The organism is Streptomyces sp. SYSU D01066-1, from assembly GCF_054956795.1.
In genome coordinates this window covers 201,297-249,655 of sequence record NZ_JBUDHV010000003.1, presented here as the reverse complement: position 1 = coordinate 249,655, position 48,359 = coordinate 201,297, and the positions used below count along the sequence as shown (strand labels likewise).

At 74.3% G+C, this 48,359-nt stretch carries 48 protein-coding genes, 6 tRNA genes and 1 pseudogene (1 of these 55 only partly in view); 21 read left to right on the top strand and 34 right to left on the bottom strand.

The window, feature by feature from the left end:
- Positions 1–66 precede the first annotated feature (66 nt).
- Positions 67–138, bottom strand: a tRNA-Val gene (locus ACY1JF_RS04880).
- A 99-nt stretch (positions 139–237) separates the two neighbouring features.
- Positions 238–690: a TIGR02611 family protein gene (locus ACY1JF_RS04875; RefSeq protein WP_462703699.1), complete on the bottom strand. Its 453-nt coding sequence runs from the start codon at positions 688–690 to the stop codon at positions 238–240.
- 191 nt (positions 691–881) lie between these two features.
- Here ACY1JF_RS04875 and ACY1JF_RS04870 point away from each other — a divergent pair, with 191 nt between their 5' ends.
- Complete coding sequence (locus tag ACY1JF_RS04870) at positions 882–1,295, top strand: SsgA family sporulation/cell division regulator (protein ID WP_004002642.1); 414 nt, start codon at positions 882–884, stop codon at positions 1,293–1,295.
- 291 nt (positions 1,296–1,586) lie between these two features.
- The gene (locus ACY1JF_RS04865; RefSeq protein WP_462703698.1) at positions 1,587–2,147 is read left to right on the top strand and encodes a CGNR zinc finger domain-containing protein; all 561 of its coding nucleotides are present in this window, start codon (positions 1,587–1,589) and stop codon (positions 2,145–2,147) included.
- Between the two features lie 75 nt (positions 2,148–2,222).
- Here ACY1JF_RS04865 and ACY1JF_RS04860 read toward each other — a convergent pair whose 3' ends face one another.
- Together ACY1JF_RS04860 and ACY1JF_RS04855 are read right to left on the bottom strand one after the other, a co-directional pair.
- On the bottom strand, positions 2,223–2,417 hold the full coding sequence (locus tag ACY1JF_RS04860; protein WP_462703818.1) for a hypothetical protein: 195 nt from the start codon (positions 2,415–2,417) through the stop codon (positions 2,223–2,225).
- Between the two features lie 140 nt (positions 2,418–2,557).
- Complete coding sequence (locus ACY1JF_RS04855; RefSeq protein ID WP_462703697.1) at positions 2,558–3,031, bottom strand: hypothetical protein; 474 nt, start codon at positions 3,029–3,031, stop codon at positions 2,558–2,560.
- 209 nt (positions 3,032–3,240) lie between these two features.
- Between ACY1JF_RS04855 and ACY1JF_RS04850 the strand changes: the two genes are divergently transcribed.
- Positions 3,241–3,765 (top strand): DsbA family protein, encoded by a 525-nt coding sequence (locus ACY1JF_RS04850; protein WP_462703696.1) that lies wholly within the window; start codon positions 3,241–3,243, stop codon positions 3,763–3,765.
- Positions 3,766–3,784: 19 nt separating this feature from the next.
- Here the strand turns inward: ACY1JF_RS04850 and ACY1JF_RS04845 are convergent, their stop codons facing one another.
- The 3 genes from ACY1JF_RS04845 to ACY1JF_RS04835 all read right to left on the bottom strand — a co-directional run bounded on the left by ACY1JF_RS04845 (position 3,785) and on the right by ACY1JF_RS04835 (position 6,537).
- Positions 3,785–4,609, bottom strand: coding sequence for a GNAT family N-acetyltransferase (locus ACY1JF_RS04845; protein WP_462703695.1), 825 nt, complete (start codon positions 4,607–4,609; stop codon positions 3,785–3,787).
- A gap of 63 nt (positions 4,610–4,672) precedes the next feature.
- Positions 4,673–5,494, bottom strand: coding sequence for an aminotransferase class IV (locus ACY1JF_RS04840; RefSeq protein ID WP_462703694.1), 822 nt, complete (start codon positions 5,492–5,494; stop codon positions 4,673–4,675).
- Positions 5,491–6,537, bottom strand: a complete 1,047-nt coding sequence (locus ACY1JF_RS04835) for a chorismate-binding protein (RefSeq protein ID WP_462703693.1) — start codon at positions 6,535–6,537, stop codon at positions 5,491–5,493. Before ACY1JF_RS04835 ends, ACY1JF_RS04840 begins: the two co-directional genes overlap by 4 nt.
- 178 nt (positions 6,538–6,715) lie before the next feature.
- Here ACY1JF_RS04835 and ACY1JF_RS04830 point away from each other — a divergent pair.
- From ACY1JF_RS04830 to ACY1JF_RS04810, 5 genes are all read left to right on the top strand, one after another.
- Positions 6,716–6,788 (top strand) — tRNA-Gly (locus tag ACY1JF_RS04830).
- 38 nt (positions 6,789–6,826) lie between these two features.
- A tRNA-Cys gene (locus ACY1JF_RS04825) sits at positions 6,827–6,900 on the top strand.
- 1 nt (position 6,901) lies between these two features.
- Positions 6,902–6,973 (top strand) — tRNA-Val (locus tag ACY1JF_RS04820).
- Positions 6,974–7,008: 35 nt separating this feature from the next.
- Positions 7,009–7,080, top strand: a tRNA-Val gene (locus ACY1JF_RS04815).
- Positions 7,081–7,101: 21 nt separating this feature from the next.
- Positions 7,102–7,173, top strand: a tRNA-Val gene (locus tag ACY1JF_RS04810).
- 57 nt (positions 7,174–7,230) lie between these two features.
- Here the strand turns inward: ACY1JF_RS04810 and ACY1JF_RS04805 are convergent.
- The 4 genes from ACY1JF_RS04805 to ACY1JF_RS04790 form a co-directional block, all read right to left on the bottom strand.
- A complete protein-coding gene (locus ACY1JF_RS04805) occupies positions 7,231–7,503 on the bottom strand; it encodes a TFIIB-type zinc ribbon-containing protein (protein ID WP_462703692.1) in 273 nt (90 codons plus the stop codon).
- Between the two features lie 100 nt (positions 7,504–7,603).
- Complete coding sequence (locus tag ACY1JF_RS04800; RefSeq protein ID WP_462703691.1) at positions 7,604–8,524, bottom strand: aminoglycoside phosphotransferase family protein; 921 nt, start codon at positions 8,522–8,524, stop codon at positions 7,604–7,606.
- A gap of 236 nt (positions 8,525–8,760) precedes the next feature.
- The gene (locus tag ACY1JF_RS04795) at positions 8,761–8,970 is read right to left on the bottom strand and encodes a hypothetical protein (protein ID WP_215168668.1); all 210 of its coding nucleotides are present in this window, start codon (positions 8,968–8,970) and stop codon (positions 8,761–8,763) included.
- Positions 8,971–9,206: 236 nt separating this feature from the next.
- A complete protein-coding gene (locus tag ACY1JF_RS04790; RefSeq protein WP_462703690.1) occupies positions 9,207–9,455 on the bottom strand; it encodes a hypothetical protein in 249 nt (82 codons plus the stop codon).
- Positions 9,456–9,652: 197 nt separating this feature from the next.
- On the opposite strand from ACY1JF_RS04790, the gene ACY1JF_RS04785 reads away from it, so the two are divergent.
- Positions 9,653–11,101: a serine/threonine-protein kinase gene (locus ACY1JF_RS04785; RefSeq protein ID WP_462703689.1), complete on the top strand. Its 1,449-nt coding sequence runs from the start codon at positions 9,653–9,655 to the stop codon at positions 11,099–11,101.
- Here ACY1JF_RS04785 and ACY1JF_RS04780 read toward each other — a convergent pair.
- The 9 genes from ACY1JF_RS04780 to ACY1JF_RS04740 form a co-directional block, all read right to left on the bottom strand.
- Entirely contained in the window at positions 11,074–11,886 is an 813-nt protein-coding gene (locus tag ACY1JF_RS04780) for a TrmH family RNA methyltransferase (protein WP_462703688.1), read from the bottom strand. The genes ACY1JF_RS04785 and ACY1JF_RS04780 overlap by 28 nt on opposite strands.
- Position 11,887: 1 nt before the next feature.
- On the bottom strand, positions 11,888–13,120 hold the full coding sequence (gene cobA / locus ACY1JF_RS04775) for a uroporphyrinogen-III C-methyltransferase (protein WP_462703687.1): 1,233 nt from the start codon (positions 13,118–13,120) through the stop codon (positions 11,888–11,890).
- A gap of 181 nt (positions 13,121–13,301) precedes the next feature.
- On the bottom strand, positions 13,302–17,375 hold the full coding sequence (gene cobT / locus ACY1JF_RS04770; protein WP_462703686.1) for a nicotinate-nucleotide--dimethylbenzimidazole phosphoribosyltransferase: 4,074 nt from the start codon (positions 17,373–17,375) through the stop codon (positions 13,302–13,304).
- Between the two features lie 405 nt (positions 17,376–17,780).
- Positions 17,781–18,998 carry a precorrin-6y C5,15-methyltransferase (decarboxylating) subunit CbiE gene (gene cbiE, locus ACY1JF_RS04765; RefSeq protein WP_462703685.1) on the bottom strand — a complete coding sequence of 406 codons (1,218 nt, stop codon included), beginning with the start codon at positions 18,996–18,998 and terminating at the stop codon, positions 17,781–17,783.
- Positions 18,999–19,084: 86 nt separating this feature from the next.
- Positions 19,085–19,726 carry a GNAT family N-acetyltransferase gene (locus tag ACY1JF_RS04760; RefSeq protein ID WP_462703684.1) on the bottom strand — a complete coding sequence of 214 codons (642 nt, stop codon included), beginning with the start codon at positions 19,724–19,726 and terminating at the stop codon, positions 19,085–19,087.
- 184 nt (positions 19,727–19,910) lie between these two features.
- The gene (locus tag ACY1JF_RS04755; RefSeq protein ID WP_462703683.1) at positions 19,911–20,738 is read right to left on the bottom strand and encodes a MetQ/NlpA family ABC transporter substrate-binding protein; all 828 of its coding nucleotides are present in this window, start codon (positions 20,736–20,738) and stop codon (positions 19,911–19,913) included.
- Positions 20,739–20,806: 68 nt separating this feature from the next.
- Positions 20,807–21,544 (bottom strand): methionine ABC transporter permease, encoded by a 738-nt coding sequence (locus ACY1JF_RS04750; protein WP_462703682.1) that lies wholly within the window; start codon positions 21,542–21,544, stop codon positions 20,807–20,809.
- Positions 21,541–22,572 (bottom strand): methionine ABC transporter ATP-binding protein, encoded by a 1,032-nt coding sequence (locus tag ACY1JF_RS04745; RefSeq protein WP_462703681.1) that lies wholly within the window; start codon positions 22,570–22,572, stop codon positions 21,541–21,543. The genes ACY1JF_RS04750 and ACY1JF_RS04745 overlap by 4 nt, the downstream gene beginning before the upstream one ends.
- A gap of 380 nt (positions 22,573–22,952) precedes the next feature.
- Positions 22,953–23,603, bottom strand: coding sequence for an HAD family hydrolase (locus ACY1JF_RS04740; RefSeq protein ID WP_462703680.1), 651 nt, complete (start codon positions 23,601–23,603; stop codon positions 22,953–22,955).
- 70 nt (positions 23,604–23,673) lie between these two features.
- Between ACY1JF_RS04740 and ACY1JF_RS04735 the strand changes: the two genes are divergently transcribed.
- Together ACY1JF_RS04735 and ACY1JF_RS04730 are read left to right on the top strand one after the other, a co-directional pair.
- On the top strand, positions 23,674–24,033 hold the full coding sequence (locus ACY1JF_RS04735) for a hypothetical protein (RefSeq protein WP_462703679.1): 360 nt from the start codon (positions 23,674–23,676) through the stop codon (positions 24,031–24,033).
- Positions 24,014–24,451 carry a hypothetical protein gene (locus ACY1JF_RS04730; RefSeq protein WP_462703678.1) on the top strand — a complete coding sequence of 146 codons (438 nt, stop codon included), beginning with the start codon at positions 24,014–24,016 and terminating at the stop codon, positions 24,449–24,451. The genes ACY1JF_RS04735 and ACY1JF_RS04730 overlap by 20 nt, the downstream gene beginning before the upstream one ends.
- 28 nt (positions 24,452–24,479) lie before the next feature.
- On the opposite strand, the gene ACY1JF_RS04725 is transcribed toward ACY1JF_RS04730, so the two are convergent.
- From ACY1JF_RS04725 to ACY1JF_RS04715, 3 genes are read right to left on the bottom strand one after another with little or no spacing between them, the layout of a single operon-like run.
- Positions 24,480–24,977, bottom strand: coding sequence for a GNAT family N-acetyltransferase (locus ACY1JF_RS04725; RefSeq protein WP_462703677.1), 498 nt, complete (start codon positions 24,975–24,977; stop codon positions 24,480–24,482).
- Between the two features lie 57 nt (positions 24,978–25,034).
- Complete coding sequence (locus ACY1JF_RS04720) at positions 25,035–25,529, bottom strand: sigma-70 family RNA polymerase sigma factor (RefSeq protein WP_462703676.1); 495 nt, start codon at positions 25,527–25,529, stop codon at positions 25,035–25,037.
- Positions 25,526–26,782 carry a glycerophosphodiester phosphodiesterase gene (locus ACY1JF_RS04715; protein WP_462703675.1) on the bottom strand — a complete coding sequence of 419 codons (1,257 nt, stop codon included), beginning with the start codon at positions 26,780–26,782 and terminating at the stop codon, positions 25,526–25,528. Before ACY1JF_RS04715 ends, ACY1JF_RS04720 begins: the two co-directional genes overlap by 4 nt.
- Before the next feature lie 483 nt (positions 26,783–27,265).
- On the opposite strand from ACY1JF_RS04715, the gene ACY1JF_RS04710 reads away from it, so the two are divergent.
- On the top strand, positions 27,266–27,898 hold the full coding sequence (locus ACY1JF_RS04710) for a lysophospholipid acyltransferase family protein (RefSeq protein WP_462703810.1): 633 nt from the start codon (positions 27,266–27,268) through the stop codon (positions 27,896–27,898).
- 88 nt (positions 27,899–27,986) lie between these two features.
- Here ACY1JF_RS04710 and ACY1JF_RS04705 read toward each other — a convergent pair.
- The 3 genes and pseudogenes from ACY1JF_RS04705 to argH all read right to left on the bottom strand — a co-directional run.
- A pseudogene (locus ACY1JF_RS04705) lies at positions 27,987–28,247 on the bottom strand (helix-turn-helix domain-containing protein); the annotation flags it as partial.
- An 87-nt stretch (positions 28,248–28,334) separates the two neighbouring features.
- Positions 28,335–29,285 carry an aldo/keto reductase gene (locus tag ACY1JF_RS04700; protein WP_462703674.1) on the bottom strand — a complete coding sequence of 317 codons (951 nt, stop codon included), beginning with the start codon at positions 29,283–29,285 and terminating at the stop codon, positions 28,335–28,337.
- Between the two features lie 192 nt (positions 29,286–29,477).
- Entirely contained in the window at positions 29,478–30,905 is a 1,428-nt protein-coding gene (gene argH, locus ACY1JF_RS04695) for an argininosuccinate lyase (protein ID WP_462703673.1), read from the bottom strand.
- 214 nt (positions 30,906–31,119) lie between these two features.
- Between argH and ACY1JF_RS04690 the strand changes: the two genes are divergently transcribed.
- From ACY1JF_RS04690 to ACY1JF_RS04670, 5 genes are read left to right on the top strand one after another with little or no spacing between them, the layout of a single operon-like run.
- The gene (locus ACY1JF_RS04690) at positions 31,120–31,707 is read left to right on the top strand and encodes a pyridoxamine 5'-phosphate oxidase family protein (protein WP_462703672.1); all 588 of its coding nucleotides are present in this window, start codon (positions 31,120–31,122) and stop codon (positions 31,705–31,707) included.
- A 3-nt stretch (positions 31,708–31,710) separates the two neighbouring features.
- A complete protein-coding gene (locus tag ACY1JF_RS04685) occupies positions 31,711–32,403 on the top strand; it encodes a L,D-transpeptidase family protein (protein WP_462703671.1) in 693 nt (230 codons plus the stop codon).
- Positions 32,404–32,463: 60 nt separating this feature from the next.
- Complete coding sequence (locus ACY1JF_RS04680; protein WP_462703670.1) at positions 32,464–33,846, top strand: ferredoxin reductase family protein; 1,383 nt, start codon at positions 32,464–32,466, stop codon at positions 33,844–33,846.
- A gap of 32 nt (positions 33,847–33,878) precedes the next feature.
- Positions 33,879–34,310 carry an FMN-binding protein gene (locus ACY1JF_RS04675; protein WP_462703669.1) on the top strand — a complete coding sequence of 144 codons (432 nt, stop codon included), beginning with the start codon at positions 33,879–33,881 and terminating at the stop codon, positions 34,308–34,310.
- A 43-nt stretch (positions 34,311–34,353) separates the two neighbouring features.
- On the top strand, positions 34,354–35,091 hold the full coding sequence (locus ACY1JF_RS04670) for an FAD:protein FMN transferase (RefSeq protein ID WP_462703809.1): 738 nt from the start codon (positions 34,354–34,356) through the stop codon (positions 35,089–35,091).
- A gap of 93 nt (positions 35,092–35,184) precedes the next feature.
- On the opposite strand, the gene ACY1JF_RS04665 is transcribed toward ACY1JF_RS04670, so the two are convergent.
- The 7 genes from ACY1JF_RS04665 to hflX all read right to left on the bottom strand — a co-directional run bounded on the left by ACY1JF_RS04665 (position 35,185) and on the right by hflX (position 43,108).
- Positions 35,185–35,730, bottom strand: a complete 546-nt coding sequence (locus ACY1JF_RS04665; protein ID WP_462703668.1) for an arginine repressor — start codon at positions 35,728–35,730, stop codon at positions 35,185–35,187.
- A 7-nt stretch (positions 35,731–35,737) separates the two neighbouring features.
- The gene (locus ACY1JF_RS04660; protein WP_462703667.1) at positions 35,738–36,937 is read right to left on the bottom strand and encodes an acetylornithine transaminase; all 1,200 of its coding nucleotides are present in this window, start codon (positions 36,935–36,937) and stop codon (positions 35,738–35,740) included.
- Complete coding sequence (argB, locus tag ACY1JF_RS04655; protein ID WP_462703666.1) at positions 36,934–37,845, bottom strand: acetylglutamate kinase; 912 nt, start codon at positions 37,843–37,845, stop codon at positions 36,934–36,936. The genes ACY1JF_RS04660 and argB overlap by 4 nt, the downstream gene beginning before the upstream one ends.
- Positions 37,842–38,996, bottom strand: a complete 1,155-nt coding sequence (gene argJ / locus ACY1JF_RS04650) for a bifunctional glutamate N-acetyltransferase/amino-acid acetyltransferase ArgJ (protein ID WP_462703665.1) — start codon at positions 38,994–38,996, stop codon at positions 37,842–37,844. The genes argB and argJ overlap by 4 nt, the downstream gene beginning before the upstream one ends.
- A gap of 85 nt (positions 38,997–39,081) precedes the next feature.
- The gene (gene argC / locus ACY1JF_RS04645; RefSeq protein ID WP_462703664.1) at positions 39,082–40,110 is read right to left on the bottom strand and encodes an N-acetyl-gamma-glutamyl-phosphate reductase; all 1,029 of its coding nucleotides are present in this window, start codon (positions 40,108–40,110) and stop codon (positions 39,082–39,084) included.
- Positions 40,111–40,490: 380 nt separating this feature from the next.
- Entirely contained in the window at positions 40,491–41,891 is a 1,401-nt protein-coding gene (locus tag ACY1JF_RS04640) for a M20/M25/M40 family metallo-hydrolase (protein ID WP_462703663.1), read from the bottom strand.
- Positions 41,888–43,108 carry a GTPase HflX gene (hflX, locus tag ACY1JF_RS04635; protein WP_462703662.1) on the bottom strand — a complete coding sequence of 407 codons (1,221 nt, stop codon included), beginning with the start codon at positions 43,106–43,108 and terminating at the stop codon, positions 41,888–41,890. Before hflX ends, ACY1JF_RS04640 begins: the two co-directional genes overlap by 4 nt.
- Before the next feature lie 577 nt (positions 43,109–43,685).
- Here hflX and ACY1JF_RS04630 point away from each other — a divergent pair.
- The 4 genes from ACY1JF_RS04630 (at position 43,686) to ACY1JF_RS04615 (ending at position 48,173) form a co-directional block, all read left to right on the top strand.
- On the top strand, positions 43,686–45,119 hold the full coding sequence (locus tag ACY1JF_RS04630; protein ID WP_462703661.1) for a mannitol dehydrogenase family protein: 1,434 nt from the start codon (positions 43,686–43,688) through the stop codon (positions 45,117–45,119).
- Positions 45,120–45,170: 51 nt separating this feature from the next.
- A complete protein-coding gene (locus tag ACY1JF_RS04625) occupies positions 45,171–45,920 on the top strand; it encodes an HAD family hydrolase (protein WP_462703660.1) in 750 nt (249 codons plus the stop codon).
- A gap of 161 nt (positions 45,921–46,081) precedes the next feature.
- Entirely contained in the window at positions 46,082–47,287 is a 1,206-nt protein-coding gene (locus ACY1JF_RS04620) for a hypothetical protein (protein ID WP_462703659.1), read from the top strand.
- A complete protein-coding gene (locus ACY1JF_RS04615) occupies positions 47,274–48,173 on the top strand; it encodes an inositol monophosphatase family protein (RefSeq protein ID WP_462703658.1) in 900 nt (299 codons plus the stop codon). The genes ACY1JF_RS04620 and ACY1JF_RS04615 overlap by 14 nt, the downstream gene beginning before the upstream one ends.
- Positions 48,174–48,243: 70 nt before the next feature.
- On the opposite strand, the gene ACY1JF_RS04610 is transcribed toward ACY1JF_RS04615, so the two are convergent.
- Positions 48,244–48,359, bottom strand: the 3' portion of a protein-coding gene (locus ACY1JF_RS04610) for an alpha-L-arabinofuranosidase C-terminal domain-containing protein (RefSeq protein ID WP_462703657.1). 2,368 nt of this gene lie beyond the right edge of the window; only the last 116 of its 2,484 coding nucleotides appear in the window; its start codon lies off the right edge, out of view; the stop codon is at positions 48,244–48,246.

Genomic DNA, 48,359 nt, shown 5'->3' with positions numbered 1-48,359 from the left:
CCCGGCGGCCCCCCCGCCGGGGGGGCCCGGCCCCCCGTCGGCCGCCGGGCCGCCTGGTGATCCCGGTGGGCGATACTGGGTTCGAACCAGTGACCTCTTCGGTGTGAACGAAGCGCTCTCCCACTGAGCTAATCGCCCGGGTGCGGGAAGAACATTACCGCATGTCAGGGGCGCCCGTGACCGGCCACCCGCTCGCGAGGGGACCCCGGGCGCACCCGGGGCCCCGCCCGGATCGGCTCACTGGTCCTCGATCTCCCACGGCATCACCAGGCCGAACTTCCACAGGTAGAACCCGGCGACCGCGCCGATGATCACCAGGCCGGTCACCGTGAGGATGATGTTGCGCCGCCGCACCCTGGGGTCGAGCGCCCGCTGCGTCGCCTCGGTCACCTTCCGCTTGGTCCAGCGCAGCACCAGCTGGGCCCAGACGAACTCGGTGGCCCAGATCGCCATGCCCCCGAAGATCACCACCCAGCCGGGTCCGGGCAGCGGCAGCATGACGACGCCGGCCACCACGACCGCCAGACCGACCACGAAGACCCCGACCTGCCAGCTCAAGTGCAGCATGCGGCGGTCCTTGACGAATCCAGGCGCCCGCGAGCCGAGTCCCCGCCCGTCCCCCGCCCCGTCCGCCTTCGCCCCGTCCGCCATCACGGCCACCTCGACCGACTCGCCATGCCCCGTGTTCATGCGGCCAAACCCTACCGGAGCGAAACGAGCCACCGGAATGGACGCACCCCGTCCGCGATTCCTGGGCCGGAAGGGGTACGTAAAGCCACGCAAAACACTCAGAGGGGTTTACAACGGCACCGTAGGTGGCATGTCGATTTCGCCGACGTGCGAATCCCCGAGCGCACACTGAGCGAAAGGCCCTGGCGCTTATGAACACCACGGTCAGCTGCGAGCTGCACCTGCGCCTCGTTGTGTCGAGCGAGTCCTCCCTGCCTGTCCCCGCAGGCCTGCGGTACGACACGGCCGATCCCTACGCCGTGCACGCCACCTTCCACACCGGAGCCGAGGAGACCGTCGAGTGGGTGTTCGCCCGTGATCTCCTCGCCGAGGGGCTGCACCGCCCCACGGGCACCGGTGACGTCCGCGTCTGGCCGTCGCGCAGTCACGGTCAGGGCGTCGTGTGCATCGCCCTGAGCTCTCCGGAGGGCGAGGCACTGCTCGAGGCCCCGGCGCGGGCTCTGGAGTCCTTCCTGAAGCGCACAGACGCCGCCGTGCCGCCCGGCACGGAACACCGGCACTTCGACCTCGATCAGGAACTCTCGCACATCCTGGCGGAGAGCTAGGGCGAGACCCCGAACCGCCCGGCGCCGTCGACTCGGGGTGACGGACCGGGCCGGGACAACCGCATACGGCACACACACCGGCGTCGCCGCCGCGGTCCGCCGCGGGGCGGCGCCGGCGTGCGCCGCTCCCGGTGAGCCGCGCCCGTGGCCGCCGCCGTCGTACGGGGACGGAGGACGGCGGCGGCCACGGGCGGGCGAGGCGCCCTCGCGGCCGTACGGCCGGCCGCGGATGCCACTACCATCGGCCAGCATCCGCGGGCGCCCGCCCGTCCCCAGGCCAGGGAGCGAAACGTGCTGATCACCCACGACACCCGGTGCGCGCTCGACACCGTGGTGGATCTGGTGAACACCGCACCAAAGGACGAGTCGTCGCCGGACGGGCTGCCGGATGTCGCCGCCCTCACGGAATTCGTCCGCAACCACGAGGTCAGCGACGTCGGCGTGCTCTCGGAGTCCGACCTCTCGGCGGTGCGCACGGTGCGCGGCCGGTTCGCCTCCGCCTTCGCGGCCTCCGACACCCGCGCCACCGCCCACCTGATCAACGAGCTGGTCGCCGCCGCGGGCACCACCCCCCGGCTCACCGACCACGACGGCTACGACTGGCACGTCCACTACTTCGCCCCCGGCGCCTCCGTCGCCGATCACCTGGCGGCCGACTGCGGGATGGCCCTGGCCTTCTTCGTGGTCGCCGGGGAGCGGGAGCGGCTGCGGCGCTGCGAGGCGCCCGACTGCCGACGCGCCTTCGTCGACCTGTCGCGCAACCGCTCACGGCGGTACTGCGACAGCCGGACCTGCGGCAACCGGCTGCACGTGGCCGCCTACCGGGCGCGGCGCAAGGAAGCGGCGGGCTGAGGCGGCCCGGGGAATCGCTCAGGACACGGTCCCGACGCGCCCCCGGCGGGTGGCGCCGGGGAACGCGGGTACGGCTCATAGCAACAGCAGGTCGTGCAGCGAAGCCATGAGCAGCAGGAACCCGATCACCGCAAGGAAGATCATCAGCGGTGGCTGGGAAAGGGCGAAGAGGCATCCGCGTGGCTCTTGCGGCCGGGAGGCGGTGTCGCTCTCTGTGGTGTCCAGCTGTGTCGTGTCCAGCATCTCGCGGGCGATGATGGCGCAGTTCACGCCCCGACGCGATCAACACGCCCGCGAGGCACCTGTGTTCGCCGGAATCCATGATCTTCGGTTCGAGTTGTGATCGTTTCCGGACGTTTCGCCAGCTCAGTGTGTCGTTTCGGCGAGAGGGGGCCGTGGCCGGGCGGGTCTCAGATGCCGTGCTTCTTCAGGATGGCCTCGATGTCGCTGAAGTCGTCCTCCGAGCGGGGCTTGTCCGCGGGGCGGGCCACCGCCGGACGGGCCGCCACCGGACGCGGGGCGGAGCCGGTGCCCGGTGAGGGCGCCGAGGCCCCCGGAGCCACGGCGTCCCGCCGGGCCGCCGCCCGGGCGGCCTCCCTGCGCTCTCCGCGGGTGGGACGGGTGCCGCCGCGGCGGCGCTCCACGACGCGCGTGACCATGAACAGCAGCCACGCCACCCCCAGCACGGCGAAGCCCGCCCAGGCCATCGGGCTGAAGGCGGTGTCGGAGATCCACTCGACGACGCCGGTCATCACCAGGCCGACCGGTATCAGCGCGTAGGCGGCGATGCGGACGGCCGCCAGGAAGCGCCTGCGGTACGCGGTGATCGCCGCGATGCCCAGGCCGGCCGCGGACACGGCGGAACAGACGGTCTCGGCAATCATCCGGTCCTCCAGGGCTCGGGCGCCGTCGGGCAGGCGCTTTCGTCCCTTCCATCCTGCACCGTCCCCGCCCCGTGCGGCCATGCCCGGGCCCGGCATCAGGGACATCTCCGGGTCGTCTCGGGGGCGTCTCCTCCTCAGGTGCCAGGGCCGGGTGCCGGTCGGCACGGGCGGACGGGGAGGTCGGGAGCGGGAGCTGGGACACTGGTCGCATGAGTGACTCCTCCCCCGCCGGCTCCGCCACGCCCGTCCTCGACGTCTGGTGCGAGCTGCAGTGCCCGGACTGCCGTACCGCCCTGGACGACCTGCGCGCCCTGCGCGCCCGCTACGGGGACCGCCTGGAGCTGCGGCTTCGGCACTTCCCGCTGGAGAAGCACAAGCACTCCTTCGCCGCCGCGCAGGCCGCCGAGGAGGCCGCCGTGCAGGGGCAGGGCTGGGCGTACGTCGAAGCGGTGCTCGGCCGGCCGGCGGAGCTGGACCGCCGGGGAGAGGCCCTCCTGGTCGACGTGGCCCGGGAACTCGGTCTGGACGCCGAGGAGTTCGACACCGCCCTGATCGACGGCCGGCACATCCTGGTCGTCGACGCCGACCAGGCCGAGGGCAAGGCGATCGGCGTGACCGGGACCCCGACGTACGTCATCGACGGCGAGCGGCTCGACGGCGGCAGGAGCCAGGAGGGGCTCCGCGCCCGCGTCGAGGAGATCGCGGACCGGCTGCTGGGCGGGGACCGGGGCTGACCCCGGCCCCCGCCCGCGCCTACAGCAGCGGCTTGTAGAAGGTGTGCCGGGTCGTCTCGTAGCCGAGCGACTCGTAGAGCCGTTCGGCCGGGGTGTTGCCGGCGAACACGTTGAGGCCGAGCAGCCGGCGTCCGGCGGTGATCGTCTGCCTCTCCGCGAGGAGCATCAGCGCCCGGCCGTGCCCCCGGCCCCGGTGCGCGGCGTCGGCCTCGACGTCGTAGACGTACGCCGACTCCGGGCGCAGCGCCAGCCACAGCGTGCCGACCCGCTCGCCCTCGTGCTCCACCACGCTGAACAGCATGTCCTCGGTCTCGGGCCCCCGCGGCAGCAGTGTCTCGTGGTCGCGCCGGGACCTGGCGTGCGCCAGGTCCTCGGGTATGCCCCGTTCGATCCAGGCACGCGCGTACTGCTCCGACTCGTGGGCCCACCAGGCGTCGAACTCCGCCCGGGTCATCGGCCTCGCACGGCTGCCCCCGGGCAGGGCGGGCGGGGTGTCGCCGAGCCGCTTCTCCATGCCGCGGTTGCGCGGCAGGTAGCCGAGCGACTCGACGAGCCGCAGCGCCGCCCCGGCGTCCGCGGGGACGGTGACGGTGAGCTGTCCGCAGCCCCAGCCGCGCGCCACCTCCTCGGCCGCGAGGGCGGCCACCGTGGCCCGGCCGCGCCGCCGGTCGCCCTCGTCGACGCGCAGGTCGTGGATGACGGCGACCGCGTCGCCGAAGGCGGGAGAGGTGCCGAGGTGGAGGGCGCCGACGGGACGGCTGTTCACGCACACCCGGTAGTGGCGTGAACGCGTTCCGTCGGCGGCGAGCTGAAGCGGCTCGGTCGGCCGCAGGGTGGTGGTCATCAGGGGTGTTCTACCCCGCGCGACCGCCCGGGAGCAGCCGTTTTGACGCTCGGCCCGTGCCGGTCAGGGGTCGAGGTCGGCGCCGGACCGTTCGGCGAAGATCCGCATCGCCTTGGCCGTCACCGGCCCCGGTGCGCCCGGCAGTTCCCGGCCGTCGACCCGGTGCACGGCCTGGACGTCGCGCAGCGTGGAGGTCAGGAAGACCTCGTCGGCGTGTTCCAGGACGTCCAGCGGAAGGTCCGACTCCACCGCGCCGGTCCACTCGACGGTCAGGGCGCGGGTGATGCCCGCGAGACAGCCGGAGGCGACCGGCGGGGTGTGGATCTCGCCGTCGAGGACGACGAAGACGTTGGACCCGGTGCCCTCGCACAGCCGCCCCACCGTGTTGCCGAACAGCGCCTCGGAGGCGCCTCGTTCGCGGGCGCGGGCGAGGGCGACGACGTTCTCGGCGTACGAGGTGGTCTTCAGGCCGGTGAGCGCGCCGCGCTCGTTGCGGGTCCAGGGGACGGTGATCACTGACGTGGAGTCGGGGCGGCGGGCGGTGGCACCGAGGGCGACCAGCAGGGTGGGGGCGTGCTCGCCGCGGTCGGAGCCGAGCGGGCCCTGTCCCCCGGTGCAGGTGATCCGCAGCCGGCCGAGCGGCACCGGGTCGGCCTCCAGTACGGCGGCGCAGGCACGGCGCACCTCGTCGAGGTCGGGCTCCGGCAGGCCCAGGCCCCGTGCCGAGCGGGCCAGCCGGTCCAGGTGCCGGGTCAGCGCGAAGGGGCGCCCGTCCACCGCCTTGACGGTCTCGAAGACGCCGTCGCCCACGGTCAGTCCGTGGTCGAAGGCGGAGACCCGGGCGGCCTCCGCGTCCCGCAGCCCGCCGTCCAGCCAGATCTTCACGTTCCCGGTCCCTCCCCGGTCGTCTCGTACCTCCCCGACGCTACCGCGAGCAGCCGGGACGCCTTCAGTTCGGTCTCCCGCCACTCCCGCTCCGGGTCCGAGCCCCAGGTGATACCGGCTCCGGTGCCGAACTTCAGCAGGCCCTCGGCCCGGTCGGTCCAGAAGGTGCGGATGCCGACGGCCAGCTCGCCGGCGCCCCGGTCGGCGTCGACCCAGCCGACGCCCCCGCAGTACGGGCCCCGGGGCGCGGTCTCCAGCGCCCCGATGATCCCGAGGGCGCTCGCCTTGGGCGCGCCGGTGACCGAGCCGGGCGGGAACGTGGCGGCGAGCAGCTCCGGCCAGCCGGCGCCGGACCGCAGTTCGCCCCGCACCGTCGACACGAGGTGCACCAGCCCCGGGTGCTTCTCCACCGCGCACAGGCCGGGCACGGTGACGCTGCCGGTCGCGCAGACCCGCCCCAGGTCGTTGCGGACCAGGTCCACGATCATCACGTTCTCGGCGTGGTCCTTGTCCAGCAGGTCCGCCTCGGTGCGGCCGGTGCCCTTGATCGGGCCCGACTCCACGGTCCGTCCCGCGCGGCGCAGGAACAGTTCGGGGGAGGCGGTGGCCACCTCCACCCCGTGGTCGGGCAGCCGGAGGGTCCCCGCGTACGGCGCCGGGTTGCCGCGGGCCAGCAGCGCGGTGAGGGCGTCCACGTCGGCGTCGGGCGGGACGGGCGCGGACAGGACGCGGCAGAGGTTGGCCTGGTAGACCTCGCCGGCCGCGATGTGCGCGCGAATACGCCGTACGGCGCTCGTGTACGCGTGGTGATCCAGCGAGGACGCCCAGTCGCCGACGGCCGGGCCGCGCCACCGTCCCGGCCGGGGCGCGGGCACCGGCGCCTCGCGGACCTCCGCGAAACGGGCGCAGGTCAGACGGCCCTCGAACTCCGCGCAGACGGCCCAGAACCCGCTGGACCCGAGGGCCGCGGGATCGGTCGTGACGTCGAGGAGACCGGTGGCGATCCGGTCGCCGAACCGGGCCAGGGGCGGAAGGCCGGACACCTGACCGAGTCTAGGCGGAGTGACCACGAGGTGACCCGAACGTGTCCTTCCGCCCGCCCTGACCAGGCGCGCGAGCGAGGGCGGCGCAGCACGCTGCGCAAACGCGTTTTTGTGCTGGCTCCGGAATCCGCTAGAGTTCATCACGTCGCCGGGACGCGCAAGCGGACCGAAACGACAGGCGGACGTAGCTCAGTTGGTAGAGCGCAACCTTGCCAAGGTTGAGGTCGCGAGTTCGAGCCTCGTCGTCCGCTCGCGGGAACAGGGGTTCCACAAGATCTCCTGTACTCCTGGTGGAGTGGCCGAGAGGCGAGGCAACGGCCTGCAAAGCCGTCTACACGGGTTCAAATCCCGTCTCCACCTCCAAGGACGATTAGCTCAGCGGGAGAGCGCTTCCCTGACACGGAAGAGGTCACTGGTTCAATCCCAGTATCGTCCACTGGTCCGTGAGGACCTTGATCCGCGAGGATCCCCGCGCGATTAGCTCAGCGGGAGAGCGCTTCCCTGACACGGAAGAGGTCACTGGTTCAATCCCAGTATCGCGCACGCAGTACTCGCAGTACTCCCGGACGATTAGCTCAGCGGGAGAGCGCTTCCCTGACACGGAAGAGGTCACTGGTTCAATCCCAGTATCGTCCACAGCCCCGGAGCCCCCGGCCGTCTCGTACGGCCGGGGGCTTCGTCGTCCGCCGGCCGTCAGCTGGAGAACAGCATGTGGCCGAAGCCCTTGTTGCGGTGGTGGCCGTGGTGGTGGCCGTGGCCGCCGTGCGGGGCGCCCCAGGCGGGGGCCGGAGCGGTGGGGTAGGCCGGGGGCGGCGGGGCCGGCTGGGACCACTGGGCCTCCAGGCGGGTCAGCGACTCCAGCTCGCCGTAGTCGAGGAAGATCCCGCGGCAGCCGCTGCACTGCTCGATCTGGACGCCGTTGCGGTTGTAGGTGTGCATCGGTGCGTGGCACTTCGGACACTGCATGGTCGGCTCAACTCCTCGCCGGTAGGTCCTGCTCCGTGTTCCGCCAGGACAGACTCTGTCCGGCTGCGGTCGGTTGCACCCTACTCGGCGTGGCCGCCCCTCAACTCGCGGGGACGCCGGCCATGCGCGCGCAGGCGTCGACCAGGGCCCGCTCCACGTCGTCCAGCGGCCGGTTCGCCAGGGCCGCCTTGGCCAGGGCGCGGGCGGCGGTCTGGGCGGTGAGGGCGCGGGCCGGGACGTCCAGGGCCGGCCAGGGGTCGCCGCGCGGTGGGACGGCCGGGCCGCCGGCGGCGCGGTAGGCGGCCAGGAAGCGGGTCCACTCGTCGGACGTCAGCAGTCCGCACGCGTACCAGGCGGCCGGACGGGCCAGGTCCCAGGACGGCACGCCCCGGCCGAGGTCGTCGACGTCTATCAGCAGCCACGGGCCGTCGGGTCCGGGGTGCCGGACGAGCTGGCCGAGGTGGAAGTCCCCGTGGCACGGCGTGCCGGTGTCCGGCATCGGGGCCGCGCCGCGCGCCCAGGCGGGCAGCGCGGTCCAGGCCCGCAGGACGGGGGCGGTGCCGGGGTGGTGGGGCGCGGTCTCCCGCAGCCGGGCCAGGGCGGCGGCGGCCCTGGCCGGGCCGCGCGCCGGGGGGAGGGCGGCGGGGGCGGGGGTCCGGTGGAGGCGGGCGAGGAGCGCGCCGGCCGCCTCCCAGGGGGCCGCGTCGGGGTCCTCCGGGTCCACCGGGGTGCCGTACGGCCAGCAGGTCACCAGCCGCCCGTACAGGCCGGCGGGGGCCGGGGCGAGCGGGGGCAGGAGGATGCCGGGGAGGCGGGCGGCGAGGGCGAGGCGGTGGGCCAGTGCTCCGGGATCGGTGTCCGGGGCGTGTGCCTTGGCGACGACGTCCCCGTGCCGGACGACGGTCCCGTCCGGCCGGTCGGCCAGCGTGGCGGCGGCGCAGGAGCGGCAGGCCGGGGTGCGGGCATGGGCCGCGGCCCGGACACGGGCGGTCAGGGCGGGGAGCAGGGGGGCCGTCGTCACGAGGGTGAGCGTACGGGGTGGCTCCGGCGCGGGCCGTCCGCCCCGGGGCGGCGAGGCCGACGGTGCCCCTTCTGGAGGGGACCCCCTGGTCCGGCCCGGGACTCGCGGGCAGGGCGATGCCGGCGCGGCTCCCCAGCCGCGCCGGCATCTGTGCCGTCCGCCGCACCCCCGTCCCCACGGGGTTTCATGGATGGATGTCCCCGCCCGGACCGCTCTTCCGGGCCTGGGGTCGCCGCTCAGCGCCCCAGCATCACACCCACGGACGACGCCTGTGTGGCCACCGTCTCCCACCCGTCGAAGACGAGGAGGAGCAGGGCCGCCAGGGGAAGGGCCATGAGCGTCGCCACCAGTGGATGGCGACGGCCCTGGCGACGGGTGCGGAACGGGGCGGCGTACGCCCCGCGCTCCAGCGTGCGGACCAGCGTCCGCGGTGCCGTCTGGGCCATGGTCCCTCTCCTGACCTCTTCCGTTGTCGTCCGGCAGCGGCGGGCGTCGGCCTCGGGGGACGAGTGCTGCACCCGCCGCTTGACCTCAAATCTAGGCGTCCGGGCCCCGGCGGGCGTCATGCCCTCGTACCCATTGCCTGGCCTCCCGGAGGATGAGCCCCGGCCTGGGGCGTACTCCCGTGGGTGGAGAAGACGGCCCACGTCTCGGGGTCATCCCCGAGGGGACGCGGGGCCCGTCACCCGGTCTGTCCCGCTTTCTCCGAGCCGTCCTCCCGGGGCACCGGCTGTTCGACCAGGGCCAGCACTCGGTTGGCCATGAACCGTGCCGTGCGCACCACCGAGCCGTTGCGCGTGACTTCGCTCACCTCCACCACCCCTCGGCGCACCGCCGTCTCCACCCGGCGCCCCGCCCGGCTCGCCACCACCTCGTAGGTCCGTGTCGTGTCGCCCGCGTCCACGACTATCTCCACACGATCACCCTTCATGGGCCCAATCCCCCTTCGCCTGCGGCCCGTTGGGACCCCGGGCGGCATCGAATCCGGCCGGTTCGCCCCTTTCCTGACCACCCTTCCATTCTCCCACCCGGCACTGACAATCGATCGTCCCGAGAGGGCGCGGCCTCTGCGCGCGGGCGGCCGTGGAAACGTAAGCTGTGGCTCGTCACAGGGACCGGGCAGCGGGGATGAACATGGCGATGATGCGCCTGAGGCGCGAGGACCCGCGCGTCGTCGGCTCGTTCAGGCTTCACAGGCGGCTCGGCGCGGGCGGAATGGGCGTGGTCTACCTGGGCTCCGACAAGAAGGGGCAGCGGGTCGCGCTGAAGGTCATCCGGCCGGATCTGGCGGAGGACCAGGAGTTCCGTTCGCGGTTCGCCCGCGAGGTCTCGGCGGCCCGGCGGATCAGGGGCGGGTGCACCGCGCGGCTGGTCGCCGCCGACCTGGACGCGGACCGGCCGTGGTTCGCCACGCAGTACGTGCCCGGTCCCTCGCTGCACGACAAGGTCGCCGACGAGGGGCCGCTCGGCGCGGCCGACGTCGCCGCCGTGGGGGCCGCGCTCTCGGAAGGGCTGGTCGCCGTGCACGAGGCGGGGGTCGTGCACCGGGACCTGAAGCCCTCCAACATCCTGCTGTCCCCCAAGGGCCCCCGGATCATCGACTTCGGCATCGCCTGGGCGACGGGGGCCTCCACGCTCACGCACGTCGGCACGGCGGTCGGCTCCCCCGGGTTCCTCGCCCCCGAGCAGGTGCGCGGCGCCGCGGTCACCCCGGCCACGGACGTCTTCTCGCTCGGTGCCACCCTCGCGTACGCCTCGACGGGCGACTCGCCCTTCGGACACGGCAGTTCGGAGGTGATGCTGTACCGCGTGGTGCACGAGGAGGCGCAGCTGCACGGCGTGCCGGACGCGCTGGCCCCGCTGGTGCGGGCGTGCCTGGCGAAGGACCCCGAGGAGCGGCCCAGCACCCTGCAACTGTCGCTGCGGCTCAAGGAGATCGCCGCCCGCGAGGCCCAGGGCCTGTCCGACGTACGGCCGCCCGCTCCTCGCTCGCGCCAGGTGGACCGGCCCACCGGCCGGCTCGCCGACACCTGTCCGGAGCGCGAGCGGCGGCGTCCCCAGGGGCCGGGCCCCGCGGGCACGCCCGCGCCCCGGGGCGCGGGCGGGACGCGGAACACGGTCGGGTCCCGGGGCACGGGCGGGACGCGTGGTTCCGCTCCGGGGCGGGGAGCGGCACCGTCACGCGGCGGCTCCGCCCGGGACGGCGGCCCGTCGCGCGGGGGCACGTCCGCGCGGAGCGGTACGGGTTCCCGGCCGGGCGCGCGGCCCACGCCGGCCTCCCGCGGCAGCCGCCCCGGCAAGGGCGACCAGAGCCGTCCGGCGCCGCGCAGCGGGACCGGACGGAGCGGGCCGCGCACCACGGGGACCGGGCTGCGGCCCGCCAATCCCCGGCTGCTGCGCCAGCGGCTGGTCGTGTTCGTCGTGGTGACGCTGCTGGTGGCACTGGCCATCGCGGCGGCGCAGGGCTGCCAGGGGCCGTCGCACGGACTCGGCGACGACCGGCACGGCGGCGCGGCGCGGGCCCGGCAGGCGCAGACGCACGTACCGGATCAGGCCGGGCGCGGTCTGGTGGCGTAGAAGGCCACGGCCGAGGCGGCGGCCACGTTGAGGGAGTCGACGCCGGCGTCCATCGGGATGCGGACGTGCTCGTCGGCGGCGGCGAGCGCCCCGGGGGTGAGGCCGTCGCCCTCGGTGCCGAAGAGCAGGGCGAGCCGGTCGTGGTCGCGGGCGGCGAGTTCGTCGAGGGTGACCGCGCGCTCGCTCAGGCAGAGCGCGGCGACGGTGAAGCCGGCGGCCCGCAGGGTGCCGAGATCGTGCGGCCAGGAGTCCAGGCGGGTCCACGGGACCTGGAAGACGTTGCCCATCGAGACCTTCACGGACCTGCGGTAGAGCGGGTCGGCGCAGCGCGGGGTGAGCAGGACCGCGTCGACGCCGAGGGCGGCGGCGTTGCGGAAGGCGGCGCCCACGTTGGCGTGGTCGACGATGTCCTCGAAGACGGCGACGCGGCGGGCGCCGGGCAGCAGGTCGGCGGGGGCGGGCAGCGGTCTGCGGGCCATCGAGGCGAGGGCGCCGCGGTGCACGTGGTAGCCGGTGACCTGTTCGGCGACGGCCGGGGTCACCACGTAGACCGGGGCGGTGGCCTCCTCGATGACGTCGCGCATGACGCCGGTCCACTTCTGCGACAGGAGCATGGACCGCATCTCGTAACCGGCGGCGGCGGCCCGTCGGACGACCTTCTCGCCCTCGGCGATGAACAGGCCCTCGGCGGGTTCGCGGCGGCGGCGCAGGGCGACGTCGGTCAGGTCGGTGTAGTCGTGCAGACGGGGGTCGTCGGGGTCGGTGACCAGGACCGGTTCGGCCATGTCAGGCCCTCTCGTGCGGGCCCACGCCCACCACCGGGCCGATGACGATGACCGCGGGCGGGCGGACCTCGCGGGCGACGACCGTCTCGGCGACCGTCGCCAGGGTCGCGTCGACGCGGCGCTGGGCCGCGGTGGTGCCCTCCTGGACGAGGGCGACCGGGGTGTCGGGCGCCTTGCCGTGCGCGACCAGCGTCTCGGCGATCTTCCCGATCTTGTCGACCCCCATGAGGACGACGAGGGTGCCGGTGAGCCTGGCCAGGGACGGCCAGTCGACCAGCGAGCGCTCGTCGTCGGGGGCCACGTGACCGCTGACCACGGTGAACTCGTGGGCGACGCCGCGGTGGGTGACCGGGATGCCGGCCGCGCCCGGCACCGAGATCGAACTGGAGATGCCGGGGACGACGGTGCAGGCGATGCCCGCCTCGGCGAGCGCCTGGAGCTCCTCCATGCCGCGTCCGAAGACGTAGGGGTCGCCGCCCTTGAGGCGGACGACGGCCTTGCCCTGCTTGGCGTGGTCGATCAGGGCGTTGTTGATCGCCTCCTGGGCCATGAACCGGCCGTACGGGATCTTCGCCGCGTCGATCACCTCGACGTGCGGCGGCAGTTCGGCGAGCAGGTCGCGGGGGCCGAGGCGGTCGGCGATGACGACGTCGGCCTCGGCGAGCAGGCGGCGGCCCCGGACCGTGATCAGGTCGGGGTCACCGGGACCGCCGCCGACCAGGGCGACGCCCGGGGTGCGGGTGCGGTGGTGCGGGGCGACCAGGGTGCCGTCGCGCAGCCCCTCGACGACCGCGTCGCGGACGGCGGCGGTGTGGCGGGGGTCGCGGCCCCGGGCGTCCGTGGTGAGGACGGCGACCGTCACGCCCTCGCTGTGGCCGGTCGCCGGGGTCCAGGCGGTGGCCCGGTCGGCGTCGTCGGAGCGGACGCACCAGACGCGGTGCCGCTCGGCCTCGGCGGAGGCGGCGGCGTTGGCCTCCGGGTCGCTGGTGGCGATCAGGGCGTACCAGGCGTCGGCGAGGTCACCGTCCGCGTACCGGCGCCGCGCCCAGGTGATCTCGCCGGTGTCCGCCATCGCCTCGACCGACGGGGTGGCCTCCGGGGAGACGAGCAGGACGTCCGCGCCCGCCGCGACGAGGGCCGGCAGGCGGCGCTGGGCGACCTGGCCGCCGCCGAGGACGACCACGCGGCGGCCGGTCAGGCGGAGTCCTACGGGGTAGGCGGGGTGTTCGGCCATGAGGGTGCGGCTCCTCGTCCTGGCAAGGCCCTGGCCCGGACCCTGGCGGAGGTCCTGGCAGGAGGGTGCGTGCGGTGGGCGCTGCGGCTCTGGAGCTGCCCTGACGTGCGGATTTTACGCAGTCGGGCGGGGGGGGGGGGGGGGCGCCCGCCCCCCCCCCCCCCCCCGGCCGTGCGTCGGGCTACTTCTCGGTGACGCCCGCCGAGTCGAACGTCGCCACCTCGTGCATGGCCCGGGCCGTGCTCTGCACCATCGGCAGGGCCAGCAGCGCGCCGGTGCCCTCGCCGAGGCGGAGGTCGAGGTCGACCAGGGGGCGCAGGCCCAGTTTGTTGAGCGCGGCGACGTGGCCGGGCTCGGCGCTGCGGTGACCGGCGATGCAGGCGGCCAGCACCTCGGGGGCGATGGCGCGGGCGACCAGGGCCGCGGCACCGGCGCTGACGCCGTCCAGGATGACCGGCGTACGCAGCGAGGCGCCGCCGAGCAGCAGGCCGACCATGGCCGCGTGCTCGAAGCCGCCGACCGACGCGAGCACGCCGATCGGATCGGCCGGGTCGGGCTGGTGGACCTCCAGGGCGCGGCGGACCACCTCGGTCTTGCGGGCCAGGGTCTCGTCGTTGATGCCGGTGCCGCGGCCGGTGACCTCGGCCGGGTCGGCGCCGGTGAAGACGGAGATCAGCGCGGCGGACGCGGTGGTGTTGGCGATGCCCATCTCACCGGTGAGCAGCGCCTTGTTGCCGGCGGCGACCAGGTCGCGGGCGGTCTCGATGCCGACCTCGATGGCCTGCTTGGCCTCCTCGCGGGTCATCGCGGGGCCGGTGGTCATGTCGGACGTGCCGGGCCGGATCTTGCGGGGCAGCAGCCCGGGGGTGGCGGGCAGGTCGGCGGCGACGCCGACGTCCACGACGCACACCTCGGCGCCGACCTGGGTGGCGAAGGCGTTGCAGACCGCTCCCCCGCCGAGGAAGTTGGCCACCATCTGGGCGGTGACCTCCTGCGGCCAGGGGGTGACGCCCTGGGCGTGCACCCCGTGGTCGCCGGCGAAGACCGCGACGGCGGCGGGCTCCGGGATCGGTGGCGGGCACTGCCGGGACAGGCCCGCCAGCTGCGCGGAGATGATCTCCAGCATGCCGAGCGCGCCGGCCGGCTTGGTCATCCGCTTCTGCCGCTCCCAGGCCTCGCCGAGGGCCTTGGCGTCCAGCGGGCGGATCTGGGCGACGGTCTCGGCGAGCAGGTCGTGCGGCTCCTCGCCGGGCAGGGCGCGACGGCCGTACGTCTCCTCGTGCACGACCCAGGACAGGGGGCGGCGCTTGGACCAGCCGGCCTGCGTCAGCTCGGGCTCGTCCGGGAACTCGTCGACGTATCCGACGCACAGGTAGGCGACGACGTCGAGGTGCTCGGGCAGGCCGAGGGCGCGGACCATCTCGCGCTCGTCGAAGAAGCTGACCCAGCCGACGCCGAGTCCCTCGGCGCGGGCGGCGAGCCAGAAGTTCTCCACGGCGAGGGCGGAGGAGTACGGCGCCATCTGCGGCTGGGTGTGCCGGCCGAGGGTGTGGCGCCCGCCGCGGGTGGAGTCGGCGGTGACGACGATGTTGACCGGGGTGTCGAGGATGGCCTCGACCTTGAGCTCCTTGAACTGCTTCGCCCGGCCCTTGGGGAGCGACTTGGCGTACGCCTCGCGCTGGCGCATCGCCAGTTCGTGCATCGTGCGCCGGGTCTCGGCGGAGCGGATGACGACGAAGTCCCAGGGCTGCGAGTGGCCGACGGACGGGGCGGTGTGGGCCGCCTCCAGGACGCGGAGCAGCACCTCGTGCGGGATGGGGTCGCCGCGGAAGCCGTTGCGGATGTCCCGGCGTTCGCGCATGACCTTCAGTACGGCCGCGCGCTCGGCGTCGTCGTAGGCGGGGGCGGCCGGTCCGGCGGGCTGTCGTGCCGCTTCCGCCACGGGGGCCGTGCTCACCGCCTGCGCGTCTTCCTGGTCTTCCGGTCCGGCGGCCCGGGTGTCCAGGTCCTCGGCGTGCTGTACGGGGCCGGACGCGGCCGGTGCCGGGTCGCCCTCGCGGGGGACGGGCACCGTGGCGACGGGCTCCGCGGCCGGTGCGGCGGGCTGCTGCGGCGTCGGTGCCGGGACCTGGCCGCCGGCTTCCCGCTCCGGTTCCGCGGCGGGCCACGGGGCGACGGGGGCGGCCCCGGGGCCGGGCACGGCCGACTGGGGTCCCTGGGCGGGCCGCGGGGCCGTGGCCGCCGGTTCCCGCTCCGGGGCGGTCCCGGGGGAGCCCTCCACCGCGTGCTGCTCCTGGACGAACTGGGGGCCCGGGAACACAGCCGGGGGCTGCGGGGCCTGGGCGGGCGGCGCGGACGGCACGGGTTCCGCGACGGCGACGACGGGGGCGTCGGACGCGACGGGGGCCGGCTGGGCGGCGTGCGGCGGCTGCTGCGGATCCGGGGCGGGCTGCTCCTGGACGGCCGGGGCGGGCTCGACGGGAGCGGGCGGCGGTGTGAGGCCGTCCGTGTCCGTCGTGGGGGCCTGTTCCGGGGCCGGCCACGGCTGTACGGGCTCCTGCGGAGCGGGCTGGGCGGGCGCGTCCGCCACCGCGTCCGGTGCGAGGGGGACGGCGACGGCCGGCTGCTCCGGGACGGACTCCACGGGTTCCGCGGGAACGGGGACCGCCTCCGGCGCGACGGGGGCGGCAGCGAGCGGCGCCTCGGGGGCGGCCGCGGGCACGGCGGCGTCCCCGGTGGGCGGCGCGACCGGGGGCGCGGGGGTCTGGGGCGCGGCGGTGTCGGGCGCGGGGGTGTCGGGCAACGGGGCGGCGGCCGTCTCCTCTGGGGCCGCCGCTACGGCCTCGGGGGTGTGCGGCGCCTCGGGAGCGGGCTCGGCGGCAGGGGCCGGCGCGGGAGCGGCCTCGGGGGCGGGAGCGGGGCCGGCCTCGGCGGCAGGGGCCGGCACGGGGGCGGCCTCGGGGGCGGGAGTGAGGGCGGCCTCGGGGACGGGGTCGGTGGCAGGGGCCGGTGCGGCCTCGGGGACAGCCTCTGGTACCGGTTCGGGGGCGGGGGCGGCCTCGGGGGCGGCGGCCTCCGGCTCAGGGGCGGCCCCGGCGACCTGGTCCGCGTCGGTGCCGTCCGCCTCCGGCTCACCCGGTGTCCGGGCCTCGGGGGCCGCCGGCGCCTCCGTACCCTGCGGCGCCCGCGTCTCCGCGGAACCGGGCACGCCGGAGCCCTCGACCTCCACCGGGCCGGGAATCACCGGTACCTGCTCCTCCGCGGAACCGGGAACCACGGGCACCTGCCCCTCCACGGAACCGGGTGCCTCGGGCGTCTGCCCCGGCACGGGGTCAGGTGTCCCGGACAGCTGTCCCTCCGCGGCCTCCTCCGCCTCAGGGACCTGGCCCCCGACGGGACCGGACCCCTGCGACGCCTCCGCGGAACCGGGCACGCCGGAGTCCCCGCCCTCCGCCAGGCCGGGCGCCTCCGGCGCCGAAGGCCCGGTGGGCTGTGGCTCGGCGGCGCCCGGCGCCGGGGCGCCCGGGGTGCCGGTGGCCGCGGTGGGGCCGGCCTCGGCCACGGGCACGGGAACCTCCGCGCCCTCCGCCTCGGGCACCTGGCCCGCGCTCTGACGCGCGTTTGCCCCGACGGGGACCGTACCGGCCCTCATGACGTCCTCCGGCTGCTCCGCGGGGCGGTCCGCCGGGGTCGCCACCCGGGCCACGACGGCCTGGGCCACACCCGCCGGGCCCGCCGGATGTGCTGCCGGGGCAACCGTTTCGGCGGTCTGAGCCCCGGCGTCCGCCCGGAGGCGCGACGGCGCCGCCGCCCGCGGCGGGTCGAGGTACTCGGGGCCGGTGGCCGGGGGACCGGCGGGCCGGCTCGGCGCGACGGCCGGGCCGCGGTCGGCGAGGGAACGGACCGGGCTCGCCGAGGCGTCGGGGATCGGCGGGCCGAGGTGCAGGGGCCGGCGCGGGGCGGCCGGGGCCGGACCCGGCGAACGGACGGCGCCGAGGTCGAAGGCGCCGCTGTCCCGGCCGGACGTCTCGTGCGGCTCCGGCTCGTGGACGGCCTCGACGACGGGCTCCGGCGCGGGCGGCGCGACCTCGTTGCCCCAGGCGCTCTGGGCACCGGGCAGCAGCAACAGGTCCTCGTCCTCGGCGGTGGTCTCGGAGAGGTAGGTGTACGCACCGGGCGCGGCAACGCCCGGCTGCTCCACCATGCCTGCGTTCTCCGGCAGCCCCTCGCCCGGGATCTGGCCGGTGTCGGTCATGCGTACCCCTCGCCCATCGGTTAGTGCTCCTACGGCCAGCTCACCCGGAACGGCGCACCGACCGCTCCGTAGTGAGAACGAGCGTGCGTGCCCAGCGGCACGAACGACCCGCCGGAAAAGGCGACAAAGCCACCGAGTGGCATTCTCGCGGTCGTCCGCCCGCCACGGCAGCTTGATGCCGGGACGGGCCGCTGTGGACTGCGCCACGTTGCGCGCCCTCAGGTTCCGCCGTACCACACCCCCCGTCCGAAACGGCCGGGTTTTCCGGACATCGACCGGCGAAGCGCCGGGCGCCCGGGAGCGGTACAACGATCGGCCAGCCTACCGCGCGCGGTACGACAACCGGATCACGGGGCGCGCTCCTCCCGCTCCGGCGGCCCCGCCCGCCGCCCACGTCACCACCCCTCAGCGAGGCGTTTCGCGCCCCGGCAGTTCCGCGCTGAGCAGGAACGCGACGTTCCGCTCGGTCTCCGTCCAGGCGCGGGTGTCGAGTCCGACGGACTGGAGCAGGGCGCACTCCACGCGGAAGCCGTGCTCGGCGAGGTCCCGGCCGACGAGTTCGGCCTCGTCGCGGGTGGCGGCGTGGGCGACGATGCGCTGCGGGCGGCGGTCGGCGACCGCGGAGACCACGGCCGCTCCCCCGCCGCCGACGCGGACGACGTCCGGTTCGGGCAGGTTCTCCAGTACGTGCGGGGCGGTGCCCTGGATGATCTGGAGCTGGACCCCGAAGCGGCGGGCGGTGGCGTCGGTGCGGGCGCAGGCGGCCAGGTCGCGGTCGACGGCGATGACCGCCGCGCCGCCGCGGGCGGCCTCGGTGGCGAAGGCGCCGCTGCCGCAGCCGATGTCCCACACGAGGTCGCCGGTCCGGGGTCCGAGCCGGGCGAGCTGGGCGGCGCGGAGCAGGTCCGTCTCACCCTCGCCGAGTCCGCCGCCGTACGCCTCGGCGGGCAGGGACCAGCCGCGCGGACCGGTGGCCGGGTCGCGTCCGGCGATCCAGCCCGTGCCGTCCGCCGTGCCGGGCGGACCGCCGATGACGATGACGACGTTGGGATCCCGCCAGGTGTGGTCGGCCGCCTTGTCGGAGGTGACGACGGCGACCCGTTCCCGGGTGGTGCCGAGTTCCTCGCAGATGACGAAGGTGCGGTGCACGCCCTCCAGGAGCAGGCCGAGTTCGGCGGGTCCGGCGCCCGGGGAGGTGAGGACGGCGACCTTGGCGTGGGCCCGGCAGACGTTGACCGCGCGGCGCAGGGTGCGGGGGTGGGCGACGACCACCTGGGCGTCGTCCCAGGGCATCCCGGCGCGGGCGAAGGCGGCGGCGACGGAGGAGACCGCGGGGACGACCTCGACCTCCAGGCCGTACTCGGGAGCGCGCAGGGTGCGGACGACGCCGAAGAAGCCGGGGTCGCCGTCGGCGAGCACGACCGCGGTGCCGCGGTGGGCGGCGATGCGGCGGGCGGCGAGGGCGACGCTGCCGAGGCGGACGCGCTCGGCGGCGGGGGGCACTTCGGGCAGCGCCAGATGGTGTCCGGCGCCGGCCACCAGGGTGGCGGCGCCGAGGGCGGAGCGTGCCGCGGCGGTCAGCGGCGAGCCGTCCCAGCCGATCACCGTGACGCGGTCGGCCATCGTCGTCAGTCTCCAGGTTTTTCGCAGGTCGTTCCGGGGTGCGGCCCCTGAGGGGGCTCAGTGAGCGTACCCGTCGACGGAGCGGTTCAGCTCCAGTCGGTGAAGGAGGTGAAGCCGCCGCTGTCGTCCGGGTGCCCGGCCGCGCCGTCGAGGTCCTCGGGCAGCAGGCTCCACACGATGAAGTCGGTGCGTACGTCGGTCCAGGTGCCGTCCGCGGCCCGGACGTGGGCTATGCAGGCGTTGCGCAGGACGCCCTCGCTGATGCAGCCGATCTTCTGGGCGACCTGCTGGGAGGCGGTGTTGTCGGCGGCGGTGCGCAGTTCTATGCGCTCGAGTTTCTGGTCGCCGAAGAGCCACTGCGCGGTGGCGAGCGCGGCCTCGGAGGCGTAGCCCTCGCCGCGCGCCCAGGGGGCGATGATGTACGACAGCTCGGTGGAGCGCACGTGCCAGTTGGTCCTGGTGAGCCGGACGATGCCGACCAGGCGCTGGGTGAGGAACTCGGTGACGGCGAGGTCGAGTCCGCGGCCGGCCGCGCGTTCGGCGGGGGCGTGCTCGGTGATCCAGGTGCGGGCGCCCTCCTCGGTGAAGGGCTGCGGGACGTCGGTCCAGGCGCCGACCTGTTCGTCGTTCATCATGGCGGCGAGGGCGGGGACGTCGTCCTCGTCGAGGGGACGCAGCACCAACCGCTCCGTGCTGATGGAGATGTTGGGGAAGGTGCTGCTCGTCATGCGCCGCTCCGTAACCTTCGAACCGTCGAAACCGTCAGGGCCTCACCGTCAGGGGCCTCACTGAACTGCCCAGCATGCAGCATGCGGCCACGGAACCGCACCACGGGGTCGTCCCCGCCGCCTGAAGCGGCGTGGCGGCTCCCCCACCGGGGAAGCCGGCCCCGTGGTGCGGTCACCGGCACGGTCAGGAGGAGGCGATGACGGAACCGGCGTAGTTCTCGTCGATGAACTTCTTGACCTCGTCGGAGGTGAGCAGCTCGGCGAGCTTCTTGACGCGCGGGTCGTCCTCGTTGCCCTCCTTGACCACCAGGAGGTTGACGTTCGGGTTGTTCTCGGCCGACTCCAGGATCAGCGCGTCCTTGGACGGCTTGAGGTCGGCCTCCAGCGCGTAGTTGCCGTTGATGACGGCGGCGTCCACGTCGTTCAGGGAGCGCGGGGTCTGGGCCGCCTCCAGCTCCTTGAACTTGAGGTTCTTGGGGTTCTCGGTGATGTCGGCGGTGGTGGCCGAGGTGCCGACGCCGTCCTTGAGGGTGAGCAGCCCGTTGTCGGCCAGCAGCTTCAGGGCGCGGGCCTCGGTGACGGTGTCGTTGGGGACGGCGATGGTGGCGCCGTTCTTGAGGTCGCTCGCCTCGTCGGCCTTGTTCGAGTACAGGCCGAGCGGCTCCAGGTGGACGGAGGCGACGGACTTCAGGTGGGTGCCGTTCTTCTTGTTGAAGTCCTCCAGGTACGGCTCGGTCTGGAAGTAGTTGGCGCCCACCGAGCCGTCCTCGGTCGCCGTGTTCGGCGTGACGTAGTCGGTGAACTCCTTGACCTCCAGGTCGAGACCGGCCTTCTTCGCCAGGTTGTCCTTGACGTAGTTCAGGATCTCGGCGTGCGGCACGGGCGTCGCGGCGACGACCAGCGGGCCGGAGGTGTCGGAGGCGGAGTCGCCGCCCGAGCCGCAGGCGGTGAGCCCGAGGGTGAGGGCTCCGGCGGCGAGGACGGCGGTGGTGAACTTGGCGGTGTTACGCACGAAAAGTGCCTTTCCTTCAGGGTGGAGGCGCCCCGGGTGAGGGGCGTTCTCGGGGACGGGCGCCCGGGTCAGGCGACCTTGCTGATGTCGGCCGCCGCGGGCTCCTTCGCCTTCAGCAGCCTCAGCTTCGGGCCGGGGCCCGAGCGGGCGCCGCGCCGGTGCAGGGCCCGGGCGGCGTAGTCGCCGGCGAACTGGATGACGGAGATGGCGACGGCGAGGACCGCCACGGTGATCCACATCAGGCCGGTCTCGAAGCGCTGGTAGCCGTAGCGGACGGCGAGGTCGCCGAGGCCGCCGCCGCCGACGGTGCCGGCCATGGCGGAGTAGCCGATGAGGGCGATGACCGTGGTCGTGGTGGAGGCGATCAGGGAGGGCAGGGCCTCGGGGACCAGGACCTTGCGGACGACGGTCCAGGTGTTGCCGCCCATCGCCTGCACGGCCTCGACCAGCCCGCCGTCGACCTCGCGGACGGCCGTCTCGACCAGCCGCGCGAAGAACGGGATGCCGCCGATGGCCAGCGGCACGATCGCGGCGGTGGAGCCGATGGTGGTCCCGGTGATCCAGCGGGTGAAGCTCATCAGGGCGACCATGAGGATGATGAACGGCATCGAGCGGGCGATGTTCACGATCTGCCCGAGGACCTTGTTCACCGGGGTGCTCTGGAGCAGGCCGCCCCGGTCGGTGAGGACCAGCAGGACGCCGATCGGCAGGCCGGCGACGACCGCGATCAGGGTCGACCAGCCGACCATGACCAGCGTCTCCAGACACGCCTGCTCCAGCAGGGGCTGCATCTCGGACCAGGTCATCGCGCGCCTTCCTCGATCAGTTCGGCACCGTCCACCACGTCGATCTGGAGGCCCTGTTCGCGCAGGAAGCCGACGGGCACGACGTTGTCCTCGTAGCGGCCGGGCAGTTCGATGCGCATCCGGCCGACCTGGAGGCCGCCGACGGTGTCGATGGCCGCGCCCAGGATCGATATGTCGATGTTGTAGGTGCGGGAGAGCTGGGAGATGACCGGCCGGGTGGCGGCCTCGCCGTGGAAGGTGACGTCGACGACGGTGCGGTCCTGGCCGGTGCGCCCGCCGGTCACCGGGAAGAGCGCGGCGGCCAGCTCGGAGTCCGGGGTGGCGAGCAGTTCGCTCACGGTGCCGGACTCGACGATGCGGCCCGACTCCATCAGGGCGGCCGAGTCGCAGATGCTCTTGACGACGTCCATCTCGTGCGTGATGAGCAGCACGGTCAGGCCGAGCTGCCGGTTGAGGTCGCGCAGCAGCTGGAGGATGGAGCGGGTGGTCTCGGGGTCGAGGGCGCTGGTGGCCTCGTCGGAGAGGAGCACCTTGGGGTCGCCGGCCAGGGCGCGGGCGATGCCGACGCGCTGCTTCTGGCCGCCGGAGAGCTGGGCGGGGTAGGACTTCGCCTTGTCGGCGAGACCGACCAGGTCGAGCAGTTCCAGCGCCTTGGCGGAGCGCTCCTTCCCCGACTTGCCGAGGATCTCCAGCGGCAGCTCGACGTTGTCCTGCACGGTCCGGGTGGAGAGCAGGTTGAAGTGCTGGAAGACCATGCCGATACGGCTGCGCGCCCGCCGCAGCTCCTTGCCGGCGCGGGGCCCGCGGCCGGCCAGGGCGGTGAGGTCCTGTCCGGCGACGGTGACCGTGCCGGAGGTGGGACGCTCCAGCAGGTTGACGCAGCGGATCAGCGAGGACTTGCCGGCGCCGGACTGGCCGATGACGCCGTAGACCTCGCCTTCGCGGACATGCAGATCGACGCCGTCGAGGGCGGTGACCTCACGACCGCGTGAGCGGTAGACCTTTGTCAGGCCGGAGGTGGTGATCACGTGGGTTTCCGTCACTGTCGAGTGCGCGGGCGCGGGTGGGCCCGGGCACGGGTGCATGCGGTTCGCGGGACGCGGCACGGTTCTCGCGGTGGCGGTGGAACCGACAGGAGACATGTGCGCGCGGCCGGGGCTCGGCCGCCTGCGGCGGTCCGGAGCCGGCTCTCGCTTCGGGGCGCGAGGCTCGGTGGTGCGGGGGCCCTCTAGCAGGCGCGCATTCGACCCGTACAACGAGCACCGGGCGTCATGGTCGCCTCGGTCGCAGGAGTGCGGTCGCTCGTCGTGGTCATGCGAGTAGTAAAGCAGACGTATACGTTCGACCAGGAGACCGCTGTCCGCATAGTGGACGGTGGTGCTGTGGCGGTGGACGCGGACGCCGTGCGTCAGCCGCGTACGGAGATCTCCACTCCCCCGTCGGTGACCAGTACGGACAAGGCCGACAGATCCTCGACGACCAGGTCGGCGTCCAGCTCGTCGGCCCGGTGGGTTGTGGCCAACGCCACGGTCGCCATGCCGGCGGCGCGGCCCGAGCGGAGGCCGGCGGGCGCGTCCTCGAAGACGACGCAGGCGGCCGGGTCGACGCCGAGGGCGCGGGCGCCGAGCAGGTAGGGCTCGGGGTCGGGCTTGCCGCGCGTGATGTCGTCGGCGGCTATCAGGGTCCTGGGCAGGATGCCGACGGCCGCGAGGCGGGCCTCGGCGAGGCGCCGGGTGGCGGAGGTGACGACGGCCCAGCGGTCGGCCGGCAGCGCGCCGAGGAGGTCGAGCGTGCCGGGGAGCAGGCGCACGCCCCCGCCGGGCACGTCCTCGACCTCCAGGTCCTCGATCCGCGCGACGGCGCCGGGCACGGCGTCGGGGGGCAGCAGGTCGGCGGCGACCTCGGCGGCGGTGCGGCCGTGCAGCTCGACCTTCCCGAACTCCTCGGCGGTGATCCCGTACTCCTGGGCCCACCGGGTCCAGCAGCGGTGCACGGACTCCAGGGAGGAGACGAGGGTTCCGTCGTTGTCGAACAGCAGGGCCTGCGCGCGGATCTTCATGCCGTCGACCCTACGGTGCCCGCCGGGGTCGGCCGCGTCGGGCCGTTCCGGCCGTAATAAGGTCACTGGCATGCTCGACGTCCTGACGCCGGTGACCGCCGTCGCCGCGCTGCTGCTCGCCGCCTGGTGCGGCTGGGCGGCCTACCGCGACCAGCCGACGAAGGACTGGCACTTCATCGGCATGGCCGTGGTGACCGTGCTGGCGCTGGCGCAGCTGGTGACCGGGACCGTGCGGCTCGCGCGGGGCGAGGAGCCGGAGCAGGGCACGGTGATCTTCGTGGCCTATCTGATCGGCGCCTTCGCGTGCGTCCCGGCGGCGGGGTTCATGTCGCTGGCCGAGCGGACCCGCTGGGGCTCGGTGACGGTGGCCGCCGGCGGTGTCGTCCTCGCCGTCCTTCAGGTGCGGCTCCATGACATCTGGGGAGGCTGAGATGGTGACGGCCGACAGCGGGCCGGAGCGGACACGGCTGACCGGCGGGCCCGGCATCCTGCTGGTGTGGCTGTACGGCGTGATGGTCGTCGGCGCGGTGTCGCGGTCCGTCTACCAGATCGCCACCGAGTTCGACCGGGCGCCGCTCGCGTACACGCTGTCCGCGGTGGCCGGCGTGGTCTACGGCTTCATCACCTACACCCTGGTGCGCGGCGGGGAGACGGCCCGCCGGGCGGCGCGGATCTGCTGCGCCGCCGAGTTGGCGGGCGTGCTGGTCGTGGGCACCTGGACGCTGGTGGAGCCGTCCGCCTTCCCGGACTCGACCGTGTGGTCGGAGTACGGGATGGGCTACGTCTTCATTCCGGTGCTGCTGCCGCTGTCGGCCCTGTACTGGCTGCGCCGGGCACGCACCGCGTGAGTCCCGCGGGGGGCGCCCGGCGCGGCGCTCACGCCGTGGCCGCGTACGCCCCGGCATGCTTCTCCAGGATGATCATGGGGACGCCGTCCGCGCCCCGCACGGTGCCCACCGTCTCGTAGCCGACCCGCCGGTACAGCCGCAGGCCGCTCTCGCTGCGGTGGCCGGTGTGCAGGCGGAAGCGGGTGGCGCCGCGCTCCTCGGCGAGGGCCGCCTCGGCCGCCCTCAGGAGCCGGGCGCCGATGCCGTGTCCCTGGAGCCGGGGGTGGACGCAGAGTTTGCCGATGGCCGCGGAGCCGTCGTCGGTCTCCCGGCCGCGCACCGAGCCGACCACCTCGTCGCCGAGCCGCGCCACGAAGACGCAGTCCTCGGCGACCTCCTCGCGGACGGAGTCGAGGCTCTGGACGAGCGGGTCGATGCGGTAGTTGCCGTACAGCGCCGCCTCGCTCTGGAAGCAGAGGTACTGCAGCCGGAAGATCTGCTCGGCATCCTGCTCGGTCGCCGCCGAGATGGTCACGCTCATGCCCATGTGCGCATGCCTCCCGCTCACCTGATCGCCTGTTGTCCCCCACTCCTATCCCCGCCGTCAGTCGCCCGCAACCTCCGATGTCAGCAATCGACGCAGACATCCCAGACATCGGGAACGTTCCGGTCCAAGACTGCCCTGTGAGATACCCAACTCCCCCGCGATCTCGCGGTAGGTCAGGTCCCGCGGCGACAGCAGCGCCTCCACCAGCCGGGGGCAGCGGCCGGGCAGCCGGCGCACCGCGTCGCGCAGGGCCCGGCGGCGTGCGGCGACGAGGGCGAGCCGCTCCGGGCCGCGGTCGGCGGCGTCGGCCGGCTCGGTGCCGTACGGGCGCTCGGCACGGGCGGTACGGCGGGTGCGGCGGGCCTCGGTGCGCACGGCGCCGCGCAGCCAGCGGTGCGGGTCCGCGGGCGGATCGCCGGCGTCCAGCCGCTCCAGGAGGCGCAGCCAGACCGCCTGCTCCAGGTCACCGGGCTCGGTTCCGGACGCATATGCCTCGGCGGTGGCCTCGGCGGTGAGCAACGGGCCCAGGAGGGCGAGCAGGTCGTGCGTCATATGCACAGGTACGACCGGCGCCCGGGCGGTGGTTGCCCGGGCGGCCGGATGTCACCCCGACCGGGGCATCTCGCCCGGCTGTTGACGCGTCGGCCCTCGAGGAAGTCCGCGCGGGCCAGCAGGCCGGTGTCCGGGTTGTCGGTGAAGACGCCGTCGATGCCGGTGGCGAAGTACGCCCGGAAGGCGCCGAAGGCGTCACCGTAGGCGTCGGCGTCGGTGCCCTTGCGGAAGTCGGCGGGGAGGAAGGGGTTCTCGTTGCGCATCGTGTACGGGTGCAGGATCAGGCCCGCCCGGTGGGCGTCGCGGACGAGGGTGGTCGGTTCGGTGAGCCGGCCGGCCGAGTCGCGCGGGATGACCAGGTCCAGGGTCGGGCCGATGCCCTGGGCGTAGGAGGCGATCTCCTTGAGCCCCTCGGGCGTGATCAGGTCGTCCGTGGTGCGGGGGTCACCGTTCGCGACGAAGTCCCAGGGGCGCGAGCCGGCTCCGGAGAGCAGCACGGCGAGCGGGTTGCCGACCAGCCTGTTCATCCGCTGGATGCTGGTGGGCTCGAAGGACTGGACGATGACCGGGGAGTTCTTCTTGTCCTTGCCGTACTCGCGCAGCAGCTTCGCGAGGCGTTCCTCGGTGGGCAGGCCGAGTTCGCGGAAGTAGGTGGGGTGCTTCAGCTCGGGGTAGATCCAGACCTGCTTGCCCGTCCTGCGGGTCTGCTCGTCCTGCCAGCGCAGCACCTCCTCGAAGGTGGGGATCTCCCAGCGGCCGTCGTAGAGGGTGTTGTGCGGGCGGTTGGCCGGGATGCGCTCGGTGGCGCGCAGCGTCTTCAGCTCGGCGAGGGTGAAGTCCTCGGTGAACCAGCCGGTGGTGGAGACGCCGTCGAGGACCTTGGTGGTCCTGCGGCCGGCGAACTCGGGGTGGTCGGCGACGTCCGTGGTCCCGCCGATCTCCGGTTCGTGCCGGCAGACGAGGTGGCCGTCCTTGGTGGGCACCAGGTCGCCGGCCTCGACGATGTCGGCGCCCATGTCGAGGGCGAGTTGGTAGGCGCCCAGGGTGTGCTCGGGCCGGTTGCCGCTGGCCCCCCGGTGCCCGATGACCGTCGGCACGGGCAGGCTCCGCACCCCGCCGCTGCCGCGGCCGGCCCCGGCGGCTCCCGCCGTGCCGGACAGGCCCAGGACCGTCCCGCCCGCGCCGAGCACCGCGGCGCCGAGGAGCGCCCGCCGTCCGGTGCCGCCTCGCTTGTTCGACTCCTGCGTTCCCATGAGCGCCCCTTGGTCTTCTGGCCGTCGCCTGGTCGGATGCGGGCCGATCGTAGGGGCGCGTACGTGTCCGCGGGGAGACCTCGCGCCGAACGCGGGAGTGACACGGGATGTCGTATGGGCAGACGGGGGCGGCAGGACCCAAAGGGGCCGGACGGCCGGCGTTCCGCCGGCTTCCCGGCGGGCGACGCGGGTACCCGGCCGGTGCACACGGTGAGGACGGCACCCGGTCCCCTCCCGGCGGGCGCGAACCGCGTCACACGCGCTCCGGCCGGGTTTCCGGCGGGTGGCGGCGGGGCCCGGCAGGTGAACATGTGTCACCGGCGCGTAAGACCCCGGTGACCCGACGTGCGCGACCCCCCGGGCCGCGAGTAATGTCCTCACCTGCACAGACTGATACCGCACGCCCCGACGTCCCACGTCACACCGACACCGGAGGGTCCGTTGTCCCGCTTCGCGCTCATCAAGGCAGTGCTCGGTCCGATCATGCGCCTGATGTTCCGCCCACGGGTGGAGGGTGCGGAGAACATCCCGGGCGAGGGCCCGGTGATCCTGGCCGGCAACCATCTGACGTTCATCGACTCCATCGTCCTGCCCGTCGTCACCAAGCGGCAGGTCTTCTTCATCGGCAAGGACGAGTACGTCACCGGCAAGGGCGTCAAGGGCCGGCTGATGGCCTGGTTCTTCACCGGCGTCGGCATGATCCCGGTCGACCGGGACGGCGCGAGCGGTGGTGTGGCGGCGCTGATGACCGGGCGCCGGGTGCTGGAGGAGGGCCGGATGTTCGGCATCTACCCGGAGGGCACCCGCTCCCCCGACGGCCGCCTGTACCGGGGCCGTACCGGCTGCGCCCGGCTGACGCTGATGACCGGCGCGCCGGTCGTGCCGTTCGCGGTGATCGGCACGGACAAGCTCCAGCCGGGGGGCCGGGGCCTGCCCCGCCCCGGCCGGGTCACGGTCCGCTTCGGCGAGCCGATGGAGTTCTCGCGGTACGAGGGGATGGACCGGGACCGCTATGTGCTGCGGGCGGTGACGGACTCGGTGATGACCGAGGTGATGCGGCTGTCCGGGCAGGAGTACGTGGACGTGTACGCGACGAAGGCCAGGAAGGCCGCGTAGGCCGCGTAGGCGGTCCAGCGGGCCGGACCTCCGGTCCGCTGGGCCGGCGCGCTTGGCACGACGACACTTGACACGGTGGCGCTTCGCACGGCGGGCCGTTCCGCGGACTGCGGCGTACGGCGTCGACGGCCGGGCCCTCGTCGAGGCGCGCGGCGCCCGGGGCCGTCTCGCACTCGGTGACGCGCAGCGCCTCCAGCGCCCGGACCAGGGCGTCCCGTCCGGCGAACTGGCGGTGCGGCGTGGCCCGGCTGATCCCGGCCGCCCGGGCGACCTCGTCCATGGCCGCGGTGGGCTTCCGGATCAGCAGGGCCGCGGCGGCGCGCAGCACCTGGTCACGTTCTACAGAAATGGGATGACACAAGCCGAATGGGACATTCATGTCTCATCGCGGGTGTGCGCGACCCACGTGCGGGCGGTGGATCGCACGGTACGGGCCTCAGTGCCAGGGCAGCCGCCCGCGCCGCTCCCAGTAGGCGCGCGGCTCCTCGGCGAGCACGGCCAGGCGGGCCGCCCGGTCGTCGTCGAGGACGGCCGTCGCGGCGTCCAGGTTGGAGTCGAGCTGGGCGACGGTCGCGGCGCCGGAGAGGACGACGTCCGCCCAGGGCTGCCGCAGCACCAGGGCGAGGGCGACCGCGTCACAGCCGAGGCCGGTCTCCTCGGCGACGGCCCGCAGCGCGTCCGGCGCGTGCGGGGCGGCGAGCCGGCCGTTGGCCATGCCCTCCTTGACGATCACGGAGAGCCCGGCGTCGTGCGCCTCGGCGAGCGCCGGCCCCACGGAGGTCTCCAGCGCGTTGTACGTCGACTGGACGGTACGGAAGAGGGGGGCGCCGTCGACGGTCACGGCGAGCGCGGCGCGGACGGCGTCGGCCTGGGCGGGGCCGCTGGTGGAGAAGCCGACGGTGACACCGCCGGCGGCGGCCTCGGCGAGCCGGGCGTGCAGCCCCTTGTCGGTGAGGGCCGGGCTGTCGGGGGTCACCGAGTGGATCTGGTAGAGATCGAGCCGGTCGCCGAGCAGGGCGTCGGTCTCGGCGCGCTGGCGTTCGTACGTGGCGAGGCTGTGGTCCTTGACCTCGTGCCGGACGGCGTCGGTGGACCAGCCGGCGGTGTAGGTGTAGCCCCACTTGCTGCCGACGGTCACGTCGTCGACCTCCGGCCGGGCGGCCAGCCACCCGGCCAGGAACTCCTCGGAGCGGCCGTAGGAGCGGGCGGCGTCGAAGTAGCGGACGCCGCTCGCGTACGCGGCGTCGAGGAGGTCGTGGGTGCGGCGGCGCAGCGCGGCGACGCCGCGGTCGTCTCCGAGGTCCGTTTCCCGGCCGAGGTTGATGTAGCCGGGGCGGCCTACTGCGGCCAGGCCGAAGCCGAGGCCTTTGGGGAGGGTGAGGGGCATCGCGGGTCCGTTCGGTCGGCCTTGAGCGGGCTGCCGACCAACGTAACCCGTGACGGCCTTCGCCTCGGGGGGTGGGTCCGGGTGGGTCCGGGCGGCGGTCGGGCGGGCGCGGCGCGGCCGCTCGCGCCCACGCGGCAAAGCCGCGGAGCGGTACGGCCTGCCCCGCGCCCCTCGGCGCCTGCCCCGCGCCCCTCAGCGCCCGGCCCGCGCCCAGAGGTGCTGCCGCTCCACGTCCGCCTTCACCTCCGCCAGCTGGACGGCGACCGCGCTCGGGGCCGTGCCGCCCCTGCCGTCACGGGAGGCCAGGGCGCCCTGGACGTTGAGGACGGAGCGGACCTCCGGCGTCAGATGGGCGGAGATCTTGGCGAACTGCTCGTCGGTCAGCTCGTCCAGTTCCTTGCCCTCGGACTCGGCGGCCTTGACGCACTCGCCCGCGACCTCGTGCGCGACGCGGAACGGCACGCCCTGGCGGACCAGCCACTCCGCGATGTCCGTGGCGAGGGAGAAGCCGGCCGGGGCCAGTTCCTCCATCCGCTCGCGGTGCACGGTGAGGGTGGCCATCATGCCGGTGAAGGCGGGGAGCAGGATCTCCAGCTGGTCGATGGAGTCGAAGACCGGCTCCTTGTCCTCCTGGAGGTCGCGGTTGTACGCGAGCGGCAGGGCCTTGAGGGTGGCCATCAGGCCGGTCAGGTTGCCGATCAGACGGCCCGACTTGCCGCGGGCCAGCTCCGCGATGTCCGGGTTCTTCTTCTGCGGCATGATCGACGAGCCGGTGGAGAACGCGTCGTGCAGGGTGACGAAGGAGAACTCCTTCGTGTTCCAGATGATGATCTCCTCGGCGATCCGGGAGACGTCGACCCCGATCATCGCGGTGATGAAGGCGAACTCGGCGACGAAGTCCCGGGAGGCCGTGCCGTCGATGGAGTTGGCGGCGCTGCCGTGCTCGAAGCCGAGGTCGGCGGCGACCGCCTCCGGGTCCAGGCCGAGCGAGGAGCCGGCCAGCGCACCGGAGCCGTACGGGGACACGGCCGTGCGCTCGTCCCACTGGCGCAGCCGCTCGGCGTCCCGGGACAGCGCCTGCACGTGGGCGAGGACGTGGTGGGCGAAGAGCACCGGCTGGGCGTGCTGGAGGTGGGTGCGGCCGGGCATCGCCACGTCCGGGTGGGCCTCGGCGAGGCCGATCAGCGCGTCCTGGAGGTCGGCGATCAGACCGCCGAGGGTGCGGGCGTGGTCGCGCAGGTACATCCGGAAGAGCGTCGCCACCTGGTCGTTGCGGGACCGGCCGGCGCGCAGCTTGCCGCCGAGGTCGGGGCCGAGCCGCTCCAGCAGGCCGCGCTCCAGGGCGGTGTGCACGTCCTCGTCGGCGACGGTGCCCACGAACGCGCCGGAGGCGACGTCGGCTTCGAGCCGGTCGAGGCCGGCGATCATGCGGGTCAGCTCGTCCTCGGTGAGCAGTCCCGCCTTGTGCAGCACGCGCGCGTGGGCACGCGAACCGGCGATGTCGTAGGGCGCCAGCCGCCAGTCGAAGTGGACCGACGCGGACAGCTTCGCCAGGGCCTCGGCGGGACCGTCGGCGAAACGGCCGCCCCAGAGCCGTACGTCACCGCTGTTGCTGCTCACTTGCGTCGCTCCTCGGGCTGGTCGGTCACTGCTCTGCATGAGTATGCAGAGCCCTGCATGATTCGTCAATTTCGGGTGGGCACGTGAACGCGCGGACACGCGCCCACGTACTCCTGGGTGCCGGGGCCGTCCCGTCTCGCGCCGGCCGGGACGGCCGCCGGTGCCCTGTGAAAAGCCCCGGACAGGGGGCGCGCGGGCCCGCACAATGTCGGGCATGGGAAAGACCTACGCAGGCATGGACGGCAGGCTCCGCGCCTTCATCGAGTCCCAGCCCCTCTTCTTCACCGCCACCGCTCCGCTCGCCGCCGACGGCACGGTGAACCTCTCCCCCAAGGGGCTCAGGGGCTCCTTCGCGGTGCTCGACGAGCACACCGTGGCCTACCTCGACTTCGCCGGCTCCAACGCCGAGACCATCGCCCACCTGCGCGAGAACGGGCGGATCACGCTGATGTGGTGCGCCTTCCAGGGCCCGCCGAACATCGTCCGGGTGCACGGCCGCGGCGAGCCGGTCTTCCGTGACGACCCCCGCTTCCCCGGTCTGCTCGCCCGCTTCCCGGACATCGACCCCGCCGCGCACGGCCTGCGCGCCGTCATCGTCGTGACGGCCGAACTGATCCGCGACACCTGCGGGTACGCCGTGCCCTTCATGGCGTACGAGCGGGACCGCGATCTGCACGCCAAGCGGTTCGCCCGCGAGGACGACGCCTCGCTCGACGCCTACTTCACCAGGAAGGAGCACGTCGCGACCAGCCTGGACGGACTTCCCGGGCTGCCGTTGCCGCTGCCGCCCTCTACGGTCTGACCCATGCGCCCCGGTGTCGTCGCCCTCGTCCTCGCGTCCTTCCTGCTGCCGGCTTTCTCCGCGCCCCCCGAGCCGCTGCCCGCGCGGATGGCGGCCACCGGCGGCGGCACCCAGCTGATCACCGCCGTCGCCCCGGACACCGCCTCGACCACCGGCACCGTCACCTGGTGGGACCGCAGGCGCGGCCACTGGACGAGGGCCGGCTCGGCGCCCGCCCGGTTCGGGGCCGGCGGGCTGACGGAGGGGACGGCCCGCAAGCAGGGCACGAACACCACCCCGGCCGGCCTGTACCGCCTCCCCTACGCCTTCGGCATCGAGCCGGCGCCGCCCGGGACGGCGTACCGCTACCGTCCCGTGCGCCAGGACTCCTGGTGGTGCCAGGACAACGGCTCCCGTTCCTACAACCGCTGGACCGAGCCCCGCCCCGCCGACTGCGCCGCCACCGAGGCCGAGCACCTGATCACGTACGGGACGCAGTACGCGCACGCCCTGGTCATCGGCTTCAACTACCACCGTCCGGTGCGGGGGCGCGGCGCGGGCATCTTCCTGCACGTGAACGGGGCGGGGGCGACGGCCGGCTGCGTGTCGGTGCCGGCGGACGCCATGCGCGCCATCCTCACCTGGGCCGACCCGGCGGCCCGGCCGCACGTCGCGATCGGCACCCGGGGCGGGAAGACGGCGATCACCCGGTACTGAACACCGGGCGGGCGCGGCACGTACCTGTGGGCCAAGGGTCTTGTCCCCCACGGAGGAACCGTGACCACCACGCTCGCCGGCGGACGCGCCGCCCGCCGCCAGACGATGCGCCGCATCCGTCCGCGCCGTTCCCCGGCCGTCCCCCTGCTGCTCGCCGTGTGGGCGGGCGCGGCGGGCGTGTTGTGGCTGTGGTGGCGCAACACGCCCGCCATCTCCGACGGCACCGCCCGGGTCCTGGGCGCCGGCCGCATCACCGGGCTGCTGGCCGGCTACCTGATGGCGCTCGTCGTGCTCCAGATGGCCCGGGTGCCCGCCCTGGAGCGGCGGGTGGGCTCGGACCGGGTGGCCCGCTGGCACGCCATGACCGGCCGTTACACGCTCTGCCTGGTCCTCGCGCACGTCTTCCTGGTCATGTGGGGGTACGCGCTCCAGTCCGGCCGGGGCCTCGGCGGCCTGGCCGCGCAGACGGTGGAGTCGGTGACCGGCCTCCCGGACCTCGGCAAGGCCACGATCGGCACCGGTCTGCTCCTGCTGATCGGCCTGCTCTCGGCCGGCCCGGTGCGCCGCCGCGTCCCCTACGACTTCTGGTACCACGTCCACCTGCTGACGTACGCGGCGGTGTTCCTGACCTTCTGGCACCAGCTGACCGCCGGGAACGACTTCGTCGTGGAGCCCGTCGCGCGGACCGCCTGGTACGCCCTGTACGGGGCGGTGACGGCGCTCGTGGTCTGGTACCGGATCGTCACGCCGGTGCGGCTGAACCTGCGGCACCGGATGCGGGTCGCGGCGGTCGTCGAGGAGACGCCCGGCATCGTGTCGGTGCTGATCGGCGGGCGGAAGCTGCACCGGATGGGGGCGGAGGCCGGGCAGTTCTTCCGGTGGCGCTTCATGGCGCCCGGCATGCGGTTCAGCTCCCACCCGTACTCGCTGTCGGCGGCGCCCCGCCCGGAGATGCTGCGGATCACGGTGAAGGCGATCGGCGACCACAGCGCCCGGCTGCGGGAGCTGACGCCGGGCACCCGGGTGTGGGCGGAGGGACCCTACGGGGCGCTGACCGCGCAGCGCCGCAGCCGCGGCAAGGTCCTGCTGGTGGCGGGCGGGGTCGGGATCACGCCGATGCGGGCGCTGTTCGAGACGCTGCCCGGCGCGTCCGGTGACATCACGCTGCTCTACCGGGCCAACAGCACCCAGGACCTCGCGCTGTGGGACGAACTGGCCGCGATCGCCGACGCGCGCGGCGCCCGGCTGATGTACGCGGTGAACGGACCCGACGGGGCACGGCCGGACATCTCCGCGGAGTCGCTGGCCCGCAAGATCCCGGACGTCGACCGCCACGACGTCTTCCTGTGCGGGCCGCCCGGTTTCGCGCGGTCGGTCTACGAGGCACTGCGCGGCGCCGGGGTCCCGGCCCGCCGTATCCATCACGAGTCGTTCGAGATGTGAGCGCGCGTCACGAACTGAGGGAGATCGCGGAGATGAGGAAGAATCACCCCGTCCGGCGTGCCGTGCTCGCGGGAGCCGCGACGGTGACCGGTGTCGTGCTGCTGCTGTCGCTGAAACCGGCGTCGGAGCCGGGTGCCCCCGCCGCCGCCCAGTCACCGCAGGGGGCGGCGCGGGGCGGCCGGGACGGCGCCGCCGGCACGGTCCTCGGGGACGCGGTCCGCACCCGGTACGGCCCCGTGCAGGTCCGGCTGACCCTCACCGACGGCAAGATCACCAAAGCGGAGGCCGTCCAGGCACCCGAAGGCGGACGCAGCAGCCAGGTCACCGCCGACGCCGTCCCCCGGCTCGACCGCGCCGCCCTCACCACCGGCACCGCCGACATCGACACCGTCACCGGAGCCACCTACACCAGCGCCGGATACCGCCAGTCCCTCCAGTCCGCCCTGGACAAGGCCGGTGGCTGAGCCGGCCGGAGCGCCCGCCGCGGTGCGTCACGTGGAGGAGGCGATGGGCACCGTCTTCTCCTTCGACGTCCGCGGCGGGGAACCGGCCGCCGTACGGGCGGCCCTCCAGGAGGCGGTCGCCGGGCTGCACCGGGCCGACGAGGTGTTCAGCACCTACCGCGGCGACAGCCAGATCTCCCGGCTGGCCCGGGGTGAGCTGACCACCGGTCAGTGCGCTCCCGAGGTCGCCCGGGTGCTGGGGCTGGCGGCCGAGGCGGAACGGGTGAGCGGGGGCTGGTTCAGCACGTCGTACGAGGGCCGGCTCGACCCCACCGGGATCGTGAAGGGGTGGGCGGTGGAGCGGGCCGCGCGGCGGATCGCGGCGGCCGGGCCGGCCGGCGTCAGCGTCAACGGGGGCGGGGACGTGCAGGTGCTGGGGGCGCCGGGGGCCGGGCGGCCGTGGCGGATCGGTGTGGCGGACCCGTTGCGGCCGGGGGTGCTGGCGGCCGTGCTGTCCGCGGCCGGGGCCGGGGAGCTGGCCGTCGCCACGTCCGGGTCGGCCGAACGCGGCGCCCATGTCGTCGACCCCCGCACGGGCCGTTCGGCCGTCACCGACCTCGTCTCGGTCACGGTGGTGGCCGACAGCCTGACCTGGGCGGACTGCTGGGCGACGGCGGCCTTCGCGATGGGGTCGCGGGAGGGCCTGAGGTGGCTGGGGTCCCTGGCGGGAGTGGAGGCCCTCCTGATCACAGCGGGCGACGAGGTGCGATGTACGGACGGCCTCGCCTCCTACCTCGGGTGAGGAGGTGCCCCCAGGGGCGCGGGGCCGTGCCGGTGCGCGGCTGCGTCGCGCGGGCGCGGCAGGCCCCGGCACGCCCGCGCCCGGCCGCCGGCCTCAGTGGCCGTTCTGGGCCGACCGCAGCAGGTGATCCGCCAGCGCCTGCCCGCCCGTGGGGTTCCGGCTGATCAGCATCACCGTGTCGTCCCCGGCGATCGTCCCGAGGATGTCGTGCAGTTCCGCCTGGTCGATGGCCGAGGCGAGGAACTGCGCCGCCCCCGGAGGGGTGCGCAGGACGACGAGGTTGGCGGACGCCTCCGCGGAGATCAGCAGCTCCGCGGCGAGCCGCCGCATCCGCTCCTCCTTCGCCGACCCGCCCAGCGGCGCCCGGGGGGTGCGGAAACCGCCCTCGCTGGGCACCGCGTAGATCAGGTCGCCGTCGGTGTTGCGGATCTTGACCGCGTTCAGCTCGTCCAGGTCCCGGGAGAGCGTCGCCTGGGTGACGGTCAGCCCGTCGTCGGCGAGCAGCTTCGCGAGCTGGCTCTGCGACCGCACCGGCTGCCGGTTGAGGATGTCCACGATCCGGCGGTGGCGGGCGGTGCGGGTCTGCGGCACGGCGGGCCCCGCGGCCCCCGCGCTCCCGTGGTCCTGCGCCTGGCTCATCGTCGTCTCATTCTCCGGATCGTGTGTCCCCGCCTGCCGCGTCCAGGATGCCGGGCAGCGCCCCGAGGAACGCGTCCACCGCGTCGTCACCGAGGTTCAGCGGCGGCATGAGCCGTACGACATCGGGTGCGGGCGCGTTCACCAGGATTCCGGCGTCCTGAGCCGTCTGCTGCGCCTGCGGCGCGAGCGGCTCGGTGAGCACGATACCCAGCAGCAGGCCCGCGCCCCGGACATGGTCGACCAGCGGGTGGCCCAGCGCCTCGATCCCCTCGCGCAGCCGCTCGCCCTGCCGTTTGACGTTCTCCAGCAGCCCTTCGTCCGCGATGGTGTCCAGGACGGCGAGCCCGGCGGCGCAGGCGACCGGGTTGCCGCCGAAGGTGGTGCCGTGCTGGCCGGGCCGCAGGAGGTCGGCCGCACGGCCGAAGGCGACCGTCGCGCCCAGCGGCAGCCCGCCGCCGAGCCCCTTGGCGAGGGTGACGACGTCGGGCAGGACGCCCTCGTGGGCCTGGTACTCGAACCAGTGCCCGGTGCGGCCGACACCGGTCTGCACCTCGTCCAGGACCAGCAGCGCGCCCGTGGCGGCGGTGATCGCGCGGGCCGCCTTCAGATAGCCGGCGGGCGGCACGACCACGCCGTTCTCGCCCTGGATCGGCTCGATGATCACCAGGGCGGTGTCCTCGGTGACCGCGGCGGCCAGCGCCTGCGCGTCGCCGTACGGGACGTGCGTGACGTCACCCGGCAGCGGCCGGAACGGCTCCTGCTTGCCGGGCTGGCCGGTGAGGGCCAGCGCGCCCATGGTGCGGCCGTGGAAACCGCCCTCGGTGGCGACCATGTGCGACCGCCCGGTCAGCCGGCCGATCTTGAAGGCGCCCTCGTTGGCCTCCGCGCCGGAGTTGCAGAAGTAGACCTTGCCGTCCCGGCCGAAGCGCGTCAGCAGCCGCTCGGCGAGCGCGACCGTCGGCTCGGCCGTGAACAGGTTGGAGACGTGGCCCAGCGAGGCGATCTGCGCGCTGACGGCCTCGACGACCGCCGGGTGGGCGTGGCCGAGCGCGTTGACCGCGATGCCGCCGACGAAGTCCAGGTACTGCGTGCCGTCGGCGTCCCACACGCGCTCGCCGGCGCCGCGCACCAGGGGCAGCCGCGGGGTGCCGTAGTTGTTCATGAGCGCGCCCTGCCACCGCGCGGTCAGGTCCTGGTTGGCGGTCACGACTGTTCCCCCTCGGTCTCGTCCGGCACGACCATCGTGCCGATGCCCTCGTCGGTGAAGATCTCCAGCAGGATCGAGTGCTGGACCCGGCCGTCGATGACGCGGGCGGTGGTGACGCCGTTGCGGACGGCGTGCAGACAGCCCTCCATCTTCGGCACCATGCCGCTGGACAGCTCGGGCAGCAGCTTCTCCAGCTGGCTGGCGGTGAGGCGGCTGATCACCTCGTCGCTGTCGGGCCAGTCCTCGTAGAGGCCCTCGACGTCGGTGAGGACCATGAGGGTCTCGGCACCCAGCGCCGCAGCGAGTGCCGCAGCCGCCGTATCAGCATTGACGTTGTAGACATGGTGATCGTCCTGGGAGCGGGCGATCGACGAGACGACCGGGATGCGGCCGTCGGCGAGCAGCGCCTCGATCGCGCCGGTGTCGATCTCGGTGATCTCACCGACCCGCCCGATGTCGATCAGCTCGCCGTCGATCCGGGGCTGGTGCTTGGTGGCGGTCATGGTGTGCGCGTCCTCGCCGGTGATGCCGACGGCGAGCGGGCCGTGCCGGTTGAGCAGCCCGACCAGTTCGCGCTGCACCTGCCCGGCCAGCACCATCCGTACGACGTCCATGGCGTCCTCGGTGGTGACCCTGAGGCCCGCCTTGAACTCGCTGACGATGCCGTGCCGGTCGAGGGCGGCGCTGATCTGCGGGCCGCCGCCGTGCACGACGACGGGCTTGAGCCCGGCGTGCCGCAGGAAGACGACGTCCTGGGCGAAGGCCGCCTTGAGGTCCTCGTCGATCATGGCGTTGCCGCCGAACTTGATGACGACCGTCTTGCCGGCGTGCCGCACCAGCCAGGGCAGCGCCTCGATGAGGATCTGGGCCTTGGGGAGCGCGGTGTGCTTCCGCGTGGGGCTGCTCATGAGGAGTACGCGCTGTTCTCGTGGACGTAGTCGGCGGTGAGGTCGTTGGTCCAGATGGTGGCCGTGGCGTCACCGGCCGCCAGGTCGGCGACGATGTGGACCTCGCGGTAGCGCATGTCGACCTTGTCGCGGTCCTCGCCGACGCCGCCGTTCTTGCACACCCACACGCCGTTGATGGCGACGTTCAGCGCGTCGGGCTCGAAGGCCGCCTTGGTGGTGCCGATGGCGGACAGGACGCGGCCCCAGTTGGGGTCCTCGCCGTGGACGGCGCACTTGAGGAGGTTGTTGCGGGCGATGGAGCGGCCCACCTCGACGGCGTCGTCCTCGGTCGCGGCGTTCACGACCTCGACCTTGATGTCCTTGCTGGCGCCCTCGGCGTCCCGGATGAGCTGCTGCCCCAGGTCGTCGCAGACGGTGCGTACGGCCTCGGCGAACGCGGCCTGCTCCGGGGTGACGCCGCTGGCGCCGGAGGCGAGCAGCAGCACCGTGTCGTTGGTGGACATGCAGCCGTCGGAGTCGACCCGGTCGAAGGTGACCCTGGTGGCGGCGCGCAGCGCCTCGTCCAGGGCGCCGGCGTCCAGGTCGGCGTCGGTGGTGAGGACGACGAGCATGGTGGCCAGGCCCGGGGCGAGCATGCCGGCGCCCTTGGCCATGCCGCCGACGGTCCAGCCGTCGCGCGTCACGACCGACGTCTTGTGGACGGTGTCGGTGGTCTTGATGGCGATGGCGGCCTTCTCACCGCCGTGCTCGGACAGCTTGGCCGCCACGGCCTCGACGCCGGGGAGCAGCTTGTCCATCGGGAGCGGGACGCCGATCAGGCCGGTCGAGCAGACGGCGACCTCGCCCGCGCCGATGTCCCCGAGCACCTCGGCCACTTTCTCGGCGGTGGCGTGGGTGTCCTGGAAGCCCTTGGGTCCCGTACAGGCGTTGGCGCCGCCGGAGTTGAGGACCACGGCCGACAGCCGCCCGTCCTTGAGCACCTGCTCGGACCAGAGGACCGGCGCGGCCTTGACGCGGTTGGAGGTGAAGACGCCCGCGGCGGCGCGGCGGGGGCCGGTGTTGACCACGAGGGCCAGGTCGGGGTTGCCGTTCTCCTTGATCCCGGCGGCGATGCCCGCCGCCGTGAATCCCTTGGCTGCCGTCACACTCACTGCATCTCCTTGTTCGCTTCTCCGCCCGTGCGGCGCAGAGGTGCGGCTTTCGTCGGCTGCGGTCCGGCGGCTGCGCGTGCGCCGCTCACGGAGCGACTCCGATCGTCGTCAGTCCCGTGGTCTCGTCGAGCCCCAGGGCGAGGTTCATGCTCTGGACGGCACCGCCCGCGGTGCCCTTGGCCAGGTTGTCGATGGCGCTGATGGCGATGACGCGGCCCGCGGCGGCGTCGTGGGCGACCTGGACCTGAACGGCGTTGGAACCGTACACGGAGGCGGTGGCCGGCCACTGGCCCTCGGGCAGCAGGCGGACGAAGGGTTCGTCGGCGTACGCCTCGCGGTAGGCGGCGCGCAGCGACTCCGCGCTCACCCCGGGCTTCGCCTTCGCGCTGCACGTGGCGAGGATGCCGCGGGGCATCGGCGCCAGGGTCGGGGTGAAGGAGACGCGGACCCGCTCGCCGGCGGCGGCGGAGAGGTTCTGGATCATCTCGGGCGTGTGGCGGTGGACGCCGCCGACGCCGTACGGGGACATCGACCCCATGACCTCGCTGCCCAGCAGGTGCGGCTTGGGCGCCTTGCCCGCGCCGGAGGTGCCGGAGGAGGCGACGATCACGGCCTCGGGCTCGGCGAGCCGGGCCGTGTACGCCGGGAACAGCGCCAGGGAGACGGCGGTCGGGTAGCAGCCGGGGACCGCGACGCGCTTGGACCCGGTGAGCCGGGCGCGGGCACCCGGCAGCTCGGGCAGGCCGTAGGGCCAGGTCCCGGCGTGCGGGGACCCGTAGAACGCCTCCCAGTCGCCGGCGTCCGCCAGCCGGAAGTCGGCGCCCATGTCGACGACGAGCACGTCGGGGCCGAGCTGCTCGGCGACGGCGGCGGACTGGCCGTGCGGCAGCGCGAGGAAGACGACGTCGTGCCCGGCGAGGATCTCGGGCGCGGTCGGCTCCAGGACCCGGTCGGCCAGCGGCAGCAGGTGCGGCTGGAGCGCGCTAAGGCGCTGCCCGGCGTTGGAGTTGCCGGTCAGGGCGCCGATCTCGATCTCGGGATGGGCCAGGAGCAGACGCAGCAGCTCTCCGCCCGCGTATCCGCTCGCTCCGGCCACCGCCGCACGTACCACCATGGAAACCCTCCTCCAGACGGCATGACTATACGTTCGTCCGCACTTTTATGCAATATCGGTCGTCCGTCGTCGGCGGCCGCCGTCGAGGGCGGCGTGCGCCGGGGAGGGGGGACGGGCAGCCGGGGAGGGGAGAGGGGGGACGGGCGGTCGTGGAGGACGGAGCCCTGCTCGGCCACGCCGCCCGTCCCGTGGACGCTGGTGACGGCCGGGCGGTGCCGGCGCCGCCGCCCCGGCCGGATCGCGCGCGGCGGCGGAGCGACGGGGTGGCGGAGCGTCGGAGCGACGGGACGGCGGGACGGCGGGACGGCGGGACGGCGGGACGGCGGAGCGGCGGGACGGCGGAGCGGCGGGGTGCCGCGGCGGAGGTGGCCGTCCCGTGTTCAGTCGCGCAGCCGTCCGGGGAGGTCCTCCAGCAGATAGGCGAGTGTCTCAGCACCTTGCAGCAGTGCCTGGACCTCGACCTTCTCGTCGGAGTCGTGCCAGTGGTCCTCGGGCAGGCCGGTGCCGTAGAACAGCACGGGAGCGCCGACGGCTTCGGCGAGGAGGGCGGCGGGGGTCCCGCCGCCGTTGCGGATGCGGAGCGCCGGGCGTCGCAGGGTCCGGCTCGTGGCGGCTTCGAGCGCGGACAGGGCCGGATGGTCGGCGGGGGTGAGGTAGGGGTCCTGGTTGGTGGTGGAGGTGGTCAGTTCGTGCGCGAAGCCGTCGTTGATCCGCTCGGCGACCCAGCGCCGCAGTCCTTCCATGACGTCGTCGGCGCTCTGGTCGGCGACCAGGCGCAGGGTGAGGTCGGCGGAGGCGACGGCGGGAACGACCCCGCGGGCGGGATCGTCGGGGTCGCCGCCGAGCAGGGTGACCACTTCCGCCGCGGGCCGGGTCCAGACGCGTTCCAGGACGCTGTAGCCGCGCTCGCCCCGCACACTGCGGCTGCGGGTGCGCTCCACCCAGTCGTCGGTGTCGAAGCGGATGGCGGCCATGCCGCGGCGCTCCTCGGCGGACGGCTCGGCGACCGTGTCGTAGAAGCCGGGGAGGGTGATGCGGCCCTGGTCGTCGTGGAGCAGACCGATCAGGCGGCAGATCTCCGTCAAGGGGTTGGGGGCGGCGCCGGCGACGACGCCGCTGTGGATGTCCCGCAGTGGTCCGCGCACCTGCAGGTGGGCGTTGACCGAGCCGCGCACCCCGGTGCAGACCGCGGCCTCCTCCAGTGACCAGAGCATGGTGTCGGAGACGACGACCACATCGGCGGCGAGCCGGTCGGCACGCTCGTGCACCAGGTCGGCGAGGTGCGGGGAGCCGACCTCCTCCTCCCCTTCGACCAGGTACTTGAGCGTGACCGCGGGGGCGCTGCGGCCGGTGGCGTCGAGGTGGGCGCGCAGGGCCCAGACGTGGGCGAGCAGTTGTCCCTTGGCGTCCGAGGCGCCGCGTCCGTACATCCGGCCCTGGCGGAGGGCCGGCGCGAAGGGCGGCACCTCCTGCCACTCCTGGTCCTTGGCGGCGCGCACGTCGTGGTGGCTGTAGACCAGGACGGTCGGCGCGTCCGGGTCCTCGGCCGGCCAGGCGGCGAACACCGTCTGCAGACCATCGGTGTCCCACTCCTCCACCTCGGGGAAGCCGGTCTCCAGCAGATGGGCCTGCAGCCAGCGGGCCGATCGCATCACGTCCCGCTCGTGGGCGGGGTCGGCGGAGACCGACGGGATGCGCACCCAGGCCGCCAGGTCGTCCAGCAGCTCGTCGACGCGGTCCCGCAGGTAGCCGTGGACGGCGGGGTCCGGTTCCTGCATCACCGGTCTCCTTCCCGGTCGGCGGGCCCGCCGGCCTGGGCCCGGGCGTCCTGGGCGACCGTCTTCAGGCGGTCGCCCAGGACGCCGCGAAGGCCGTCCAGGCCCTCGCCGGTACGGGCGGAGACGACGACGGCGTCGGGATGGGCGCGGCGCAGCGTGGCCAGCTGCTCGGGGTCCGCGAGGTCGGCCTTGTTCAGGAGCAGCAGTTCCGGCACGCGGTCGGCGCCGATCTCCCGCAGGACCTCGTGGACGGTGGCGATGTGCCGCGCCGCCTCGGGCGAGGAGGCGTCGACGACGTGCAGGGCCAGGTCCGCCCGCGTGACCTCCTCCAGCGTCGAGCGGAAGGCGTCGACCAACTGGTGCGGGAGGTCCCGGACGAACCCGACGGTGTCACTGAGGGTGTACGTCCGCCCGTCCGGGGTGCGGGCCTGGCGGACGAGCGGATCGAGCGTGGCGAACAGGACGTCGGCGACCTCGGCGTCCGCACCCGCCAGCCGGTTCAGCAGAGCCGACTTCCCGGCGTTGGTGTAACCGGTGATCGCCACGGACGGGACGCGGTCGCGGGACCGGCGCCGCCGGGTGACCTCCCGTCGGCGGGCGGCGCGCCGCACCTGCTCGCGCAGGGTCCGCATGCGCCGGCGCAGGTGCCGGCGCTGGATCTCGAGCCGCATCTCGCCGCGACCGCGGACGCCGGTACCGGCGCCGCCGGCCGTCCGGCCGCCGCCGATCCGTGACATCTCGTGGCCGTGGCCGCGCAGCCGCGGCAGTTCGTAGGCGAGCCGGGCCAGTTCCACCTGCGCCTTGCCCTCGGAGCTGCGGGCGTGTTCGGCGAAGATGTCGAGGATGAGCCCGGTGCGGTCCACCGCTCGCGCTCCGGTGCTCTCCTGCAGTCCCCGCACCTGTGCCGGAGTCAGGTCGCCGTCGGCGATCACCACGTCCGCGTGCCGGGTCTCGACCAGTTCCGCCAGTTCGCGCACCTTGCCCGCGCCGAGGTACGTCGCCGGGTCCGGACGGTCGCGCGCCTGCACCATCCGGTCCGCCACGTCGATCCCGTCGGTCGCGGCCAGGCGCTCCAGTTCGTCGAGGGCGTCCGGTGCGGCCGGGCCGGTGCCGTCCCGGCCGGTGACTGTCAGCAGGATGGCGCGCCACCGCCGCGACCCCGGGTCCCGCGATCGCGTCGCCGCCGCGGGACCCGCACCGGTCAGCCATGTGCCTGGCATGATCGTCTCCGTTCCTGCCGAGGCCGCGCGCTCCGGGCCGGCCGGACCCGGTCGCGCGACGGGGAACCGGGCCCCGGGTCCGCGGAACGGGTCCCGCGCGGCCTGCGGGGTGCCGGAGACCACCGGGTACCCCTCGCCGGCCCGCCTCTATCGCCGCGCCGGCCACGAACCCGTCACCGGCGCCGGCCGTGTGCGGACGGTCCCCCGAGACCCCGGTGGGGCGTCACCGGCCCGCCGGGGGTCCCGGACGTCAGGGTCCGGACGTCGAGGTCCGGACGTCGAGGTCCGGACGTCGGGGTCCCGGACGTCAGGGTCCCGGACGTCAGGATCTCGAACCGGCCGGAGCAAGAGGAAAAAATGACACATAACCACCGTTTCGGACGAGTGTGTCCCGGTACTCGAGTGACGCTTGTCGCGTGCAGGGCATGTCCGCTCCGTTTCCGCCTCCCCTGCGCGCGGGCCCGCCGGGCCGGCCACGCCTCCCGCGCCGGCCACCGGCGGCCGGGGCTCCGCCGCCACCGTGCGCCGGCAGACACGGTGAGACGGGGCGCAGCACCGAACATCGTCGAGGAACGCCATGTCAGAACCCCTCTCACCCGTCCCCGGGCTGAACGACCACAGCCTCCGTGCGTCGCACGGCGGCCGGCTGGAGACACCCGGCTACAACCGGGCACGGATCGAACCCGCCATCGTCCATTTCGGAGTCGGCGGGTTCCACCGCGCCCACCAGGAGGTCTACTTCGATCAGCTGGCGGAGCTGGGCTTCACCCGCTGGGGGGTGATCGGGGTCGGGATGAGGCGGCCCGAGATGAGGGAGGTGCTCGGCGCGCAGGACAACCTCTTCACCGTCGTGCAGCGCGGGGGCGACGACAGCCGGGCCAAGGTCATCGGGAGCATGGTCGAATACCTCCTGCTGACCGAGGACCGCAAGGCGGTGCGGGCGCGTCTGGCCGACCCGTGCACACGGCTGGTGACGCTGACGATCACCGCGGACGGCTACCTCCTGCCCGACGATCCCGCGCAGGCCGGCGACTCGGTGTTCGGTCTGATCGTCGACGCCCTGGACCGGCGCCGCCGCGCCCGCCTGGCCCCGTTCACCGTGCTGTCGTGCGACAACCTGCCCGACAGCGCCGCGGTCACGCGCGAGGCGGTCATGCTGCTGGCCGGCCGGCGTGACCCCGCCCTGGCCCGGTGGATCGAGGAGCGGGTCTCCTTCCCCGGCAGCATGGTCGACCGCATCACTCCGGCGACCTCCCCCGGCGACCGGGACGAGGTCGAGGAGGCGTTCCGGGTGGGCGACCGGTGGCCGGTGATCACCGAGCCGTTCACCCAGTGGGTGATCGAGGACGACTTCTGCAACGACCGGCCCCCGCTGGACCGCGTCGGCGCGCTGTTCGTGGACGACGTCGCGCCCTACAAGCTCATCAAGAGCCGCCTCCTCAACGGAGTGCACTGCGCGGTGGGCTATGTGGGCCGCCTGGCCGGCCACCACAGCACCGACCAGGCCATGGCGGATCCGGCCGTGGCCGCGTTCGTCGAGCGGCTGATGCGCGAGGAGATCGCTCCCCTGCTGCCCGCGGACGTGCCGGGCCTGGATCTCGGCACCTACTGCGACACCGTGCTGGAGCGCCTGCGCAACCCCCGCATCGGGGACCGGCTGGCCCGGCTGTGCCGCCGCGGCTCGACCAAGATGCCCGACTACCTCCTCCCCTCCCTGCACGCCGCGCGCGCCCAGGACCGGCCCCGCGCCCGGCTGGCTTTCGCCGTCGCCGCGTGGATGCGCTACCTGCGCGGGACGGACCTCGACGGCGACCCGATCGACGTGCAGGACGCCCGCGCCGCGGAACTGCGGGACGCGGCCCTGCGCGGCGGCGACGACCCGGGACCCCTCCTGGCCGTCTCGGACGTGTTCGGCGACCTCGCCGAGGACGCCGTCACGGTGGCCGTCGCCCGCCGGGCCCTGGCCGACGCGTTCAGCAGCACCGAGCGCCTGCGGTCCGCACTGACCTGACCGCCGCGGCCCACCGGGCCGGCCCACCGCCCACCACCTCTCAGGAGACCCATGAGCATCTCTGATCTCTCCCGTGTCACGACCCTGCTGCTCGACGCCGACGGGACCCTCTTCCCCTCGGAGGAACCCGCCTTCGCGGCGTCCGCGGTGGTCACCGAGGACTTCGCCCGCCGCTTCGGGCTGAGCGGGGACTTCTCGCCCCAACACCTGCGCCGCGCCACCACGGGCAAGAACTTCCGCACCACCGCGCGGGATCTCGCCGCGCGCCAGGGCGTCCGGGTGGACGCCGATCAGCTGGAAGCGTGGGTGGAGCGGGAGAAGACCGAGGTGACGGCCTACCTGGGGCGGGTTCTCACACCACAGCCCGACGTGGTGGCGGCCTTGCGCGCGCTGGGCCGCCGCTACCGGCTGGCGGTGGTGAGTTCGAGTGCCCTGACGCGGCTCGCCGCGTGCTTCACCGCAAGCGGCCTGGACCGGCTGCTGCCGGCGGAACGCCGGTTCAGCGCGGAGGACAGCCTGCCGGTGCCGACCAGCAAGCCGGACCCGGCCGTCTACCGCTTCGCCCTGGCCGCGCTCGGTGCCGCCCCGCACCAGGCGCTCGCCCTGGAGGACTCCGCCACCGGCGCGGCGTCCGCGGTGGCGGCCGGCATCGCCACCGTCGGCATGGTGCGGTTCGTCCCCGCCGGTGAACGGGCCGACCGGACCGAGCGGCTGGAGCAGGCCGGGGTCCTGCGGGTGCGGGCGAGCTGGGAGGAGTTCGCCTCGGACCTCGTCGACGACGCGACGCGGGTGGCCACATGACCGGCGGGGAGCGGCCCCGCGGTGTCACGGTGCCCTCGTTCGAGGGCACTTCCGTGCCGGTCGGCCGACGGGAGCCCGTGCGCGACCAGGTGGACGGGTACGGGCCCGCGGCCGCGCCCCGGTCCGCGGCCCCCTCCGGTTCCCGTTCCCGGCCTCGTTCGATGCTCGGTTACCTGCTGGTGCCGCGCCCCAAGGACGCCGTCAAAGGGCTGCTCATGCCCTTCTGCTTCGTCCTCGCCGTGGTCGCGGGCGCGGACGCGACAGGGCGGACGTGGGCCGGGGCCCTGGTCGTGTGGGGCGCCCTGGAACTGCTCGTCTACCCCGCCCGCTACCAGTGGAACGACGTCCGCGGATTCGTCGCCGATCAGTGCCACCCCGCCGAGCGGGACCGCGGCCGGCTGCCGGGTCCGGTCGAACGCGCCCGGCCGCACGTCACCGCGAGTTGCGTGGTCGCGCTGGCGCGTCTGGCGGCCGTGGCGGTCCTGGCGCTGTCGAACCCGCGCCTCATGGGTGTGCTCGCGGCGGTGACCCTGGCGGTGTTCGGTGCGGCCGTCCTCTACGAGGCCCTGCGCGCGCGGGGCACGGGCCGCACCGGCGCCTTTCCGCCGCCCGCCCGGCCGGCCGTGGTCGCCCTGTGGGTCGTCGTCGGCGCCGGTTACGCCATCCGCGGCATGACCGGCCTGGCACTCGCCGTCGACCTGGGCCGGCGCCCGGCCCTGGCGGTGTCGGCCGCCGTGGCGCTGTGGGCGTTCGGGATCGCGTTCGTCACCAGCAGGTGGGTCCTGGAGAGCCTCGCGTTCGCCGCCTTCGACCACGGCCGGCCGACCTGGACCGCGCGCGCCGGCCAGGCCCGCGAGCACCTGCTGGCACTGGTGCGCTGGCTGCCGCCGCGCCTCACCCCGGCCTCGTCCCCGGCCGACTGGACGCCGCTCGCCCGGCGCACCTCGCCGATCGCCCCGTGGAACGTGGCGCTGCTGGTCGCGGGCACGGCGGCGGCCGTGACCGGGTCCTTGCTCACCTCGCCCGGCTCGGCGGGCCCGGCCCTCGTCGCGGCCGCCCTGGGCGCGGCCGTCACCGAGGCGGTGGTCCTGCTGGCGAGGTGGCGTGCCGCGGTCGTCCTCGCCGGCACCGCCCTCGGTCTGTCGGCCCTGGTCCTCACCGGGCAGCCGCGCCCGCCGGCGGCCCTGCTGCCCTGGCTGTCCGTGATGGCCGCCCACCTCACCTACAGCAGCCGGTCCCTCAACACGATCGGCCTGCTGCCCGGACGGCTGCGCCGGCTGGCGGCGGTCCCGCTCGCCGCCGCCGCCCGCGCGGTGGTCGGGCAGGCCACCTGGAACGCCGTTCGGGGCGGCGATGAACCCCGATGACCTGCTGGCCCTGGCCCACGACGCCGCCGCGGCGGGGGCCCGTACCGCCCTGTCCTGGCGCGATCGCGGCGACCGGCTGCTCGTCGAGGAGAAGGCCGGCCCGGACGACCTGGTCAGCCAGGCCGACCGGGACACCGAGCGCGCCGTCCGCGCCGTGCTCGCCGAACACCGGCCGCACGACGCCGTCCTCGGCGAGGAGGAGGGGATCACCGCGGGCCGCGGCGGCGTGCGATGGATCATCGACCCGATCGACGGAACCACCAACTACCTCTACGGACGGCCCGACTGGGCGGTCAGCGTGGCCGCGGCCGACACCGCCGGGGACCGGCTGCTGGCCGGTGTGGTGATCGAGCCGGCGCTCGGGCTGCTGACCGAGGCCGGCGCGGGCCGGCGCACCACGGCGAACGGCACACCGGTCGCCCCGCTGCGCCGGCCCGCGCTCCGCCGGGCCTTGGTGGAGCTCAACCTCGGACGGCCCGGTCAGCGGCCCCTCGCGGGCCCCATGGTGAGCGCTCTCCTGCCGCACGTCCGCGACCTGCGCCGCGGGGGCAGCGCGGCGGCCGCCCTCGCACAGGTCGCCACCGGCCGCGCGGACGCCCTGTGGGCGCCCGGGCTGCGGCCGTGGGACTGCGCCGCGGGGGTCCTGCTGGTCCAGCAGGCCGGCGGGACGGTCGGCGACCTGAGCGGTCCGACACCGGGGACCTGGCCTCCCGGCGGTGACGTGCTGGCGGGCCCGCCGCGGCTGTGGCAGTCCCTGCGGGCGCTGCTCGCCCCGGTCTACGGGGGCGCCGGTACCGGGGCGGGCGGACGGGACACCGGCGCGGGGCCCCCCGCCCCAGTGAACGGGCCCGTGTCCCGCGGGCCGCTCCCCCCGGACCGGGGGTGACGTCCGGCATGCGCTCTCCCGCGGTCACCGGTTCCGCCGCGAAGACGGGTCCGGTCACCCGTTTGCGGGCTCAGCGCCGCCTGATCCGCAGGAAGGTGACGGAGTTCGCCGGGAAGGTGTACGTGAACTCTGCCGCGACCCCCGAGAAGGTCGACGTCACCGGCGTGACCGGGGTGTCCGTCTCGG

Coding starts and splice junctions, on each gene's coding strand:
- ACY1JF_RS04700 (WP_462703674.1), bottom strand. CDS start 29,285: ATGCCCCTCACCCTCCCCAAAGGCCTCGGCTTCGGCCTGGCCGCAGTA.
- ACY1JF_RS04715 (WP_462703675.1), bottom strand. CDS start 26,782: ATGGGAACGCAGGAGTCGAACAAGCGAGGCGGCACCGGACGGCGGGCG.
- ACY1JF_RS04740 (WP_462703680.1), bottom strand. CDS start 23,603: ATGAAGATCCGCGCGCAGGCCCTGCTGTTCGACAACGACGGAACCCTC.
- ACY1JF_RS04855 (WP_462703697.1), bottom strand. CDS start 3,031: ATGATTGCCGAGACCGTCTGTTCCGCCGTGTCCGCGGCCGGCCTGGGC.
- cobT (WP_462703686.1), bottom strand. CDS start 17,375: ATGACCGACACCGGCCAGATCCCGGGCGAGGGGCTGCCGGAGAACGCA.
- cobA (WP_462703687.1), bottom strand. CDS start 13,120: ATGGCCGAACACCCCGCCTACCCCGTAGGACTCCGCCTGACCGGCCGC.
- ACY1JF_RS04690 (WP_462703672.1), top strand. CDS start 31,120: ATGGGAAAGACCTACGCAGGCATGGACGGCAGGCTCCGCGCCTTCATC.
- ACY1JF_RS04670 (WP_462703809.1), top strand. CDS start 34,354: ATGGGCACCGTCTTCTCCTTCGACGTCCGCGGCGGGGAACCGGCCGCC.
- ACY1JF_RS04675 (WP_462703669.1), top strand. CDS start 33,879: ATGAGGAAGAATCACCCCGTCCGGCGTGCCGTGCTCGCGGGAGCCGCG.
- ACY1JF_RS04730 (WP_462703678.1), top strand. CDS start 24,014: ATGACATCTGGGGAGGCTGAGATGGTGACGGCCGACAGCGGGCCGGAG.
- ACY1JF_RS04710 (WP_462703810.1), top strand. CDS start 27,266: ATGCGCCTGATGTTCCGCCCACGGGTGGAGGGTGCGGAGAACATCCCG.
- ACY1JF_RS04845 (WP_462703695.1), bottom strand. CDS start 4,609: ATGACCACCACCCTGCGGCCGACCGAGCCGCTTCAGCTCGCCGCCGAC.
- ACY1JF_RS04735 (WP_462703679.1), top strand. CDS start 23,674: ATGCTCGACGTCCTGACGCCGGTGACCGCCGTCGCCGCGCTGCTGCTC.
- ACY1JF_RS04805 (WP_462703692.1), bottom strand. CDS start 7,503: ATGCAGTGTCCGAAGTGCCACGCACCGATGCACACCTACAACCGCAAC.
- ACY1JF_RS04790 (WP_462703690.1), bottom strand. CDS start 9,455: ATGAAGGGTGATCGTGTGGAGATAGTCGTGGACGCGGGCGACACGACA.
- cbiE (WP_462703685.1), bottom strand. CDS start 18,998: ATGGCCGACCGCGTCACGGTGATCGGCTGGGACGGCTCGCCGCTGACC.
- ACY1JF_RS04620 (WP_462703659.1), top strand. CDS start 46,082: ATGCTCGGTTACCTGCTGGTGCCGCGCCCCAAGGACGCCGTCAAAGGG.
- ACY1JF_RS04795 (WP_215168668.1), bottom strand. CDS start 8,970: ATGGCCCAGACGGCACCGCGGACGCTGGTCCGCACGCTGGAGCGCGGG.
- argB (WP_462703666.1), bottom strand. CDS start 37,845: ATGAGCAGCCCCACGCGGAAGCACACCGCGCTCCCCAAGGCCCAGATC.
- ACY1JF_RS04760 (WP_462703684.1), bottom strand. CDS start 19,726: ATGACGAGCAGCACCTTCCCCAACATCTCCATCAGCACGGAGCGGTTG.
- ACY1JF_RS04625 (WP_462703660.1), top strand. CDS start 45,171: ATGAGCATCTCTGATCTCTCCCGTGTCACGACCCTGCTGCTCGACGCC.
- ACY1JF_RS04750 (WP_462703682.1), bottom strand. CDS start 21,544: ATGACCTGGTCCGAGATGCAGCCCCTGCTGGAGCAGGCGTGTCTGGAG.
- ACY1JF_RS04685 (WP_462703671.1), top strand. CDS start 31,711: ATGCGCCCCGGTGTCGTCGCCCTCGTCCTCGCGTCCTTCCTGCTGCCG.
- ACY1JF_RS04615 (WP_462703658.1), top strand. CDS start 47,274: ATGAACCCCGATGACCTGCTGGCCCTGGCCCACGACGCCGCCGCGGCG.
- ACY1JF_RS04725 (WP_462703677.1), bottom strand. CDS start 24,977: ATGGGCATGAGCGTGACCATCTCGGCGGCGACCGAGCAGGATGCCGAG.
- ACY1JF_RS04875 (WP_462703699.1), bottom strand. CDS start 690: ATGAACACGGGGCATGGCGAGTCGGTCGAGGTGGCCGTGATGGCGGAC.
- ACY1JF_RS04785 (WP_462703689.1), top strand. CDS start 9,653: ATGAACATGGCGATGATGCGCCTGAGGCGCGAGGACCCGCGCGTCGTC.
- ACY1JF_RS04780 (WP_462703688.1), bottom strand. CDS start 11,886: ATGGCCGAACCGGTCCTGGTCACCGACCCCGACGACCCCCGTCTGCAC.
- ACY1JF_RS04720 (WP_462703676.1), bottom strand. CDS start 25,529: ATGACGCACGACCTGCTCGCCCTCCTGGGCCCGTTGCTCACCGCCGAG.
- ACY1JF_RS04665 (WP_462703668.1), bottom strand. CDS start 35,730: ATGAGCCAGGCGCAGGACCACGGGAGCGCGGGGGCCGCGGGGCCCGCC.
- ACY1JF_RS04870 (WP_004002642.1), top strand. CDS start 882: ATGAACACCACGGTCAGCTGCGAGCTGCACCTGCGCCTCGTTGTGTCG.
- argC (WP_462703664.1), bottom strand. CDS start 40,110: ATGGTGGTACGTGCGGCGGTGGCCGGAGCGAGCGGATACGCGGGCGGA.
- ACY1JF_RS04630 (WP_462703661.1), top strand. CDS start 43,686: ATGTCAGAACCCCTCTCACCCGTCCCCGGGCTGAACGACCACAGCCTC.
- hflX (WP_462703662.1), bottom strand. CDS start 43,108: ATGCCAGGCACATGGCTGACCGGTGCGGGTCCCGCGGCGGCGACGCGA.
- ACY1JF_RS04850 (WP_462703696.1), top strand. CDS start 3,241: ATGAGTGACTCCTCCCCCGCCGGCTCCGCCACGCCCGTCCTCGACGTC.